We start from the raw sequence: 57,671 nt of genomic DNA on the forward strand, positions 1-57,671 counted from the left end.
CGTCTGATCGAGTCTCAGATGATGTTTTTGGGCATACTGATAGTATTTTGCTTGAAGATGCACCTGGTTACGGGAGTATTTCAGAGCATGAATTACATCAGATCGGGCCCATACTGAAACAATGCTATTTGCAGCAATCTGCCACTGTATTCATGCTATGTTTAGATATTATGGCATTTGAAGAACCTCACCTTAACATGAGTGAAAGCCTCCTTCATTGCCCAGAGAATCATAGCCTATGTAATTTGATTATTTGGGCTGATGCGATAGCGCGATCCTTGCATCTAGCAAACATTCCGGTTTGTCTACAGTTAAATCTATCCAAAGAGACGATTGAGGCCCAGTCACTTACTCACCATTGTGGCTATGATTATTTTACTGATCCGCAAGGTTCACCAGATACAAGCTACATTCTTCAACTTCCAATTCCCTCAAAATCACAACAGAAAAATTGCTCATTGTGTTGCTCTCGGAATGTTCACACCATAAAGTTGCCAGTAGCCACATTAATCAACCCCGGTCCACTCCCGGCTTCTGTTAGCAGCCTGTCAAATTATTCACGAGTGCATAGGCCAGTTTCCTGTTCTCCTCATTCTACGACATATCAGAAAGTTCCATCAGTCTCTTCAGGTTCTTCGGCATCTCCATTCATGACAGGAACTTCTGTTTTATTTTTCCCTGACAACTCAAGCCAAAAGTCTAGCCCTGGAAGAGTTGAAAGAGGATTTAAAGCAGGATTTAAAACAGAATAAAAAATGAAGAATGCCTCTTCTACTTTTTACACTAGGATAAATCCTTATAATCTGAAAAACGAGTCAGGGTAATTGTGTTTAGAAGTTCCGTCTCTCACAGCATATCCTCTTACTCCAGATCTTTTTTCCGGGGCAATATCTCTATCCGAAAAAAGTTTATTTTATATGTAGTATTACCTGTCACATTACTTTACAACCTGATAATTTTTTTTCATCTCTATCTTTTCCATGCTGATTCAGCCGCTGAAATTGAAGCCCAAATGCATGACGAAGTGGTTCATTTCGCTCGTGAACTTGACCACACAGTTTTCAGGTTCTCAGAAAGAATTCGATCACACGTAAACCTCCTTGATTCAACGGGTTGGCCGGACTCTATTATTCAATATGTTCTGCTTCAAATGATCAGCAGCGACAATTTAATTACGGGGATTACATTTACATATAAAAATCATGACGAAAATTCTGTCACCTCTTCAGAAACAAGAGGGTACACTCGACAGAAAAACATTGTAGCTAAAGTAACTGAAATACCCCCACCTCCAGCGATATTACAGCACAATAGCTGGTATCAGTTATTAGCCCAGAATGGCAGTTTCTGGACACCAGCTTACTTCGATAAAACCCAATCTGATGAGATTTGTAGCTACGTTTACCCCTTTACTTATCAAGACCAAAAGGGATTTATAAAACTGGACATCAATATCAATAGGCTGGTGCATGAAATCATTGATGAGTCGAGTTTTCATGGCCGCTATGCCAGCCTCCACCACTGGAAGTTCCACCTTGTTAATGCTGACCTGAATTACCTCTATACCGACAGTGTCCAGGCCGCCAAGTACGGCCACACCAATATGCGTGAAACCGGAAAGATATATCAAGTATCTGATTTTGGAGAAGAAATACCTGCACTCATCAAGGCGGGACAAACTCACCACTACAAAGTCTGGTTGCCCAGCCCCGAGTATCAGATTACCTGCTGGGTTTTTGGGGCACCTCTACAGCATGCCCAATGGTGGCTTTATACTGCTGTGAATGAAAATGTCGTCATGAAAAGCGTGCTGCAGTCAATGCTGACAGATGGCATTGTGATGACGTTATCTCTGCTGATTATTATCGTCGGCATCTGGTTTGCTTCCTCCAGAATAACCAGACCTCTGGTCAGTCTGGAACAACATATGAAGCAGTACTTTGAACAGCGCCGACCGCTACCCATGCAGGCTGAGTGGCTTCACAACAAGGATGAAACCGGTTCACTGGCACGCTCATTTATCCAGCTCACCCATCATTTAGCAGAACGCGATAAATCCCTGCAGCTGGCAAGAGCGGATAATATTGGCCGCCTGCTAAAGCATCTGAAAGGCGAATATTTTTACTTCCAGCTCGACAACAAGGGCCGAATTGCTTTTTCCAACACGTCTTTAAATGCCATGTTTGGCAATCATGGACTCTCTTTCAAGCCGGAATTTCAGCGATTTCTTGCCACCAGTCGGGATCAGAACCGTTTTACAGAAGAGTTTGGAAAAGCCCTTAAGGGCCAGCAGGGAACGCCTTTTGAACTCAGCATGAGAAATGCTCGTGGAGAGATTCGTCGTGTTCAAATTTTCTGGGGAGCTATCAGGGAAGAAAATGATGATATTGCGCTGGAAGGTCTGGGTCATGATATTACTGATTTCATCAGTGACACTGAAAAATTCCGGGCGCTACTCAATGCATCACCTGACCCATCTGTAATCTGTAACCCTGATGGCATTATTCAAATGGTCAATGCACAGGCACTGAAACTGACCCGATATACACGCAAAGAGCTCCTCAATGCTCCCCTTAGTATGTTGATTGCAGTTGAATGCCGCAGTGAAAACCCTCTTCTGGCTTCCCTGAACAAATGCGAGTGGCAAAACTGCCGTTATAAAAACCTTGAAACACTGGGACTTGATCGCCGTGGCCGGATTTTTCCGGCAGAAATCACCAGTAGTGTTCTGGATACCCGTGATGGGATTTTTATATCTACAGTAATCCGGGATATCACCACTCGCAAAGCAGCAGAGAATGAGTTGCTACAGGCCCGTGATGAAGCCATGGCCGCCAGTAAAGCCAAGAGTATGTTTTTATCCTGTATGAGCCATGAATTGAGAACACCACTCAATGGCATCCTTGGCTATTCACAGGTGTTATTACAGCAGCCTGAAACCCGTGAAGCCCAACGGCAAGGTCTGGAAAGCATTAAAAACTGTGGTCGTCACCTTCTCTCACTGATTAACGACATTCTGGATCTGAGTAAAATTGAAAACTGCAACCTTACCTTGAACCCTGTTGTTGCCAGCCCTCGCATCATTCTGAAAAGTGTTGAACAGATTCTGAAAAATGCTGCGGATTCAAAGGCTTTACTGTTCAGTACTCATATCCACCAGCGGGTTCCAGAGGAAATTGTTGTCGATGAAATCAAGCTGCGGCAGATCCTCCTTAATCTCGGGAGCAATGCTATCAAGTACACCCTTGAAGGTGCTGTTTCAATCGAGATGGATTACAGCGAAAATTACCTTCAGGCACATGTCAGAGATACCGGTCCCGGTATCCCGTCACAGGAGCAACACATAATTTTTGAGCCCTTCCGTCAGCTGGAATCCGGTCGCCAGAAAGGCGGTGCAGGACTGGGTCTTGCCATCTGTAAACAGCTAACAGAAGCATTGGGAGGACAGATTAGTCTCTCCAGTGAGCCTGATGTTGGCAGCTGCTTTTCAATAGAAATACCAGCGCCTGAGCCCGATGATGAAAATTCTGCAAACACTTCGGAAAGTTCAAGCCGCAGCATTCGGCAAGTGCCAAACAGACAATCGCCCTTTATTGCTGGATCTGTTCGTAGCAGTCGTATTTTAGTGGTAGATGATGATGCTACCAATCGAGAGATGTTGACTTCAGCGCTTGAGCAACTGCATTACCAGACAATCAGTGCCAATAATGGCCAGGAAGCCCTGACTATACTCAATAACTGCAAAATTGACTTGGTACTAATGGATATTCGAATGCCGGTTATGGATGGCATTACAGCACTTGGCATCATTCGACACGATGACACTCTCTCCCGCTTACGGGTCGTTGCTGTTACCGCCAGTATTTCAGAATCAACCCGGGTCAATATTGATGGCTATGGCTTTGATGATGTTGTACTCAAACCCATTCTGCTCGATGAACTGATGGAGAAAGTTATTGGCCTGCTAGAGCCACAAAATCCTCCACTGCTTCCTGCTCCCACGAAAGAATCTGATAGCCAAAAAGAACCCGGCACTACTCACAGCTCATGTTATAGCGCTCTGCTCAAACGTTTGAAGCAAGCCTTAAATATTGGTGATATCAGTTCACTGATGAACATTGATTTACCTTCTGCTGCAACAGACCCGGAACTCCGGCACTGTATTGAAAATATTCGCCATTATGCCCGGGCACTGGACACTGATAAGCTGGAAGATATTGCGGCAGATCTCGCACAAAAATCACAAAGTCAGAGTACCCAAAGCCCTCCGGACACAACCGTGTGAACCGGACAGGTTGTTTGATACATGAAAACGGCTGCCTTTCCGTGGTAAATTGGCGGCCTTTTTTCTTCCCACACCAAGCTTAGAGCGATCAGAGATATACGATCATGGCTCAATACGTTTATACCATGAACCGTGTCAGCAAGACGGTTCCGCCTAAACGGCAAATTCTTAAAGACATTTCCCTGTCTTTCTTCCCCGGCGCCAAAATTGGTGTTCTGGGTCTGAACGGTGCAGGTAAATCCACCCTGCTGAAAATCATGGCTGGCGTTGATTCCGAGTTTGACGGTGAAGCCCGCCCACAGCCAGACCTGAATGTCGGCTACCTGCCGCAGGAACCGGAGCTGGATCCTAATAAGAACGTTCGTGAAGTTGTTGAAGAAGCACTGGGCGAAATCAAGGCTGCCCAGCAGCGTCTGGACGAAGTGTACGCTGCATATGCAGAACCTGATGCCGACTTCGATGCTCTGGCTGCAGAGCAGGGCCGACTGGAAAACATTATTCAGGCTGCCGATGCTCACAACATGGAGCGTAAGCTGGATGTTGCCGCGGATGCCCTGCGCCTTCCGGACTGGGACGCCAATGTTGCCAACCTGTCCGGTGGTGAGCGTCGCCGGGTAGCCCTGTGTCGTCTGCTGCTGTCCGCCCCGGACATGCTGCTGCTGGACGAACCGACCAACCACCTGGATGCCGAATCTGTTGCCTGGCTGGAACGCTTCCTGCTGGAGTACCCGGGCACCGTAGTCGCGATCACTCACGACCGCTACTTCCTCGATAACGCTGCCAACTGGATTCTGGAACTCGACCGCGGACACGGTATTCCGTGGGAAGGTAACTACAGCAACTGGCTGGAACAGAAAGAAGCGCGCCTGGAACAGGAAAGCAAGCAGCAGGACGCTCACCGCAAAGCCATGCGGCAGGAACTGGAATGGTCCCGCTCCAATGCCAAAGGCCGTCAGTCCAAGTCCAAGGCCCGTCTGGCTCGCTTCGAAGAGATGCAGTCTCAGGAATTCCAGACCCGTAACGAAACCAACGAAATCTACATTCCACCCGGTCCGCGTCTGGGAGACAAGGTGCTGGAATTCAGCAACGTGACCAAAGGTTTTGGTGACCGTCTGTTGATTGATGACTTGAGTTTCAGTGTACCCAAAGGTGCAATTGTCGGCATCATCGGTGGTAACGGTGCCGGTAAAACCACACTGTTCAAAATGATTACCGGTGACGAGCAACCTGATTCCGGTACCATCGAACGTGGTGAAACTGTCAAGATTTCCAACGTTCAGCAGATGCGTGACGAGCTGCAGGACGGCAAGACCGTATTTGATGCTATTGCCGACGGTCAGGATATCCTGCGTATCAACGGTTATGAAATGCAGTCCCGCAAATACATTGGCCGTTTCAACTTCAAGGGCGGCGACCAGCAGAAGCGCGTTGGCGAACTGTCCGGTGGTGAGCGTGGACGTTTGCAGCTGGCAGCCACTTTGAAAGAAGGCGGCAACGTGCTGCTGTTGGACGAACCTTCAAACGACCTCGACGTAGAAACCCTGCGTGCACTGGAAGAAGCCATGCTGGCTTTCCCGGGCTGTGCCATGGTGATCTCTCACGACCGCTGGTTCCTGGATCGTGTAGCGACTCACATTCTGGCGTACGAAGGCGACTCCAAGGTTAACTTCTTTGAAGGTAACTACACCGAGTACGAAGCCGACCGCAAGGCACGCCTGGGTGAAGAAGCTGCTGGTCCTCACCGCATCAAGTACAAGCGCATCGACGCCTGATAGAAGTTCTTCACTTCATATCAGGGCAATGCCATCCCCAACCCGTCAAGTACCAGATCCGGCTTGCAGGTGTTGGGGATTACAAGATGGTGCGCTAACAGCGCACCATCTCCCCCACTCAGAATAATCTGCATCTTCTGCTGAAATCGTGAGTATTCTGATTCGATCAAGGCTGCAGCCATAGCAACAAACCCGTTTTCCAGCGCACCTTTGACATGACAGGAAGGTTCGCGGACAGCCCTGGCTTCAGTCAGCGAATCAGGACAAAACCTGCCCAGCCGGCGTGTTGATTTTGCCAATGCACCAAAGTGGGCCCGACTACCCGGAACGATATAGCCTCCCAGATAGCATCCCTCTGAGTCACACATATCAAGAGTCAATGCGGTACCCGCATCAACAATCATCAAGGGCTTTTCGGGATAGAGCTTGCGCCCGGCAATTAAGCCCAGCCACCGGTCAGTTCCAAGCTTGTCCGGACTGGTATTGGTTAAAGCGCAATTTTTCAGACTTTTAGGGGAAAGTGTTTCAACTGAGGTTCCAAGGCAGTTACCCAAGGCTGCAGCCAGTTCCTGACTGGATTCATGAGTATGGACACTCGATAGTCGACAACGTAACGGCCAGAACGGCAGCTTATCCACAACCCGGTGAACAACTGCTTTATAGTGCGGTTGATAATGGTCAAAACCTGAAAGAATAATACGCCCCGTTTCATCCTGCAGGCGCCATTTTAACCGGGTATTACCGGCATCAATATCCAGAACTCCCTTGCTCATCCATACCTCCGGACTGGCAATACATCATGGTCAATATTTTCCCCGGAACACAGGATAGATCATGCAGGGCGAGGTATTTGAAAAATAATACTCATTCTTAAAGACAGCATAATTAAATATTCAGAGGTTGCTTTTACTGGCAGCAGGCCAGATTATCGGGGCTCATTCATTCAATGATTTCAAATAATTCTGGCAGTCATAATACCTTGATCGATAAATCCCCCTTATCCGGCTTTTTGCTGGCTGTATTTTCATTCGTGTTCTGGGGCATTGTTCCCGTTTACTTCAAAGCTGTTTCAGCTGTACCTCCGCTGGAAGTGCTTTCGCACCGGATTGTCTGGTCAGCCATTCTGCTTTCCGCTCTGGTACTCATAACCCGCAAGCAGCAGGAGATTCGCAGCGCACTCAGAAACATCAAAACACTGGGCTGGTTAACCTTGTCTGCAATTCTGATTGCCGCAAACTGGCTGACCTTTATCTGGGGGGTAAGCCATAACCATATACTGCAAACCAGCCTTGGCTACTTTATCACTCCGCTCGTCAATGTCTTGTTCGGTTTCCTGTTTTTTGGTGAAAGACTGAGCCGCTTCGGCATTGCAGCGATTGCCCTGGCTTCTGTCGGCGTGTTCCTGCAGGTTTATCTGGTAGGATCCCTGCCAATGGTTGCCATGCTGGTTGCCGTAACATTCGGTCTCTATGGTCTTGTTCGTAAAAAGATCGATGTCAAACCCATTCCCGGTCTTACTATCGAGACCTTTATTCTGCTCCCGCCAGCGCTGGTTTGGCTGGGATGGCTTGTTTATCAGGGTAATGCCCATCTGTCGGTTGAGAATCCTGATTTATCGCTACTACTGGTCATGGCAGGACTGGTCACCACTATTCCTCTCGTCACTTTCAATATGGCAGCAAAGCGACTCTCTTTGACCGTACTGGGGATGGTGCAGTACATCGGACCTACACTGTCTTTTTTGATTGGTGTTTATGTATACAACGAGCCGATGGATGCCCACCGATTGACCACCTTTGCCCTGATTTGGCTCGGGTTAGCAGTTTTTTCTTTTGGCAGTATGATGAGTTATAGGAAACAACTTGCGGCAAGCTAGACAGTAATATCAGCCACGCGCCAGGGAGGCCATCATGAAAATTGTAAATCGCCTGTTGATTTCGATTCTTTTTTCTTTTGGTGGTCTCAACGCTAATGGCTCAATGTTTCAGAGTCATATTGAAGCTGTCCCCGATGATCTCTGTGCCGAGATGAGCCGCCTTAAAGTAATGACACCGGCCAATCCGGTGCAATGCGACCGGCTGAGGCGCGTTGTTTTTTCCTATTTCGATTTCTCGGGAACCGTGCATTCAAATGGTGAAATTATGGTGCTGGATGCTGCAGCACCTGCTGTTGAATCTATTTTCAGGGAGCTTTTTCTGCTTCGCTTCCCCATCGCCAAAGCACGGCTGATTAATCATTACAGTGGAGATGATCAGAAGTCACTGGCAGATAACAATTCATCATCCTTTAACAGTCGGTCTGTGACCGGTAAAAGCGTGCTGTCTATTCACGCTTACGGTCTGGCCATAGATATCAACCCGGTGCAAAACCCGTTTGTCACTTTTCCCAACAAATCTTCAGGGTTCGCTCAATATCATCCTGCAGCAGGCGCTGCATTTGCCAATCGCAGCAATACTCGAAGGGGGAAACCCTTTCGTGCCGGAATGAGTGAAGAGGTTGTGGATATTTTCACCCGTCACGGGTTTGCGATCTGGGGTGGAGGTTGGGATAACCCCATTGACTACCAACACTTTCAGGTCAGCCGCGAGATGGCAGAGTTTCTGGCTGCGACCCCGGCAAAGCTGGCTACCCGTTTTTTCTCAAATCACACAAAATTCATTCAACAGTTTTTTGAAGCCTGCCCGGAGCAAGCCTCAGATAGACGTTTGCTGGATTACAGTCAGTGGTTAAAGCAAAAACTGGGCAGCTCTCCAAAAGAAAAGCTGCTTACAGTTTACCGGCAGCAAACCCGCGCGATGAGTTTACTGATTAATGACTTTACCCTTCAGGCAAGCAAGGGCATTTCCTGTCCGGCTCCGGTTGATAAGCGCGCATAAGACCACGGGTGTAGTGATCATTCAGCATCAACTGGCTGACAACAACATCTGCTCGCCAGCGGTTAAGAAAATGCATTAACTGCCGGCTGCCCTCATGCGGGCGATAGTCACCATGCACTCTGGGGAAGGTGCACAAAATAGCCTGAAACTCAGGTTGCAACCCTTCCTTTAACTCCTTCAACGAAGCCGTTATGTCATCCAGATGCCGTTGTTTGTCATCCACCATGACAACGCGCTTTATCGCTGCAAATGGCTGTTTACCTTCTATCAGCAATTTATTCAGGCTTTCACCTTTCTTATTGCCATGACTTACAAAAATCACCCCGCCTTCCAGCCGGATCTGGCGTTCCTGATCCAGTGGAACCCATCGCGGTTCACCCGTATCAGTAAACTGAATACCCGCCTGCTGTAGTTGCCACAGCGTTATATCTTTGATCCCCAAGCCCCTCGAAGTCATTCCGATAACTTCAGCGCCCTTATGCCTGAGCTGTGAGATGACTTTCGGCAGCCTAGAGTCTGTCAGTGCCAGCGGTACCCGGGGATAAACAACTTCAAGCAGTACATCCACCGTTGCTGCAGCCTGTTGGCGGGACAGTGATGTGTCCTGTGCCTGTAACTCATCCCGCAGGTAGTAAAACATCAGGGAATGCCCAAGCCATTGCCCCACAGGGGTCGTCAGCACAGTCTCATCCAGATCCAGTAACACCAGTGTGCCTTTAAGATCAGACGACTGGCTGAACCAGGCTTCAAGATATTCGCCCGGACGGCTTGTTTCTGGCTGAGCAAACAGATTGCAGGAGACGAAAAGGAATATAACTGCTAACAGGGTGCGACAGGCTTTCAATCTCATCTCGCCCGACTCCGTTGATTTTGTAATTTGTTTCTATGGAACCAGACAGCATAGTCAAGATTGAGCTTCGAAGAGGAAAGTGGGCATCTTCCAGCCATAAGAGGGTAAACTGGAAGCCTACTCTGGATAACAACCGGTACAAATCAGACCTGATATGGCAAAAAGTAAATCCCGCAAGGCCTATGTCTGCCAGGAATGTGGCAGTGAATCTGCCAAGTGGCAGGGTCAGTGCCCTGACTGCAAGGCATGGAACACGATGAAGGAAATCAATCTGGGGCCTGCCAGTGCACCTTCGGTCAGTGCTGCCACCCGGGGCGGTTTTGCCGGCTCCTTATCTGATTTGAAGCTGCTATCAGAGGTTGATGTGGCAGAAGCGCCCCGCTTCTCCAGTGGTTCCACCGAATTCGACCGGGTGCTGGGCGGAGGTTTTGTCAGAGGCAGTGCAGTCCTGATTGGCGGCCACCCCGGAGCCGGTAAAAGTACCATCCTGCTGCAGACCCTGTGTCATGTAGCCCAGAACATGCCGGCACTGTATGTTTCCGGTGAAGAATCCCTGCAGCAGATTGCGGCTCGTGCCAAACGGCTGGAACTTCCTGTAGACAAGTTAAAAATGCTGGCAGAAACCTCGGCTGAAAATATCGTTGCCGTCGCTGAGCAGGAAAAGCCGGGAATTATTGTTATTGACTCCATCCAGGTGATGTATATGAATGGTGTTGATTCAGCACCGGGTGGCGTTGCTCAAGTGCGTGAATCTGCCGCTTTTCTTACTCGTTTTGCCAAACAAACCGGTACAGTACTTCTGATAGTTGGCCATGTCACCAAGGACAATTCTCTTGCCGGCCCGATGACTCTGTCCCATATCATTGATACCCAGCTGATGCTCGGCAACACTGACGACTCTCGTTTCCGGATTATGCGTGCCACCAAAAACCGTTTTGGTCAGGTCAATGAGCTGGGCATCTTTGCCATGACGGAGAAAGGTCTGCGAGAAGTCAAAAACCCGTCAGCCATTTTCCTGTCCCGCACACCGGAACCGGCTTCAGGTAGCCTGATTACCGTTCTCTGGGAAGGTACCCGACCTTTGATGGTTGAGATTCAGGCCCTGGTTGTAGACTCCCAGCTTGGCAATCCCCGGCGTGTAACCGTCGGTCTTGAACAAAACCGCCTTGCCATGCTTCTGGCAATTTTGACCCGTCACGGTGGTATCTTTACCAGCGACCAGGATGTGTTTGTAAACGTAGTCGGTGGTGTAAAAGTTACTGAAACCAGTGCTGACCTTGCCAGCCTTCTGGCTGTGGTGTCCAGTCTGAGAGATACAGCGTTGCCACAGGATTTGATGGTGTTTGGTGAAGTTGGGCTGGCAGGTGAAATTCGGCCGGTTGCCAGTGGGCAGGAGCGACTGGTAGAGGCCGCCAAACATGGTTTCAAAAAAGCAATTGTTCCCACGGCGAACAAACCACGCAAACCCATTGAGGGAATGACAGTTATAGGCGTTAACAAGTTATCCGAGGCACTTGATGCGATTTAAGAAAATTCATCAAGCAACTAATTGAAAATCAGGAAACCTGCCAGAACAGAAGTTACGTTTGCTATTGCGGCTGCAAGAAAGCTCTTTTGTAGCCGTATATGCAACCAGTTAGCCAGCACCCAGGTTTCTATCAGAATAACCGCAGACTCTCCCATCCAGACATATAGTGTCCATGACTCAACAAATGCCGGTAAAACAAACCATAACCAAGGGATCGTTAATGTAGTAGCCGCAATTCCAGCTTTCAGGATATCGGGTGTCAAAGACTGATGCTTCAACACGAAATAAAGCACAGGTAGCTCAAATATCAGAGTAAGCCCCCAGGCCATTAGAAATTTATCAACAAGCATGTTCCATCATTTACCTGTTCGTAGCCTTGATCACCAAAACCAGGAAATATGCTGGAGGCTCATATTGCAGGAGCGTATCACCAGCTTTTCCCAGGCAATATCAAAAAACTGCAAGAGAAGACTCAATACTCTTCAAAATACTCCTCGTTATCTGGGTTATCCCGATCTATCCATAAATTTATTTCCTGCTTCGATGACTTCCCCCATGAAAAAGGAAAGTTTCCGAAATCGCCACCCTGACTTTTATAATCTTCTGCTGAAATGTAATATATTTCATCCTCAGGCCTGTCCCAGTCACCATTATCAATAGCCACTGTTGCCCGACAGCTTCGTTTATCTCGAATATCTTTTCCTTTGCGCATATTCAGGTAAAGCTCGTCGATATCCTTTCGGGTTATTTCGCCATAACATGAAAGTTTCAGTTTGGTAGAATGGCAGCGAAAGGTTTTTGACCAAATGCCCCAATATGTCTGCGAATACTGGTGATGCCTGAAGCATCTCACGCTCACACTTAATTCAGACTCATTATGAAGCCCATCAGGGTAGTCATGATCTTCTTCATGGATATTAATTTTAATCTTGTGACTCTGTCCGGGTTCAGGTTTTCTTCCTGAGCCAGGCTTTCCCCCGACAATGATATCGCCAAAAGCTATGGACGACGCTAACGTCAACGCAAGCAGCATAGATCCTTTATATTTCATTTACTGACCTCCCTTGTCAGCCTAGTTTTCCCCATCGATAACAAAATTAATGCCAGTACAGCAGGTACAGTCCAGACCCATAATTCAAGGTCCATCGGTATCTGAACAAATACCCATATGCCGGCACCTCCCAGAGCAATAGCAGTACCAAGACCCAGAGCGGCACTCAACGCGTGGCTGTTCAGAAACGCATCAAGGCGAACAAGCAAGGAAGGGGTACTGGCCTGAAGACTTGCAAGTCCCAGAACAAGCCATGCAAAAGATTGGTAAGTACCGGAAAGATAGAATGCAAATGTAGCCAATAACAGGCTTGAAACTACTGTATATTGCCAGTGATAAACCTTGCCCAACCAGCCTCCTAATAATTTTCCTGCAGCAGCGGAGACAGCAATGATCATCAGAGCCTGTGTTGAAAGTGAGCCAAGTGATCCTTGATAAAACACCCATACCAGGGAGCGAAACGCAATAATAAAAAGCACGGCACATGCCAACCAAAAAGCAACAGAACCTTCTTGCTCTGTTGTTTGACCTGGTTGCCGGGGTTTATCAGTGAAACTAGTTGGCGACGGTAATACAAGAGCCATAAAAAGCAGCAAGGGAATGATTATGACGGGCATAAAACTCCAGCCAGCCAGGCCGCCTGCCATACCTGTCATCAGCCCCAATACTCCGGGAGCAACAAACCATCCGACCTGAGCGCTACATCCCTTTGCCGCTCTCAGACTCACTGCACCTGCAAATACATGAAATATGCCACTGCCACAGCCAGATAGAATGACAGCCAACCAGAACCATTCAATAGGCAGCAGTAACGCAACAGCGGCCAGACACATGGATAATTGAATACCCCGGTGATACCAACGCTCAGGACATCCGGCTAAAAAAGGCTGCATCGCGAATGCGAGCATGTTGTAGCACAAAACAACGATCGCCAATGTCGCAGGATGAAGCGTAAGCGCCCAGCTACCAACCAGAAAACCTGCAACACCATCGGATAAACCGTGCATCACACCAAGACGCTGCGAATTTGAAAGCCTGTAAACGAACTCTCTCATTTATGCCCCTGTATACGTTCCATGTATCAAGGCCTTGTATATTTCCCGATAACAACTGGTTTAAACCGGAAAAGCTATTATTCATCTGGTTCCAAATCAATTTTTATCCTTGGATTATCCAGATAGCCATTGATGGGAAAATTACTCTTACCATCACTTAGAGGAGCACTATAAATGTCTCCCTCAATAACTATTTCTTCAGTCCCCGCATCACTACCGATAAATAGTGTACCCTCACAGAATCCAGTTTTTTGCAGGCTTGGGTTATCATCCAGACTTTTTTTCGAAATATTATGAAAGCAAACTCCTTCCTGTTGCTCACAGCTAAGCAGCTCTGAGTAAACTGGAGGTCCCTGTTTCAGTTTCCCTTCATAACAAATAAGAGAAATCGTCAAATCATTTTCAGAATAAACACGCACATCATCTTCATACACCAAAACTTTAACAGACACATTTTCATCTGCATCATCACTGAATGAGAACCATGGGAGATTTACCTCTCCTACAGGTGAATCGATAATGTCAGCATATGAATGATTCGCCAGTAAAAAAAATATCAGAGGAAGTATTAATCGTTGTCTCATTTGAGCAATCCCTGCTTTTTCTCAATCATGTTTCAAGAGTTCTGATAATAATTAGAAATCAAAACTGTAAGACCACTTTTCTTATTCTTTTCAGAAAACGCTTTCGTTCAGCATTCCCAATTTTATCCATGCTGTAAAGTGCATGCCATTGGATGTCCCGACAACGTGTACAGGCTCGCAATGACAGCTTGAACATTTTACGAGGTGGATTGCCAATTAACGTCATTCTCCACCAGGACGAACCTTGTGTTGTAATAACCATCGCTTTCCTGATATTTGTCAGCTTTGGTTTTACCCCTTCCGCCCCGAAGTCTGCAACGACACCCGGTAACCAAACCCTTTCCAGCCAGCCTTTCAAAATAGCCGGAGGTCCCATCCACCAGGTTGGATAAATAAAAATCAGCGCCTCAGCCCATTGCAAGGCTTCAATATGTTGCTCAACTCCATCCAGCTTCCCCCCATCCATATAGGCTTCCCTCTCACCTCTGGATAGCCGAGGCTCAAAGTTTTCAGAATAGAGATCCAGATCCCTGAGTTCATGACCGGCCTTCTCAAGCCCATCACAGACTTCACGATGCAGGCTCGCATTAAAGCTCTCAGGATTGGGGTGGGCATAGATGACCAGAACCTTCATGGCGAAGACCAACTCCAGCAGTGATGTTATTCGGTATTGCTATTCCAGAGAGAGGGACACATTACAAACAGTAATTATAGTGACTGTTCAAAAGACGCCTGTGGCTCATCTTGCACTATATTCATTCCTGCCAATTCGTTACTTTCGAGCGATTTTGCTGTCAAAGATTCCTGAACTGGGTATTTTTTCTTTTTGAAGGTGGCTACGGAATGAACCGGAATCTGGCTCCGCGCATTATGGTTGCTTTGCTGGGAGGACTGCTGACAGGTATTTTGTGTCAACTGATCGCCTCCTCTGACAGCCTGCTTTATCAGTTACTGATCCACGGAGCCTCGACCGCCATTGGTGATATGTTTGTCGCCATGATCAAGTTAATGGTCGTACCACTGGTTTTTATTTCTATCGTGAATGCTGTCTGTGATCTTGACGACATCAATCAGTTTGGCCGTCTGGGTGGCAAAACATTTATTGCCTACATCATCAATACCCTGCTGGCGATTGCCGTTGCCATGGTTGCTTGCCTGATTATCTCTCCCGGAGAAAATGCAGGCTTCACTCTGAGCAGCGAAGCCCAGACAACGGTGACGACTCAAATGCCCTCCGTGTTACAGCTCATCGTCAACATCGTGCCTGAAAACCCGTTTCAGGCCCTGGCAGAAGGCAACATTCTGCAAATCCTGTTTATGGCGTTACTGACCGGCGTAGCAATTAAAAAACTGGAGAATCAGGATACCCACTCTGCCAGCAAGACATTCCGAGTGGCCAATAAATTGATGATGAAGCTCACTCTGATGGTGATGTCTCTGGCACCCATTGGCGTGTTTTTTCTGGTACTGAAGCTGGCCGCAATCATTGATTATCAGGGCATGATCAGCATGTTGTCATATATCACGACAGCACTCGGTGTCATGGTTTTATGGCTGTTTTTTGTCTACCCGGTTGTTGTCGGATTACTGACCAATAGCAACCCTCTGATGTTTATTCGCAAGACGCGGGAGCAAATGATGTTTGCTGTTTCAACAGCCAGCTCCAACGCAACGATCCCGGTCACTTATCGCACGCTGACCGAAAAAATGGGCGTCTCTGAAAAGATTGCAGGATTCTCTGTGCCTCTGGGCGCCACCATGAATATGTCCGGATCAGCCATATACATAACCGTCGGCACCTTGTTTGTCGCCAACGCCTATGGGTTTACTTTTGATAATGCCCAGCTGGCTACATTGGCTTTCACTGCATTCCTACTGGCTGTAGCCACCGGTGGAGTACCAGGCGGAGCCATGGTCATGACAGGCGTATTGATACATCAGATGGGACTGCCTGCCGAAACCTTTGGCGTCATTGTTGCCACAGACCGGATTCTGGATGCCGGCTGTACGGTGACAAGCGTTGTGGGCGATACAGCCGTCAGTACTATTATTGCCAGATCGGAAGGTGAACTCGACGAAAAGACACTGCACTTTGAAGAAGTGCTGCCACCGGTGTAAATTCGCGCCAGATTAAATCCTGTTGAATACACCCGAGCACATTATGACCGCCTATCCCCAGTCCGGCCTGTATGCCATCACTGATGAGCATCTGCTTCCCGATGACAAATCCATGTACGATACCGTGGAGCGAATGCTTGAAGGTGGTGCCGGTATTCTGCAATACCGGGATAAAAGCGATGATCACGACAAGCGACTGCGTCAGGCGCTGATGCTCAAGGAGCTGTGCCACCGTTATCAGATCCCCTTCATTATCAATGATGATATCGAGCTGACGCTGGAATCCGGTGCCGATGGTGTACACCTGGGGCAACAGGATGATGTATTGATGAAAGCCCGCAACCGCCTTGGGCAGCAACACATCATTGGTATCAGCTGCAATGGTGATCTGAACCTGGCACGGACAGCACAGCGAGATGGTGCAGATTACGTTGCATTTGGCCGCATGTTTCCAACCCGAACCAAAGCGGATGCCCTGCCCTGCGAACTATCAGTACTTTCCGAAGCCTCGACTGAACTCAAGGTGCCAATAGTAGCGATTGGCGGCATAACACTGGATAATGCACCGCAACTTGTAGCGGCTGGCGCCCGTCAACTGGCAGTTATCAATAATCTGATAACCGCTCCGGATGTAACACAGCGCGCCCGGGCCTTCTGCGATTTGCTCGCCTGAATGCCTTTATCACGCCGCTTGGCAATTTTTCAGAATACATGATTTCCGAATAAAGGCAGTCGATTGATGACCAGTGAAACCATGACAAGATCAGAGTCCCTGTTCAAGGAAGCCCATCGCTATATTCCGGGCGGGGTTAACTCACCGGTCCGTGCTTTCAAGGGTGTGGGCGGTATTCCGGTGTTTATTCGCCACGCTGAAGGCGCCTGTATTCGTGATGAAGATGATCGTGAATACGTTGATTATGTCGGTTCCTGGGGCCCGATGATTCACGGCCATAACCATCCGGCCATTATCGAAGCGGTACAGGCTCAGGTTGCCGAAGGCATGAGCTTTGGTGCACCGACAGAAATTGAAATCGAGATGGCCAAAACCGTCTGCGAAATCATGCCGTCTATTGAACTGGTGCGGATGGTAAGCTCCGGTACTGAAGCCACCATGAGTGCTATTCGTCTGGCACGTGGTTTCACCGGCCGTGACAAGATCGTCAAATTCGAAGGCTGCTATCACGGCCACAGCGATTCCCTGCTGGTGAAGTCCGGCTCCGGCATGCTCGATATCGGTGTTCCCAGCTCCCCGGGTGTTCCTGCTGATCTGGCCCAGCACACCCTGACGCTGCCATACAACAATGTAGAAGCCTTAAAAGAACTCTTTGCCCAGCAGGGCAGCGAGATTGCCTGCATTATCGTCGAACCGGTAGCCGGCAACATGAACTGCATTCCTCCGGTTCCGGGTTTCCTCGAAGCGCTGCGTGAAGTCTGCGACGAGCATGACAGCGTGCTGATCTTCGACGAAGTGATGTCCGGATTCCGGGTTGCACTGGGCGGCGCTCAGGCGGTTTACAATGTCATGCCAGACCTGACTACTCTGGGCAAAGTGATCGGTGGTGGTATGCCGGTCGGTGCCTTTGGCGGCAAGCGCGAAATCATGGAGCATATTGCTCCGGTCGGCCCGGTTTACCAGGCGGGTACCCTGTCCGGTAACCCGGTTGCCATGGCTGCGGGTCTAACTTCTCTGCGTATGCTGTCCAAGCCTGGTTTCTACGAGCAGCTGACCGAGCGCACAACCAAGCTGACTGAAGGTCTGCAGCAGCTGGCAGACAAGGCCGGTATTCCTTTCCGTACCGCTCAAGTGGGCGCCATGTTTGGTCTGTTCTTCACCGAACAGGAACAGGTGACCTGTTTTGAAGATGTGATGAAGTGCGATGCCGACAAGTTTGCCCGCTTCTTCCACGCCATGCTCAAGGAAGGTGTCTACCTGGCACCGTCGGCATTTGAAGCTGGTTTTGTATCCGCAGCTCATACTGATGAACATATTCAGCGCACACTTGATGCTGCTGAGCGTATCTTCAGCAAACTGGTCTAAGGGACAGCATGTCGTCGACGGCTTTTTCCTATGCAGCACTGGCCTTCGCCAGTGCTTTCGGACTGTTCCTGCTGATATCCCAGTACCGCAGTTTTGCCGCTATTCGTAAAGTACCGGCAAAAGTAGCAGTACTCGGATTCGGTATACTGACAGCCACTGCCACACTGGGTCTACTGCGCTATGGCTTTTCTGATCGCTGGGTAGAGGCACATGATCTGTTTGCCAACCTGGGCTGGTATATGGCCATGCCGCTGATTGGCGCGACTTTTCTTGATGCCGGCCGTGATATGGAATGGTCCAGACCCACCTGGTGGCGGATCATTCTGGGTTTATGTCTGATTTTTGAAGTCGCCCGAATGATGGGATGGCAGGCCGAATACAAGCTGATTGCCAATCTGACTGCAGCACTGGCAGCGACGCTGGCCGTATGTTGGCCCAACAGCGATATCACTTCCGGTTCAAGACTGTTTACCCTTGCCGGAGTTGTGAGCTGTGTGGTGGCTGCTGTAGTAATAGGAACGGAAGGACAGTTAATCGGATATCTGCGGGAAGATGTATTCCGCTATATGGTTGCGCTCGGCACCCTCTGCCTGGGCTCCGGTCTGTTCTTTATTTTGCAGCGACGAATAAACTGACACATAAAAGTAGTTCGGGCTGACAGTCAGCCTGAACTACTTTTATTTCTTTCGACTTACTTGTCACCACCTCTCGGCATGGGCGGTATCGGAAACTGGGCAACCTTTTCACCACTGCCAGTAGACACCTTACTCACACCTTCCTTTTCCACTTCATCAATGCGAACAATGGATGTCAGCGGAATAAAGCTGCGCTTGACGTCACTGAAGATAGATTTCAGTTTTTCCTCACCCGGATCGACCAGCAACTGACTGCGCTCACCAAAGGTATAACCCTCGATTTCGACAAAGCCATACAGGTCGCACTGATAGATATTGCTGGCGTAAACCTCAAAGACTTCGCCCTGGTTGTGAAAAATCACCCGAAAAATCTGTTTCTTTTCCGCCATAAAACCAATTCAGTCAGACGTTGCAAAGGCTAACCAGCACTCATTCTACTGGTCATGAAATAAACAAAGCGCACAAGAATATCACAGCTCCGGTCGGCTGCATTGTGCATTTATCCACAAATTGACCACACCATTCATCGGCAGTAGACATCGTCAATGTGGCATTTCTGACTGTCAGGGCGATCAGTGCGAGGCTATAATGCCGCGTTTATAAAAACTTCGGGCATCCCCCTGCAGAGACATGACGACTAAGAAGCTTTACATCAAAACCCACGGCTGTCAGATGAACGAGTATGATTCTGCCCGTATGGCAGACCTGCTCGGTGAGACCCATGAGCTGGAGATCACGGACAATCCGGAGGATGCGGATGTACTGCTGGTAAACACCTGCTCGGTACGTGAAAAGGCACAGGAAAAGCTGTTCCACCAGCTGGGCCGCTGGAAGAAACTGAAAGAGCAGAATCCGGACCTGGTTATCGGTGTGGGTGGCTGTGTAGCCAGCCAGGAAGGTGAAGACATTCGCAAGCGAGCCCGTCATGTAGATGTGGTTTTCGGCCCACAAACCCTGCACCGTCTGCCGGAAATGATTGATGCCACTCAGGAAAACCATATTCCCGTGGTGGATGTAACCTTCCCGGAAATCGAGAAGTTCGATCGCCTGCCTGAGCCCAGTGTTGATGGCCCGTCAGCTTTCGTTTCCATTATGGAAGGCTGCTCCAAGTACTGCACCTACTGCATCGTACCTTATACCCGTGGTGCTGAAGTCAGCCGTCCGCTGGATGATGTACTCGCTGAATGTGTGTCACTGGCAGAACAGGGTGTACGCGAAATCAACCTGCTGGGCCAGAACGTCAACGCTTATCGTGGCGATAAGGAAGATGGCACCATCTGTGATCTGGCCGAGCTGATTACTTATGTCGCAGCCATTGAAGGCATTGGTCGTATCCGCTTCACCACCTCTCACCCAATGGAATTCAGCGACAGTCTGATCGAGGTTTACGGTGAAGTGCCGGAGCTGGTAAGCCACCTGCATCTGCCGGTTCAGTCCGGCTCCGACCGAATTTTGGCAGAAATGAAGCGTGATCACGTCACCGCAGATTATCTGGACAAGATCCGCCGCCTGCGCGAAGTACGCCCCAACCTGAGCCTGTCTTCAGACTTTATCGTCGGTTTCCCCAACGAAACCGATCAGGACTTTGAAGACACCATGAACCTGATTGCCGAAGTCGGCTTCGATGCTTCTTTCAGCTTTATCTACAGCAAGCGTCCGGGCACACCGGCTTCCGATATGCCGGATAATGTGGATCCAGAGGTGAAGAAGCAGCGCCTGAAGATTCTGCAGACCCGCATTGACCAGCACGTCATGCAGATCAGTCGCCGCCTGGTTGGCACAACTCAACGGATTCTGGTTACCGGCTACTCCAAGAAAGATCCGGGTCAGCTGATGGGTCGTACCGAGTGCAATCGTATCGTCAACTTCCACTGCGACGATCCGCGTCTGATCGGCAAGTTTGCAGAAGTTGAGATCTTTGAAGCATTGCCTCATTCCCTGCGTGGCACCTTGCAGTCTTTTGAAGAAGTCGCTTGATATAAGCCACACAATGTTGATCCCGGTTGCCGGGATCAACATACAAAAATCAGGATTTCTTCGACTGGCCTAACGCCTCAAGCGGATTTTCATACTGTTTCAAATAAGCTTTTCCCAGCACCTTTGAACCAATGTAGTTCAGGTGATTGTCATCCCGGTAAAGCGGTATTCCTTCCAGAATTGTTTCGCAGCGCCGTTCATTACACATAGCCTGACGTGGATTAATCCATATAACATCAGGAAAGCGCTTCATCGCATTCGCTCTGAAACGATAGAAGTTTTCCATTTGTTTTTCTGCATCCTCATACGGGATAGAACAGTCCGTTCTGCTTTTCAGCGCACAATAGGCGTACGAAGTAGATGGTAGGGTAGGTACATCCTCAAGGAAAACAACCGTATGGCCCAGCTCTTTCAGCCAGTCCAGCATATCCATAAAGTAAAGCTGGTAGCGCTCATCATTCAGGTAAGAGTGCCACCATGCTGAAACAAAGACTGTTTTGGGCTTGCCCTGAGAAAGATAATCCTGAAGCGCCTTGTTACGGGCTACTTTCTTGTCCTTGCGTAAGGCTTCCTGCGTGTGTTTGCCAAGAATAAACGGTGTAGAAGCTTTCGTTACTATCAGGGTATAAAGATCGGTACTCTTTGAAAGCTCCTCCAGAAAACCAACCATTGATGTACCATGAGAGTCCCCCACCAAAATCGCATTGGGATCGCCATCAGCTGTTTTCTTTCCTGTCAGACAGGCTGCACTCTTATCAAAGGCAATATTGTCTCCATCAAAACAGGCATCAAAAATATCATCGGCATTCTGCTGGTTCATGATCCTGTAGAGTTCACGGTTCTTTTCAGGAATGCGAAAGCTGATGTCATCAGCAATGCGAATAGTCGCCTGCACACCCCAGATCATTAATGCCGGAACCAGCACCAAGTTAAGAAAAGACGCCTTAAGCCCCCAGGGTCGATACCGCAGTCGAGACTCAACAAAAGTATATGTTGCCCACGCTGCTAGCAGGGTAAAGCAAATAAGCAGGATTTGATTAAACAACGTCAGCTCTATCAGCTGATAGTTCATTAAGGCAACAGGTGGCCAGTGCCAGAGGTAAATTGAGTACGACAATGAACCGATAAATACCAGCCCACGTGTACTAAGCATCGTCGAGACAATCCCCTGATGATCGAGCATACCGGAATAAATGATCATTACAGTGCCCAGCGTCGGCAACAGCGCATTGTAACCGGGGAAAAGATCGCCCGTTTCAAGCACCATTGCGCTGAAGATAATAAAACCCAGACCTGCTGACGACAGCATCTCTGACGCGGTTCTATTGAGCCGAGGTAAACGCTCGCCATAAATTGCCAGTCCGGCTCCCAGCAATAGCTCAAACAACCGGGCAGGTAAAAGAAAATAGGCGGCACTTGGATTTGTGTACGTCTGATAAACCGAAAATCCAAAAGCAGTAACCAACAATGCACCAAAGGCCACTAATCCTGCAGGCTTTCTTGCAAAGCGCCAGCTGCCCCAGAGCAGCAACGGCCATATCACGTAGAACTGCATCTCAACGCCAAGTGACCAGGTATGCAGTAGCAAGAGGACTTCAGCATCGCTGGAAAAATATTTGGCAAACTCATCCAGAAAATAAAAATTGCTGTATCCAACCAGAGCAAACAACCAGCTTTTGGAGAAGATGTAATAGTCTTCATCCATATAAAAAGGTGAGATCAATAGGAAGCTGACAAACGATACAACAAGAAATGCAGGCAGAAGCCGTTTGATCCGTCGGGCAGTAAAGTCAAAAAAACTGAAACGACCTTCTGCAAGATGTCGCATCAGGATGCCTGAAATAACAAAGCCGGTAATTACGAAAAAGACATCAACACCAACAAATCCGCCGCTGAAAGCCGCAAACTTATAGTGATACAAAATAACAAGGGAAACAGCGACAGCCCTGAGGCCATCGATATCACGACGATAAGTGCTCAACATAAAAAGTCAGAACCGGAAGCTATTTTATGGTGAGTTTCTTATCAGGTTGTCTGTGAATTTTTTGTCAAAAGCCGAAGCCATGCCGGATGATGATATCTTCACCGACATGGCCGAGAGATGATTGGTTAAATCGCTACTATCAGCCTGTACCCACTATTCATAGTGGTATCGTTTGGCAGGGTCATCGGAAAAGTACTCTACCAACTCCCATTCGAAACCGGCAGCATCATAAAAGTACATACGTTTCCTGAATGTCTCTTCAGGTTGATCCAGGCTCTTTTTATAACCTGAATCCATCAGCTTCTTTTCAATTTCTTTCAGGTTTTTCACTGTCAGGCCAAGATGGTTGAATCCTATATTTCTATAGGTTTCCGGAATGTCCTGCTGCTTAAAACTCGCCGGAGGCTCCTGCAAAGCCAGATAAGCATCATCATTACCGACATGTGCCCAGCGGTAACTGCGTTGATTCTCCGGAGGTGTGGTATCTCTGCGGACAGCAAAGTCCGGCGCAACAATTTTCAGAAAACGGATCGCCTCATCGATATCCGGTACGGTGATATTGGCATGTTCGATACGAGTCATTGTTATTCTCCTCACTTGCTGAAAGCGGGTTGCTTACCGTATTTGCCATCCTAAGAGTTAAAGTTAACTTTAGGTCAAGCACCTGATTGTTTTTTATTTCCAGACTGATTTAAACCTCTATTGAAGGGGCTTCGTCGGTGCACTTTCAGCTTGAAAGGATTTTTTCAGGTAAATATTTGTCCAACCAGAATCAATGCTCCAAATAAACAATTTCAGGATCACAAATGAAGCATTCCGGCAGGCTGTCTGATCCACTGTTTTTCAAGGCAGTATTGCTTTCAATACTGCTATTTCTGAGTGGCTGTGCCGAACTCAAAACAGCTTCAAAACAGCCGGTTCCTCTGGATGCTGAAATAATCCAGGGACAGCTGGAAAATGGTCTGACTTACTACATCAAGCCCAATGCCTATCCGGAGCAACGGGTTTCTCTCAATCTGGTTATTCACGCAGGAAGCCTGCAGGAAGAGGATGACCAGCAGGGCATTGCCCACTTTGTCGAGCATCTCGCTTATAACGACAGCGAAAACTTTCCTGACCGCAAAGCCATCGATTTCATGGAAAGTATTGGCATGCCTCTAGGTAGCCATGCCAACGCATTTACCGATTTTGACAACACCCAGTATATTCTGACCGTACCAACCGATGTCTCGGAAAATATGGGCCAGGCCATACTGTTGCTGAGAGACGTTCTGACCGGCGTTCGATTTACTGAACCGGCCATATACCGGGAACGCGGGGCAGTGCTTGAAGAAATCCGCACCTACAAAAACCGAGCTGAACGTATTGGCAAAAAGATACGCAGTATCAGACTGGCAAGCAGTCGCTGGCTTGAACGCTCTCCGGAAGGACTGGAAAAACAGGTTGCTGCATTCAAGAAAGATGACTTCGAGCGATTTTACCGCCGCTGGTATCGACCGGATAATGCCGCCCTGATTATTGCCGGAGATATCGACCCGGAACAGGCAAAGGCATTACTGCAAAAGCATTTTGCATCGGTTGCCAGATCAGACAAGCCTCTTGCCCGTCAGGATTACCCTGTACCCGATATCACCACCTTGCAGGCTCACACGGTTACAGATCCGGAACAGGCCGAAAATGACGTCAATATCAGCCTCTATAGCCGAATGGATCCAAGAGTCTCATTAGAAGATATTTTCCAGGACAAACGGGAAAGTATTATCAATGACCTTTTGCATGAGCGGCTGCAAGAAAAAGCCAGAGAGCAAGCTACGTTACTGAATGCTTTTGTTTACTGGACGCCGGGGCTTGACCGTAAAGGGCAGACCCAGATTAGCGCCCGAGTTGCAGACGGTGAGTTTGAGCCCGGTCTGAGGATCCTGCTGGAAGAAATCGAAAGAGTCCGACAACACGGTTTTACCAAGTCTGAAATAAAAAGAAATCTTCAGACCCGGCTCAGCAACTACCGGCTAATGCTGGAGAACCGCGATACCATAGATTCAGCGGCTTACCTCTTCGATATGGTCAATCACTATCTATATAGGGAGCCAGCTCTCAGCCCGGATCAAAGGCTAAAGTACGAAATAGATTTCCAACAGCAGCTGACACCCGGGCGACTGAACCTTCAGGCCAGACAAACACTGAGTCTGGATCAAGCAATTATCTGGTTCTTCGGGCCGGAAAATATTACTGCTGAAACGCTGAATTCACTCCAGGTATCACAATTAGCTCAGAATATTGCCGCAGAGCAACTCTCGCCCTGGGCTGATGATACCGGTGACAAAGCCATTATGGACACCCTGCCTGACAGGGTCAGCCCGTTAACCACACATCACTTCCCGGACGTTGATATTTACCAGTGGAAATTCGGGAACGGGGCTACGGTGTTATTCAAGCCAACGGCATTCAAGGCAGACGATGTCCAGCTCTACAGCTGGAGTCCGGGAGGCACCAGCGCCATTCCCGAATCACTGTACCGCCCGGCACTAATTGCCCCTGAAATCGTAACCGAATCCGGACTGGGCAGTCATAACGCGGCAACAATAGAAAAGCTGCTTAGCGGAAAGCAGGTCAGTCAATCGACCTTTGTTGAAGAAGACGAACATGGCATGCAGGTGTGGACAACAAAAAACAGCCTGGAAAGCGCACTGCAACTGCTTCACCTGAGCTACAAGGCACCCCGGGTTGATCCGGTTATTGTCGAAAGAACCCGCAGAGCCCTTATTGACTATCAGGCCAAACGGCGGCTGGATCCTTCAGAAGTATTCTCCGATGATCTGAGCATCTGGCTCTATCGTAACCATCCCTATGCTCGCCCCTGGACTCAAGAAGATGCCGACAGCATATCGGTCGAGAGTACCCGGGAAGTGTATAACCATTTATTTTCAGGTGTGAATGGTGTTGTTTTTGTCCTGATCGGTAACATCCCTGCTAACTCAGCACAAGAGATGGCCTCACGCTACATCGGGTCATTGCCTGGTAACAACCCGATCTTGCAAGCGGTTGATATGAAGAAGCGTCCTCGAACAGGGCAGTTACGGTTCAAAAAAGAGCTCCAGATTGAGCCCAAAACCGATGTGACGCTGTTTTCATACAGATTGAATATTGACTGGAACGAAAAGGATGCGACACAACTGGAAAGCCTCAGCGTGATGCTGGGCGAACATTTGCTGAACATTCTCAGAAATGACAAGGCCTCTGTATACAGTATTAATAGTCATGTGCAGCTTGTCAGCAGCCCTGTGGCACACTCCAGAGCATGGATCAGTTTCACCTGCGCACCGGAAAAAGCAGATGAACTGATAGCCACTGTCTGGCATGAAATCAGCCAGCTGCAACAGCTTTCACCTGAAGCCAGAAGCCAGTGGCAAGTGCTACTAAAAAATGAGGCTGAACGACTCGATAAAAGACATCAGGAAAACCTAAGGGAAAATAGTTGGTGGCTTTATCAGATCTACCATGCTGTCAGTCATGATTTACCGCTGGAGCATGTCGCCAGACCTCATCCAGTCCCGACACTGGATGAGGTCAGTTACCTGGCGCGCAGGTATTTGCAACGTGCCAACAGTGTTGAAGCAGTACTGGCACCCAAACCGCAGATAGAGGACAATCAGGCCACTGTGCAGCCGGCACCCTGACTGTCAGCTGCTATAACCTGAAAGACGCAGGTATCAGGTATGTTGTGGATGCAACATGCCTGACTTTCCAAGCGCTTCTTACGGGTATATTCTTAATTCAAGTGGCGCAGTAAAGGCAAAATTTCAGTTTGAACGCTTCAGTCAACGTCCATAAGTTTACTCTCGAACCCAACGATGCCCAGCGATTTGCAGCACTCTGCGGACAATTCAACGAACATCTCAAACAGATTGAAGAACGGTTAGGTGTAAAAATCCGCAACCGTGGCAACCATTTCGAACTTTCCGGCCCTCAGCACAACACCCGTGCAGCTGAAGATATTATCAGCCGCCTCTACGATGAAACCGACGGCAACCTGGATATCACTCCGGATCAGGTACATCTGTTCCTGCAACAGTCTGCCGTTGATGCCGCCGCTGCCGGCACTGAGGGTCTGGTAACCATCAAAACCCGTAAAGGTCTGATCAAGCCTCGTGGTGCCAACCAACAGGCTTATGTTCAGTCCATTCGCCGTCACGATATCAACTTTGGTGTCGGCCCGGCCGGTACCGGTAAAACCTGGCTGGCTGTTGCTTGTGCTGTCGAGGCACTGGAAGAGGAAAAGATCAGCCGCATTCTACTTGTACGTCCGGCGGTAGAAGCCGGTGAGAAACTGGGCTTCCTGCCCGGTGACCTGTCCCAGAAAATTGACCCCTATCTGCGTCCACTCTATGACGCTCTCTATGAAATGCTGAGTTTCGAGAAGGTGAACCGCCTGATCGAAAAGAATGTCATTGAAGTTGCCCCGCTGGCCTACATGCGTGGCCGCACCCTGAACAATGCTTTCATCATTCTGGATGAATCCCAGAACACCACCAAGGAGCAGATGAAAATGTTCCTGACCCGGATTGGCTTTGGCTCCACCGCAATTATCACCGGTGACGTTACCCAGGTTGACCTGCCTCGCGGGGTTGAGTCCGGTTTGAAGCATGCGTCCCGTGTTCTCAAAGGTGTTCCCGGCATTGGTACTACCGAATTCATGTCTTCCGATGTGGTACGTCATCCTCTGGTACAGCGAATTGTCGAGGCTTATGACGTCTTCGAGCAGGGCCAGAACAAGAAAGCACCCGGTTCGGATACTCTGCAGTGAGCCTGGATATGACCACAACTTATATCGATCTGCAGATTGCATCTGACAACAAGGCACTGCCGACAGAAGTTCAGCTTGAAAGCTGGGCTTCTGCCGCTATCACAGCTGCCGATACTGATACTGAAACAAGCCGTGATGAGGCCGAGATCAGTATTCGCATTGTCGACACCGAGGAAGGTGCCGAGCTGAACCTGCAGTGGCGAAACAAGGATTACGCCACCAACGTGCTGTCATTTCCGTCAGACCTTCCACCCGAGCTGAACCTGCCCTTACTGGGCGATCTGGTTGTTTGTGCACCGGTAGTGGAAAGGGAAGCGAAAGAACAAAACAAGGCTTTGGAAGCTCACTGGGCTCATATGATCATCCACGGAACCCTGCATTTGCTGGGCTTTGATCATATTGAAGACAGTGAGGCAGAAGAAATGGAGAGCCTCGAGACTGCCATTCTGGCTGGACTCGGGTATCCTGATCCGTATCTGGAAACCTGAACCGTATCGGAAAGCAAAGTAAACCAAGCGAAAAATGCTGCTGACCGCGATCCATTAAGATGGCAAGATGTTCTGGCGGTAGCATTTTCACTGTAAAAAGTAGAGGACCATGAACGAAGACCATTCGAGTGCCAAGTCCGGCTGGCTGGACAAACTGAGTCACTTTTTCTCGAACGACCCGAAAGATAAAAACGAACTGCTTGACTCGATGCGGGAAGCTGCATCGCGCAATGTACTTGAAGCAGAAGCACTGGACATTATTGAAGGTGCGATTCAGGTTGCAGATATGCAGGTCAGGGAAATCATGGTTCCTCGCTCCAAAATGGTCTGTGTTGATGTCGACCAGCAACCGGAAGATTTTCTACCCAAAGTTATCGAGTCTGCCCACTCCCGGTTTCCCGTTATCGGTGACAACAAGGATGAAGTACAGGGCATTCTGCTGGCGAAGGATCTGCTGCCACTGATGCTGACCCAGAGCCGGAACCCGGTTAGCAGCAAGAGTGCGCTGAAATTCAATATCAAGGATCACCTGCGTCCAGCCACCTTTGTTCCCGAGAGCAAGCGGCTGAATGTGCTGTTGAATGACTTTCGTCGTAACCGTAACCATATGGCCATTGTTATTGATGAATATGGCGGTGTGGCGGGCCTGGTTACGATCGAGGACGTACTGGAGCAGATCGTCGGCGATATCGAGGACGAGCACGATCTTGAAGAAGAATCCTGGATCAAGCCGCTCGACGAGCATGAGTTTGTAGTCAAGGCACTCACGCCGATCGAGGATTTTAACGAACACTTCCAGTCCGACTTCAGCGATGAAGAGTTCGATACTATCGGCGGCATCGTAATGCAGCGGTTTGGGCATCTGCCCAAGCGTAGTGAGTCAGTATCAATCGGAGAGTTGCGCTTTCAGGTGCTGAATGCGGATAATCGACGGATTCGTCTATTAAAAGTCAGCTCTCATACCGCCTGATGTTACTGAAAAATAAACTGAACCTGCAGCCGGGCGATCTTCTCGCCCCGGTTGCCGGACTGCTGATGCCGCTGGCATTCAGCCCTTTCGATTACTGGCCTCTGGCCCTGATCTGCCCGGCACTGCTCTTTCTTGTTTGCCTGGATATTCCCGTAAAGACCGTTGTAAGGCGTGCCGCCCTGTTTGGTCTTGGCCTGTATAGTGCTGGCGTATCCTGGGTTTATGTCAGTATTCATGTTTATGGCATGACCCCACCCTGGCTGGCCGTCATACTGACAGCCCTGTTTGTACTGACCCTGACAGCCTGTTTTATTATTCCTCCGTTATTGCTGTTCGGACTGATTAACCGAAAGCACTCACTTCCTTACTGGCATCAGGCGTTAATTTTCAGTGGCCTGTGGATACTGGCTGAGTGGAGCCGCAGCTGGCTGTTTACCGGCTTCCCCTGGCTGCAAAGCGGCTATGCCCTACTCGATACTCCTTTTCAGTCACTGGCTCCGGTTATCGGTGTTTATGGTCTGAGTTTACTGCTGTTGCTGGTCGGAACACTTGTCATTTCATTACTGAAAACCCGGGCATCCAGCCAAAATAATAAACCGGCGCTGGCACTGCTGGTCGGCATGGGTATTTGTGGTGCGTTAGCCATTCCTTTAAACAGCCATAGCTGGACACAACCGGAAGGAAAGCCCGTTTCATTTGCTGCAGTTCAAGGCAATATTTCCCAGAACCTGAAATGGGAACCCGGTCATTTTGATCAGACGGTGAAAACATTTCTGAAACTCAGTGAGCCTTACTGGGGGAAGCAGTTACTGATCTGGCCTGAAAATGCATTGCCAGTATTGCACAGCCGTATTACTGATTTACTGGCTGCACTGGATCGTCGGGCACAGCAGAGAAACACTGCTCTGTTTCTCGGTCTGCCCTATGACCGCTACGACCAGAACGGACACGGCAGCTATTACAATGCCATGATCGGGCTGGGTGAAGGCGAAGGGTTATATCTCAAACGCAAGCTGGTGCCTTTTGGAGAATACGTTCCAATGCAGGATCTGCTGCGGGGTGTGATCGACTTTTTCAACCTGCCCATGTCAAATTTCAGAAAAGGGCCGGAGCAGTCATCGCTGTTACAGGCAGGTTCATTGGGCCTGACAACTTATATCTGTTACGAAGTGGCTTATCCGGATTTTGCTGCTGAAGCTGCAAAAAACAGTGGTGCCTTGCTTACCGTCAGTAATGACACCTGGTTTGGCGATTCTATCGGTCCGCAACAGCATCTGCAGCTGGCACGTATGCGTGCGCTGGAAACCGGTCGCCCCATGATCAGGGCAACCAATGATGGTATTACGGCACTCATTGACCGGGATGGCAAAGTACTGAAAACCACCCCCAGATTTGAAAAGAATGTATTAACCGGTGATATCCAGCCAGTGAAGGGCGAAACCCCTTTTATGCGCTTTGGCTCCATACCAGTGCTGTTATTGAGCATCCTGTTGGTACTTTCCGGGCTTATAGCATCTCGCTTTTCAGGCGATACCACAGCAAGCCGACATACTCGTGCATAACATCGTAGCTATGGCTCAGTGACTTCGCATTGGGCAGCCACTGTCGATAGCCCGGGCAAGGCCAGCTACAGCTGACAGGCATCAGTGGAGCCGGATAGACTTCAAATCCGGCCTGCTGAAAGCTGAGCACGGCCCGGGTCATATGAAAGGCATTGGTCACCAGCACTATTTTCTTGATCCCGGCATCCACCAGCATATCGTGGGTAAATTTGGCATTTTCCCAGGTAGTGCGACTGTTGTTTTCTTTCCAGGAAACGGCGGTATCAAAGTCCTGTGCCAGAATCTCCGCCATCACATCCGCTTCCTTCACTTTCTGTCCCGCTGTTGCTCCACCACCAGAAGTCACCAGAGGTAAGCCCAACATGTGCTGGAGCCGGGCTGCATAATGAACCCGCTTCAAGGCACGCGGGGATAGTGTTGCATGCTGAACACCGGCATCATCTGTCCCGACTTCAACACCACTGCCCACGACCACAATGGCCTGTGCCTGTTTCATTTCTTCCGGTGTCGCAACTTCATACTGTTCAAGGCTACGCATCAGTCTGTCAGAGACAGCAGGAACAGAGAGCAGGTACAGGCTGGTAAACGAAAGAAACACCAGAACAAGCGATACCGTGCGATACCGGCCATAAGCCAGTAATGCAATAAGCAACAGAAGGATCTGAATACCCGGAGGGAAAACCAGGGACTTAAGTATTGTAATCATGGGCCACCATCGTCGAAGTCATCCTTGAATTCCGGACTGAATCCGCGAACAGTTCCTGTTTCGCCAGCCCCGGTCATATGCTCTGATCAGGTTAATGGTAACGTTAAGAGTAATAAAGCTTCGCCCCGTTAGACTGTAATTTATCCACAGTGTTCCCGATCCCGTATCAATCACTGTACAACACTACCATCTCCCACTTAAATGTACTTGTTCAATGGGGTATCCTTCGCGGTTACGATTACAAATCCCGATCTGCCGCCCGGCTTTCTGCCACCTGCGGCACTCACCTGCATGTTGAGAATGATGGAAGAGCATTACCACCCGCACCGGATTGAGGAAGACACCCAGAAATTCTGGGAAACCAACGACAGCTTCGCCGTCACCGAAGAGGAAGGGAAAGAGAAGTATTACTGCCTCTCCATGTTCCCATACCCCAGTGGCCGACTGCATATGGGGCATGTCCGCAACTACACCATCGGTGATGTTGTATCCCGTTACCAGCGTATGCAGGGCAAAAACGTACTGCAACCCATGGGCTGGGACGCCTTCGGTCTGCCCGCTGAAAATGCCGCGATCAAGAACAAGACCGCACCGGCACCCTGGACTTACGACAACATTGAATACATGAAAGCCCAGCTCAAGCGTCTGGGCTTCGGCTATGACTGGAACCGCGAGCTGGCCACCTGCAAGCCGGATTACTACAAGTGGGAACAGTGGTTCTTCACCAAACTGTACGAAAAGGGTCTTGTCTACAAGAAGATGAGCTCTGTTAACTGGTGTCCGAACGATGCCACCGTACTGGCCAACGAACAGGTTGAAGACGGTCGCTGCTGGCGTTGTGACACACTGGTCGAGCGTAAAGAACTCCCACAGTGGTTTGTGAAGATCACCGCCTACGCCGACGAACTGCTGGCAGATCTGGATCAGCTGGACGAATGGCCGGAACAGGTCAAGGCCATGCAACGCAACTGGATTGGCCGTTCCGAAGGCATCCAGATGAACTTCAAGCTGGCAACTCCAGTTGAAGGCGCAGCAGATAACTTCGATATCTACACCACCCGCCCGGATACCCTGATGGGTGTGACCTACGTGGGTCTGGCTGCCGAGCATCCGATTGCTCTGGCGGCGGCTGCCAACAATCCGGAACTGGCTGACTTCATCAAATCCTGCAAGCAGAACACCGTTTCCGAAGCCGATATGGCGACCATGGAAAAGAAAGGTGTGGATACTGGTCTGAAAGCCATTCACCCGATTACCGGTCGTGAAGTACCGGTCTGGGTCGCCAACTTTGTGCTGATGGAATACGGCTCCGGTGCAGTGATGGCAGTTCCGGGTCACGATCAGCGTGATTGGGAATTTGCGACCAAGTATGGCCTGAACATCGAGCAGGTTATCGAGCCGGTCAAGGCAGATGCTGACTGCGATATCAAGGTCATGGCTTACACCGAAAAGGGCAAGCTGGTTAATTCCGGTGAGTTCGATGGTCTGACCTCAGAAGCAGCTTTTGAAGCCATTGCCAGCAAGCTGGAATCCGAAGGCAAGGGTGAGCGCAAGGTTAACTACCGCCTGCGCGACTGGGGTGTATCCCGTCAGCGTTACTGGGGTTCTCCGATCCCGATGCGCTACCTGGAAGACGGTACCGAAGTACCTGTACCACTGGAAGACCTGCCGGTTCGTCTGCCGGAAGATGTAGAAATGGACGGTGTTCAGTCTCCGATCAAGGCTGATCCGGAGTGGGCCAAAACCACTCACAACGGCCAGCCTGCAACCCGTGAAACCGACACCTTCGATACCTTTATGGAATCCAGCTGGTACTACGCCCGCTACTGCAGCCCGCAGAGCGACGACCAGATGCTGGACCCGACTGCTGCCAACTACTGGCTGCCGGTTGACCAGTATATCGGTGGTATCGAGCACGCGGTTATGCACCTGCTGTACTCCCGCTTCTTCCACAAGCTGCTGCGCGACGCCGGTCTGGTAGACAGTGACGAGCCGTTCAAGCGTCTGCTGTGTCAGGGCATGGTACTGGCTGACACTTTCTACACGCTGGATGAAAAAGGTGTGAAGCAATGGGTGGCACCAAAAGAAGTCAAAGCCGAGCGCGATGACAAGGGTCGTCTGATCAGTGCCGTACATGCTGAAACCGGTGCCAGGGTTGAGCATGCGGGCATGAGCAAGATGTCCAAGTCCAAGAACAATGGTATCGATCCGCAGGAACTGATCGACCAGTACGGTGCTGACACTGTACGTCTGTATGCCATGTTCGCTGCGCCGCCGGAACAGACTCTGGAGTGGTCCGAGTCCGGTGTTGAAGGTGCTCACCGCTTCCTGCGTCGTTACTGGAAGATGCTGACTGATCTGGTTAACAACGGCGAAGCCATTGAACTGGACAAGAATGCGCTGACCAAAGAACAGAAAGCGCTGCGCCTGAAAACTCACGAAACTATTCGCAAGGTCAGCGATGACTGTGAACGTCGCCTGACTTTCAACACCGCGATTGCTGCAGTGATGGAACTGTGCAACGCCATCGGCAAACACAAGGGAGATGAAGCCCAGGATCGCGCCGTTGTGCGTGAAGCGCTGGAAGCTGTCACCCTGCTGCTGTCACCGATTGTTCCACATATTGCTCACAAGGCATGGGAACTGCTGGGTCACAATGATGCTGTCCTGACGGCTCTGTGGCCACAGGTTGATGAGTCTGCACTGGTTAAAGACGCTATCACTCTGGTCGTTCAAGTGAACGGCAAAGTACGCGCCAAGCTGGAAGCTCCGGCTGATGCCAGCAAGGATGAGCTGGAGCAAATGGCTCTGGTTCACCCGAACGTGACCAAGTTCACCGATGGTAAAACCCTGCGCAAAGTAATTGTCGTACCGGGCAAGCTGGTGAATATTGTTGCCAACTGATTTCTGTATCAGCTGACATCAGACAAAAAAACAAAATGGGAATGAGATAATCTCATTCCCGTTTTTTTATGCGCTGATACCTTCAACGACAGGTGCCGGCTCTTTATCCGGCTTTTGCTCCCGGTGTTTTTCCAGCTCTTTGCCGGCTTTATCGAGAACATCCTTGCCCCACTCTTTTGCTGCTTCGGCACTTTTTTCTACCGCTTCTGCAGCTTTTTTACCTTTTTCCAGCGCCCAGTCCTTGCCCTCATTTTCTGCCCATTCCTTGGCTTTTTCTGTTTTTTCCTTGGCCCACTGACCGGACTTGTTGGCAAGATCACCCGCCTGTTCTTTCAGCTCATCCCATGTCACATTGCCTTCGGCTTGAGCTGCAGGGGCAAGCACAACAGCGACTACAGCAAGGCAAGAGAGAATTTTACGGAGGGAAAATTTCATAAACACAGCTATCGTCTTTTGTCACTTTTATCGAAACCCGACCATATCATAGCTTTCCATATCATATGAAAGGAGCCGATTTACCAGCCGCAAACGCTAACGGGTATGCCACACTAATAATTAGCTGTAATAGTTTTTTATTTCTCAAGGCAAACGGATCTCCGCTATGGCTGATAATGAACAGCGTGGCCCATGGAAGCGGCTTAACAGTAGAATTGCATATGAAAACCCGTGGATTCAGGTACGACATGAAGAAGTGATAACTCCGGGAGGCACTGAAGGGATTTACGGTGTTGTCAGCATGAAAGGAAGAGCTGTCGGCATTATTCCTCTGGACGAGCAAAACAATACCTGGCTGGTTCGGCAGTTTCGCTACACCATCAACGAGCCTACCTGGGAAATTCCCAAAGGGTCTGCAGAGCCAAAGGAAAGTCGAAAGCAGGGTGCGATAAGGGAGTTGAAAGAGGAAACCGGTCTTGTTGCCGGTCAACTACAAACCCTGATGCATATCCATACATCCATTTCCTGTACTGACGAAGCAACTGAGATCTTTATCGCTCGTAATTTAGGGCTGGGAAAACCGGAACCGGATGACACCGAAGATATCACAGTTCATAAATTACCACTTAAGCAGGCAATTCAAATGGCGCTGTCCGGAGAAATTACAGACTCAATTTCTATTGCAGCTTTGTTAAAACTATCCTCGCTGATATAAAAAGTAACTCATAACATCAACCCATAAACTCCCGAATGACACGATAGCCGGCAAGAACCATTTCTGTTTTGCCAAAATCGGGCGTTATAATGGTTCGATACTTTACATGGACTCAACCTGACGTAGCCCCAATATGAATATGAACAGGCCGACGTACCTGCGCGCCCTGGCCGGCAAGCGCTTTTTTTCAGGAATTACAGTGATGTTGCTGACTGCATTGATGGTCGGCTGTGGCTTCCAGTTACGTGGACAGGTCAATGTCCCCGAGCATCTGAAGCGACTCCAGGTTGAGATTGCTGATCGGGATTTCCGCACTCCATTTGAGCGCCAACTGATTCTGACAGGTATTGAAGTCAGTCCTGCTGCCCGTTACAGCATTCGCGTTCTGAAGCGGAAGCAGGAATCCGAGATCCAGAGCTTTGGTGGCAGTGACAGAGCTTCTGAATATCTGCTGACAACCCGGATCCGTTACCAACTGGAAACCCAGGACGGCATTCCGCTGTTTGGCCCGTACGAGCTGCAGCAGACTCGCCGCTACCTGCGTGACCCGAACAATTACACCAGCAGCAAATCTGAAGAAACACTGCTGTTTGAAGAGCTGGATCGGGAAGTGATTGCTACCATGATTCGCCGTATCTCAGCTATTTCTGAATCAGACCTGGCTGAAGCCGAGAAAGTTGCTGAAGAGCTTCGTGAAAAGCAGAAACAAGAGCAGCAATCCGCTGCCGGTGATGCATGATCCTGAAGCCTGAAAAGCTTGAAGAACACCTGCGAGGTAAACTGCAGCCAGTTTACCTCGTTTCCGGTGATGAGCCACTGCTGGTTCAGGAATGCTGTGACCAGATCCGGCAGGCAGCCCGCCAGCAGGGATATGATGAGCGCCAGCTGTTGCAGGTTGAACAGGGCTTCGACTGGAGCCGATTGCAGGATGCCAATAACAGCCTGTCACTGTTCAGTCAGCAGCAATTGATTGAACTGCGTCTCGACAATCTCAAGCTGGGAGAAGGGGGTAAAGTCCTCGAATCCTGTCTGCAAAACCCGTCTCCCGATAATCTGTTGCTGATTATTGCTCCTCGTATTGATGGCGCAACCAAGAAAAGTCGCTGGTTTAAAGCCGTAGATAAGGACGGTGTTCATATCGCACTTTGGCCGGTGGAGTTAAGCCGTTTACCTGGCTGGATTGGCAATCGAATGAAAGCTGCAGGTCTGCGGCCTACTCCTGAAGCCGTCAAGATGCTGTCGGAACGGGTTGAAGGTAACCTGCTGGCGGCCAGTCAGGAAATCGAGAAACTGCGCCTGCTGTCTGAAAATGGTGAAGTGAGCGTCGAACTGATTCAGGAAGCCATCAGTAACAGTGCCCGCTACGATGTTTTCAGCTTGGTTGATGCAGTGGTTTCCAGCAATGCAGCGCTTAGTGTACGCGTACTTAACGGACTGCGTTCTGAAGGTGTGGAGCCCACCATTGTACTTTGGGCCCTTGCCCGTGAACTGCGAATGCTCAGTCAGCTGGCACGCCTGCTGGGTCAGAATATTAAACTGGATGCCGCTCTGGAGCAGGTCGCGAAACTGCAGAAGCTGCCTCCGTTCCCTCTGAAAAAGCGCAAAAACCAGTTACGTGACGCCATCTACCGCACTTCTGAACATACCCTGCGGGATCTCATTTCCCGTGCAGCCCGTATTGATAATGTGCTGAAAGGTGCCGAGCCCGGTGATCCGTGGAGTCTGATACTTGGGCTTGTAATGAGCCTGTGTGGAGTCCACCTGCCTGAAGAACCCCACCTGGTAAATTTCTGAGCGTACCGTTCCCTGCCCTTGTCCCAGTCCCTGAAAAACTCAGGGACTGACCAGAATCGCCCCTTCATATCCGGAAAGCTCAATAGAATTAATCACCGGCCCCAGCGTGCCATCAGGCAAAACTCTGCGATAGGGTTGAGGCAGAGGAATTGCTCCGGATGAAGTTTCAAAAAAAGCTGCACTATTACCCAGAAAGTCGGTGCGGTATAGCACCAGACCTTTGGTATAGTTTCTGGCCAATACAGCATCTGCCGGACCACCCGTTACGACCTCTTCCGGGCTGCGCTGAAGAAAGTAGATATAAGATGGGATGACGTTTACTTGCTGACCCGGCAAACTCGGGCCACTCAGAACCGAATCACCGCTGTCACCGATAATATGGTAATTCGTCACACCCCGAATCGGCATCATATAAGACATCAACTCGTAGTCTGACGGAGCAACCTGCAGCGGTTTACCAATATCAATACTGAGCATGGCCGATGGTTGATAGGCCATATTCCTAGGTACTCCAGCTTTGAAGTAGTTTGCACTGGATGTATTACCACTGCCGTAGATAAAGCTTTGATTCCATTGCTGGAACCAGGTCCAGCCCGGCACATTAATCAGGTAAAACTGTGCCAGCCCGGTTTCGATATCACGCTCCCAACTGTCCTGCGTATTCCCGAAAAGCTGTACGTTTGTTTTCTGCCGAATGGCAGACATGATAATCGACTGTCGCCCGGCATGAGCCAGTGCAAAAGTATCCCAGAGCCGGTTGATTCCGGTATAACCTGATAGTCCCATAGCCGGCAGCAGATAGGCTTCTCGCAGAAACACATTCAGCGCGGTTATAAACAGGTGATATTCTTCATCTTCATAGACATTAATATCCGAGATATTACCTGCAACATCGACGGGCTGACCATCAATCTTGCGACGTTGCAACTGACGTAACAGCTTTGCCATTGCACGGGTATAAGCGGTAATTGTCTCGTCGTCCTGAACCCGACCGTCATACTCAATCAGCGAACCACCGGACACAACTTCAAATTGACGGGGCCCCAGTAACTTGAACATGTCATCGTTATAAGCACCTTGCCAATTGCGTTGCTCCCAGCCTTCTATCAACAGATCAACCGTTTCTGTTCTGACCTGCCTGTTGAACAGGTTGGTGCGACACCATGAAGAGTGACTGCCCCACATTCGACCTAACGGCACAACCCTTGCCTCATACGGAAAACGGGCGGTTGCGTGAGGATTCTGCAATCTCTCAAACTCTTCATCATCCACATAATAATTTTTATCAGGGTCATTAACCGGATCCCAACCCGGCACCTTGCGCAGATGTTTGCCAGCTCCGTTCAACCCGATACGTGGCAACCAGCTACGCAGCTGAACATTGGCCAGCCTGGGAGGTATATCCACCGCGCCGGCTTTCCAAACCACTTTGATCAGATAGAACTTTCCCCCTTCACGAATTGCCCGCTTGCCAAAGTCGGACCCTGTACGGGAAGAGGGGTGATAGGTTGCGGCCCTCGCCCAGTCAGCAGGTGGTTCCCAACGAATATTGCCGCTATAACTTAGCCCTTCAGTACCATCACTGACGGGCACCGACTTCCACCCCGAAGCCAGTCCTGCACTTGTGACCGAAGACGGATAAAGCACCTCAATCTGACCTCCCGTTGCAGGTTGAGACAGGGTCAGATTCAGCTGGTCAAACTTTTCCGTCATAAAGATAACCAGCCCGCCCTCACTTTCGTATCCGTCCCAGGCAGGCAGGTCATAAGGGGCTTTATGCCAGATCAGTTTCCCGCCACTATTGGTTCCTGCAGGCCACCAGCCAGCAACAGGTGGAACCTGATTTAATGCGGTTTTTGAGCCACTATAGGGATCATTTTCCACCAGAACGGTATCTTCAGAAAAGTGCAGGAAGGCATCTTCATAATCCATTCCATTGCTTTCCATTCGGTCTCGTAATTCGAGCTCATACCGACCGCTGTTGAATTCCAGCTTCTGGTTATACATGTAACCAATAACAGGAATTGGAATATCCCGCTCAGGGTCGTAGCCATCACCTAACGACCTGTCAGCATGCTTTAACTCCCACTGAAAAACAGATTCACCATCAGGAAAGTCCGCCCGTGTACTCGGGTCTGTCGGTGCCTCATGGATACCCGGAAGCACCCAGGCAGTGCCGGCACTGGGATAAACCTGACCGGAATTGCCGTCTGTAGCAGCAATAGCAGAAGAAGAGAGAAGAGAAGAAAAAAGGAAGTAACATCCAAATAGCCGAGGCATACGCTGCGTCCCTGCAGGTCTGTTATCGGGTGTTTTCAGTCAGCCTATCGGCTGCCCCTTAACAGAATGTATGCTTTTTAGGTCGGGAGTACAAAACGGTTCCTTGCAGGTACCGCAGAAAAGGTACTCCCGAACAGGATGTGTTAGTCCTGTGCCTTTTTTACATGCTTGGTATACATAGCTTCAATCTCGGCCTTGTATCGGGCCATGATGTTTTTGCGACGTAGCTTCAACGTCGGTGTCAATTCCCCTTTATCGATAGAGAACTCACGGGGTAGCAAAGTAAACTTCTTCACCTGCTCGAATCGCGCCAGCTGTTCCTGCAACTGCTGAATGCGTTCCTCGAACATTTCATTAACCTTGCTGTGTCGCACCAGGTCCATTTTGGACTCATATTTCAGGTTGATGCTTTTAGCGTAATGTTCCAACGACTCAAAGGTCGGAACGATCAAGGCAGAAACATACTTGCGGGCATCAGCAACAATGGCAATCTGCTCGATAAAACGATCCTGCCCCAGCAAACTTTCAATAACCTGCGGCGCAATATATTTGCCACCAGATGTCTTCATCAGATCTTTCAGACGTTCGGTCATCTGCAACCGGCCCTGTTCATCGATCTCACCGGCATCACCGGTATGGAGCCAGCCATCACGCAGCACTTCGGCGGTTTCTTCCGGTTTATTGAAATAGCCCCGCATAACGGTTGGGCCTTTCACCAGAATCTCGTTGTCCGTGCCGATTTTTACCTCAACGCCGGGCATCGCTGTACCGACAGAGCCCATTTTGAATTGCTGACTCTGGCAGCAGGTGACCGTTGCCGTTGTTTCCGTCAGACCATAGCCGTATTTCACATGGATGCCGATGGCGTGAAAGAACAGATTTACTTCATCCATCAACCGTGCGCCGCCACAGGGCATGTAACGAATTTTGCCACCCAGAGCCAGACGCAGTTTTCCAAGCACTACTTTCTCCGCCGTTTTATGCAGCTGCTTCACCCACCAGGGAACAGAATTGCCAGTGCGGATATAGGAAAAGTTTTTATTTCCGATCTTGAGCGCAGTATTAAACATTAACTGCTTGAACTTTGGCGCTTGCTGCACCTTTTCCATGATGGCTGCATGCACTTTTTCATAAAAGCGCGGCACGGCACACATTACAGTCGGTTTTACTTCACCGATAACATCGCCAACATTGGCCGGATTACGGGTGTATACATTAACTGCGCCGCGATACAGCACATAAAAGCTCCAGGCTCTCTCAAAGATATGGCTCAGGGGCAAAAAGCAGAGAGATACATCAGTTTCCCCCAGGTCGATAACTTCGTTATGAGACTCCATGGCGGCACCGATATTGGTATAGTCCAGCATCACGCCTTTGGGTGTGCCGGTAGTGCCCGAGGTGTAGATCAGGGTCAGTAGGTCATCCATCCGAGCCTGTTCAATCCGGGTCTGGAGCAGTGCTTCCATTTCAGCACTGTCACCTTCTTCCACAAAGTTTTCCAGATAGCAGGCCTGCTCACAGCCTTTCAAGTCAGTGCTGCTATCCAGCACCACCAGTCTTTCCAGAGTCGGGCAACGCTCCAGCAGCGGCAGCGCTCTGTCGTATTCAGCTTGCTCCCCGACAAATAACAGACGCACCCCGGCATCCTGGATAATGTATTCAGTCTGGGCTGTGGTAGATGTGGGATAAACCGGAACCGTCACCCCACGGGTAAACAGAGTGCCCAAATCTGCCAGCGTCCACTCAGGCATATTGCGGGAATAAATCGCGGTTTTGTCTTGTGGCTGCAGGCCAAACTTCAGCAGCGACCGGGCAATTGCCCCCACTTTGCTTCCAACAGTTTCCCAGTCGAGGCTGGTCCATTCATTCCCCTGCTTCCAGCGCATGGCTTCACGGTGGGCATTGTTGGAAATGCGTTCACACATCAGGCGAACAATATGGAATTTCGAATCGGTCATGACAGGAATGAATTATTCTGAAAAAGGCGATTATTCTGGCACAGGACAGACAGGGGCTGCAGAGCTGCAAATCCCGCAACCATTGCGGGTTTCACTGTACAGCACTGAACTACAGCCTGAAGCAGAAAATGCTCATCAACTTTGGAACGACCTTTCAATCAACCTTTCAGTCAACAAGGGAACAACAAAGTTGTGAGCATTTTCATCGCTAACAGCTATCAGCTGTGAAAGAGGTTATAGACTCACGGTGACATCCGCACCGCATTGATTGTTTTGTTCCGGGGCAAGCCTCTATCAGGCGACTTCCAGTCCCGGCAGGTTTTCCCAGCGATCGTGTTCTTCGGGTTGGAGTAATTCATGCAGCTCGCGACTCAGCTCGTTTTTTTCCGGTGCTGAATCGGGCTTGTGTACCAACACACCCAGCCTGTGGAGCTCATCAGTCAATAGCTGAAAAACTTCACGCCATTCACCGCCCGCCATCTCCAGATGATGAAAGTTTCCGGTGCCGGAACGAATATCGAATCCAGCACGAATGCCTTCTTCCGGATGCTCGGGATCAGTGACAAAGGTCATATCGAGTTCAGCCGCAAATACATCATCAAGGTGGCTGAATATTCTGCAATTAACAGGATCGAGTATTTTTTGGGACATATTCACAACTCCCGGCGCCATAATCAGCGCTGATAGGCACATCTACAGGCGATTACATACTGCGCCCTCATCATACCAAGAAGGAGGTGAATTACCGAATTTTTTACGTTTTACAGGCGTTTAAGCAGCAGCCTGACTTCGGGCAAAGTGAGCCAATGCTTTACCCCTCGGGCAACCCCGGCGTTTAACCCGGCAAGCTTGAGATCATCGATAGATGCCTGCTGCAGTTGTTCCCAACTTTTCACTTTTTGAGCCAGCTGCTTTGCCTTCATCCATCCGATTCCGGGTATTCCCGCTATAAGCAAACGACGATCAAAAGATAGTTCGGAACTTGCCTTGATCTGGCCTGCCAATACAGAGGCTCTGGCTTTCGTAATTGCAGGCAGAGACTCAAGCACTTCTGTATCAAGCAGCATAATGTGATGCAGCTGCCTGATTTCGCCTTGCTGTACCAGCAACTGCAGCTGTTTCTCTCCCAATCCTGAAAGTTTCATCTGGCGGGTTATCCACAGCAATCTGGCTGTAAACTGTTGCTCACAGTCTGTGGATAAGGTCATACAGGAAAATGCATCATACTTTTTCAGTTTGTCCACAGAGGCAAATCGCTTACGCTCAGGGGGTCGCCACAGTACATTCAACAGTACCGGGTTGGCCTGCCCCTTGAAGCTGATACTGACCAGGTCGCCTGCTGCCAAATCTCGTTGCTGTAGCGCTTTTATACTTCCCACTGAAACCCGGCTAACTTCAATATCGTCAAACCTGACCGGTTCCAGCTCCAGTACAAAAGCAGCCCTGCCACTGCGTCCAATTCGCCATGAGACAGCTCTGACAGTTGTTACTTTTTCTGCCGCAGGAAATTTCCACGCAGCGGCCCAGCCAGGTATCTGCAGGGAACCTTTTAAACGATTAATGGAAGCGTGACTTGCGGCCTTCAGAACTATCCCATCCATCAAGAATGGATGTTCAGAACCCTGTTGATATGTCTGCCGTAGTGAATTCACTTCAGCCATATTGTTGGCAATATGAGTATGTTGTTTTGGCAGGGAGAACCCCCAAGTACTGAAAGTTTCATTATCATCCAGCAGACTTTTGTGGATACTGTTTGTCCAATACCATGGAAAGAAGTTCAGCTGTGCCAGTGCTTTTTCAGCCACACTATCTTTCTGCAGCAGCGCGGCTGTGTAATGTCTGGCGGATGCATACCCTTCCGGCTTGCTGTTTTGATTACCGGTATGCCAGAAGAGCTCACCATGAATGATTGCTCGGGTTTTGAAAGGTATACGGGCAGGAATTGCTGGTACTGACTTTATTCTGGCAAGGACATCTTCTCCGGTTTCGCCATCACCCCGGGTTGTCGCTGCAACCAGATAGCTATCCACATAAACCAGTTCGAGAGCCACACCATCTATTTTGGGCTGTACCAGAAGCGTGTCTCCAATACCACGAACACGCTTTACAAAAGCCGCTGCCTCGGACTCTGACTGCAGCTTCCTTAAACTTCCCATATACACAGCGTGCTGCTGGCGGTGACCCAATACCGGTGGCTGCAGAATATTGTCATAGGTTTGATGCAAGCAGTCCTGCAGACGTTTCAACTCTTGCTCAAGTGCATCATATTCAGCATCACTGATAATGGTGTCAGCCTGAACATAATAACGGTAATTATGTTCTCGCAGGGTCTGCTCCAGCGAATGGATTCGCTGTTCAATCCTGTCCTCACAATGGCTCACCGAGCTGTTGGCAACAGCGTTTACCGGAGCTAACAAGCAACAAAAAAACGGAAGAAATTTTAATCTGATCATGGTCAGCTTATCGGCCATTTTCAGATCAGAAAAAGTCGTGCCTAGGGGCTGTTGACAATTAAACATGTGACCAGTTCATCACACAAGCCCTCAGGTAAGGCGAGCGGCGCGGGGCATGGTGGTTCCATGTTCAAGCCGTTCAACGTGGCATGAGGGCTTGTGTGATGAACCCGAAGGGTTCCCCATGTTTAATTGTCAACAGCCCCTAGCGCAAATGATGCAGCGGAATACCATTTCGTTTTACCGGCTGACTTAAAACAAAGCTGGAATGAACCCCGCTGACACCTGGAATAGCTGTCAGTTTTTTCAGCAAAAAATCCTGATAGTTCTTCATATCAGAAACCAGCACTTTCAACATATAGTCTGCTGACTGTCCGGTAATCAGATTACATTCCAGCACTTCTGGATATCCTTCCACCGCAGTTTCAAACGTCTCAAAGCGATCCGGTATATGTTTGTCCATACTGATATGAATAAGAACCAGTAATTTCAGCCCCAACAGATCCGGATCAAGCAGCACCGCTCTACCTGCGATAACCCCCTGCTCTTCAAGCTGCTTCACTCTTCTCAGGCAGGGTGACGGCGTCAAACCGATTCTGTCTGCCAGTTCCTGATTATTGATATATGCGTCTTTCTGGAGCTCTTCGAGTATCCGTATATCGTATCGATCAAGGGGCATGATATTTACTGCTAAAAAAAACGTCCTACTTGGTAGATTATTGTTTAGCTTGTGAGTTCCCCCCAATCAATTCGCAATCATCTGCTGCGCTTAATTCCATATAATTTTTATACTGACAAACAGCCATCATCAGAAATACGGCCCATCCTGACAAGGGATCCGAAGAAGGCTGTATTTTCATGATAAACAGTCATGATCAAAACATGTTACAAAAACAAGAGCACAGAAGATCAGGGCAATTAAGTTCTGTACCTGATACACAAGGCTGATGTTAAGAGAGGACTTCCCAACTCAGGATCAGGTGATCAAGTGACGACACAAGAATCGAGTTCTAACAATAAGGCGGCTCCCTCGACCCAGTTCTCATCGAGACTTGGTTTTTTTCTGGCAGCTGTAGGTTCTGCTGTCGGTATTGGCAATATATGGGGCTTTCCAACCCAGACTGCTGATAACGGTGGTGCGGCCTTTGTGCTGGTGTATCTGTGCTTTTCTTTCCTGCTGGCCTGGCCGATGCTGATTGCAGAGCTGGTCATTGGTCGCTATGGCCGCTCAGACCCGGTTTCAACACTGGGCATGATTAACCCAAACCCGCTCCTGAAATGGTTCGGCATGTTTGTCGGGTGGTCTTCAACCATTACCGTCATTCTGATTTACAGTTTCTATGCCATCATTGCCGGCTGGATTATCTGTTTTGGCCTGGCTCCGGTCTTCTCAATGCTTGAGCTGGATGATATTGCCAAGTCACTGACCTCATTCAGTATTGTTCCCACTTTGATAACAGCCACGTTGTTTATGATGATGGTTGCTTCCATTGTCGCCGGAGGTATCGCAGAAGGTATTGAGAAGTGGTGTGGCCGTCTGATGCCAGCACTGATTCTGCTGATGCTGGGACTGATTGGTTTCACCCTGACTCAGGATGGTGCCATGGACGGATTACGCTATTTTCTGTTGCCGGACTTTAGCAAGATCCTGAACAAAGACCTGCTGGTCAGTGCCATGGGGCAATCTTTCTTCTCCATGTCGCTGGGTGTCGGCATTATGGTTGTTTATGGTGCCTACCTGACCAATAACAGCAACGTTCCCTTACTGGCAGCCAGTGTTGCCCTGACGGACACACTGGTGGCAATCATGGCCGGATTGTTGATCATCCCCGGAATGTTTGTTGCCCTGCACCACGGCATCGACATCTATACCGAGGAAGGTGTACTGAAAAGTGCAGACACACTGGTATTTGATGTGTTACCAGCACTTTTCAACCAGCTAGGATCCACCGGCGTAGTGGTATCTCTGGCATTTTTTGCCTTGCTTGCAATCACTGCTCTGACGTCTGCGATATCTATTCTTGAGGTACCTGTCGCGGTGATGCAGCGCCGGCATCTGGTCCATCGCCCCCAGGGGGCCTGGTTGATAACAGTACTCACATTTATCCTGTGTTTCTGCATGCTGCGCTGGTTCGATGTGTTGTTTGGCTTCATTGTCAGCCTGACCACCCAATATGCCATGCCCCTGCTGAGTCTTGCCGTCTGTATTTTTGCCGGATGGATATGGTCAAGACATCACAAGCTGAGAGAACTGCAGCAGGGATATCCTGATATTGAGCACAGTCTATTCTGGAAAATATGGCCCTGGTATATCCGGATTGTCTGCCCTTCACTGGTGCTGGTTCTGATCTGGTATACCTTCTGATGATGGCAGTGGAATAGCACAAGTACGGCTTGTGCTATTTTGTTGTTAATCATTGAACAAAGGTAAAACAGTGGCGGAACAGGTTTCTCTCAAAAGACCAACAACATCCGGTTCAGACTCAACTGTGCAGTTTTCGTCTCGAATCGGCTTTTTCCTTGCCGCTGTTGGTTCCGCCGTTGGTGTTGGCAATATCTGGGGATTCCCTACTCAGGCAGCTGATAACGGTGGTGGTGCGTTTGTGCTGGCCTATCTGCTGTTTTCATTTCTGCTGGCATGGCCCATGCTGACGGCAGAATTACTGGTTGGCCGTTATGGCCGTTCCGATCCGGTAGAAACGCTATCCAAACTGTCTTCATCTCCGATTCACCGGATTCTGGGTCAGGTAACAGGCTGGGCCTCGACCCTGACCGTTATCCTGATTTACAGCTTCTACAGCATTATTGCCGGCTGGATTCTCTGCTTTGGCCTCGCGCCCGTTGCTCTGCTTCTGGGTTTCGAACAATTCAGTCAAACACTGATGTCTTTTCAGACGGTTCCGACCCTGACAGCAACGGCATGCTTCATGTTTATGACGACCCAGGTTGTTTCCGGAGGCGTCGCAGATGGTATTGAAAAATGGTGCAGCCGCTTAATGCCGTTACTTGTGCTGCTGATGCTGGCACTGATTGGGTTCACGCTGTCACAGCCCGGTGCAATAGAGGGTCTGAAATACTTCCTGATGCCGGATTTCAGCAAACTATTTGATCACCAGTTACTGATCCATGCCCTGGGGCAATCATTCTTTTCCATGTCTCTTGGCGTTGGCGTAATGCTGGTTTATGGCGCATATCTCAGCCGAAACAGCAATGTACCACTGCTGGCAGCCGGCGTTGCCCTGACTGATACGCTGGTAGCAATACTGGCTGGTCTGTTAATTATTCCCGGGATGTTTGTGGCGCTGCATCACGGGATTGAAATCCATACCCCGGAAGGCGCCCTTAAAAGTGCGGACACGTTGGTCTTTGATGTTTTGCCGGCTCTGTTTATCCAGTTTGGTCATTTTGGTGCACTGATTTCTGTCGCATTTTTTGCCTTGCTTGCAATCACCGCTCTGACATCATCCGTTTCAATGCTGGAAGTCCCCGTCGCCATTATTCAACGCCGGCACTGGGCTCTCAGACCCCAGAGTTCATGGCTGGTATCTATCGCAGCCTTTGCCATCAGCGTCTGCATTGTTCTCTGGCATGAACCGTTATTTGCTCTGATCGTCGGCGCAACAACCCGTTACGCCATGCCACTACTCAGCCTTTCCGTTTGCCTGTTCACCGGCTGGGTCTGGTCGCGCCATCATAAACTGCAGGAACTTCAGCAGGGTTGCCCGAATATAGGCAGCAGCTGGTTCTGGAAAATATGGCCCTGGTATATTCGAATTGTCTGTCCCGTGCTGATACTGCTGCTGATTCTATTTACCTTCTAGCCCCTAGTGATCAAGCAATGGAATGATTTCATGAAGGGAGTCACACACCGCCAGTGAGTTAACCGCAACTTCAGGTGTCACCGGCAATAATTTATCAGGTACGACAATAGTATGACACCCGGCAGCAATCGCTGCTGCTGCACCGGTATTGGTATCTTCTACAGCAACCGTATTCTCAGGCAGTAGATCCAGCTGCTGACAGGCCAACAGATAGCCTTCCGGATTTGGCTTGGCACAGGTGACATCATTACCCGAGACGATCACTTCAAAGTGTTGTAGCCAGTCGCTACCGGCAAAGTTGGCTTCGATAGTCTCCGGTCTTGAAGAGGTGACCAAAGCCAGCCGGAATTTTTCTCTCAAAGCATATTCCAGCAGTGCTAACGCACCATCTCGAAAAGGAACGCCCTCGCACTTCAGATCTGCTTCAATAACAGCCATGCGGGCAAGGTAAGGGGCCGGATCAAACCCATCTCCTGCCAGCGCTGTCAGTATTTCGACACACTCTTCAAACCGTTGTCCGATAAAACGGCTGTAGGCTTTGTCATCCAACTGGATGCCGAATTCAGCTGCAGTCATCTGCCAGGCGTCTTTATGAATGCGTTCGCTGTCAAACAGCGTGCCATCCATATCCAGCAACAGCGCTTTTACTGAAGAGAGAGAGGATTTGTTGTTACTGATAATCTGTGTCATGCCTGACGTATTTTGGTTAGAGTGAATATCTTGTTGAAACCGGATACACATTACCAGATGAGTGCTGTGCCAGATATAGAGATGACCCTGACCGGCACGGCGGCAGCCGGTGGTGTTCCGTTATATGGCTGTGACTGTCCGGCTTGCCTGCGCGCAGTCAGGAACCCTGCTTACCGTCGCCGGGCCACCAGTGCCAAAGTGAAAACAAAGAGCGAGACACTGTGTATCGACTGCGGCTTGATGAACCTTGCGGAGCATTATCCACCGGGTTCACTGGATGCAATACTGCTGACCCATTTCCATGTCGATCACGTTCAGGGACTGTTCGAGCTGCGCTGGGGCAAAGGGCAAAAGATACCGGTTTATTGCCCGAATGATCCTGCCGGCTGCGCTGATCTGCTGAAACATTCCGGTATTCTGGATTTTCGCCCAATACAACCTTTCGAACCTCTGCTTCTGAAGTCATGCACTGTAACGCCATTGCTGCTAATGCATTCACGTCCCTGCCATGGCTATCTAATTGAACGGAGAGGCTACCGGATTGCCTATCTGACTGACACTGTTGGTTTACCTGATGAAACCTTGTTGTGGCTGACCCAACATACACCAGATATGATGATTCTGGACTGCAGTCACCCACCATCCGAAAATAAACCTCGAAATCATAATGATCTGTCTATCGCCACAGAGATCCACCAGCAATTAGGCATCAAGCACACGATACTTACACATATCAGCCATGATATGGATAACTGGCTGATAGCCGGCGGCCAATTGGCTGAGGGTATCGAATTGGGCCATGATGGGATGACATTGTGAACAGTCCCTAAGGTGAAATAACCCTGACTTCACAATAAATGTTTTGACCGCTAGCATGGGCTGCAATTATCAAAGTCAGTTTCCATCGCGATGAACAGTTTCACGGAGCAAGGCACTGCAGCCTACCTTGCCAGACATTATGGCCCGATAGCAGATGGCATAACCTTGCTGTTTGGTGACCACGTTGAAGTCATCATTCATGACCTGGCAAGTCAGAGTATTGCCTATATATCCAACAATATTTCCAAACGAAAGGTAGGTGATCCAGCCCTGCTGGATGACGTCGACTTTGATGATTCGGAAAGGGTAATCGGCCCCTATCAGAAGCGTAACTGGGATGGTCGCAATATCTGTTCGGCCAGCGTGGTTCTTCGAAGCGATGACAACGCCCCCACTGGCATGATGTGTATTAATATGAGTACTGCCCACGTTGATGCTGCCATGGAAGCTTTAAGCCTGCTGTTGCCCGCCAGTAGCAAGCTGATACCTCAGCCCCAAAAGCTGTTTCATGATGACTGGCAGGAGAAGATCAACAGCTACATCCATTACTGGCTTGGAAACAAAAATCTTGTACTGGCGACATTAAACCGAACCGACAAGCGGCAGCTGGTTGAAGCTTTGTTCAATGAAGGGGCATTTAATGGCAAAGGTGCAGCGGAATATATTGCCAATGTCATCGGCATTGGCCGGGCGACCATATTTAACTATCTGCGTGAACTGAAGAACAGATAAACCAATATCCCCAGTGTAACTCTCATACCCCGAGCCACCACATAGGGTCGGGGTATGATGATTCAGAGTTTAAAGACCCGTTAGTTCAGTTCGGCCAGAAACTCGGAGAACTTCTCCAGGCCTTCACGCAGCACTTGCGGATTATTGGCATAGCCAATTCGCAGATAACCTTCCATATCCAGCACACTACCAGGCGTGAACATAACACCCTTGGATTCCAGCAGTTTGACGCACAGCTCTCGTGAGGACATATCAATGTCATACTTCAGCAAGGCTGTTGTTCCTGACTTGGGTTTTACATAAGAAATCTTTGGTTCCTGTGCAATCCAGGCATCCAGAACTTCCCTGTTTTCATGACAAATCTGACGATTACGGTTCAGGATCTGATCACGACATTCCAAAGCAATCGCAGCAAAATGCTCGTCCAACATGCCAACACTGATCGTGTTGTAATCCCGGTGGATACAAATATCATGGATCAACTCTTCAGGCCCGGCAACCCAACCCAGGCGCAAGCCTGCCAGAGAGAAGGTCTTGGACATACTGCTGGTACCAATACCTTTCTCATACAGATCAGCGACAGATGTTGTAAAACCATCACCTTCTGCATTGGTACCCCGATACACCTCATCGTTTAACAAGTAGGCATCACAGGAGCGGGCAATTTCAACCAACTCTCTGAGCATGGGCTCTTCTATCAATGCCCCCGTCGGATTATTCGGGCTGTTTATCACTATAAGGCGAGTATTGTCTGTCACCAATGCCCGCACTTCATCCAGGTCTGGCAGAAACCCGTTTTCCTCTTTTAGTTTAACGATCTGGACATCAGCCCCGTAACTTTCAGGAATCGAGTAATGCTGCTGATAGGTCGGTAAAATTGAGATAACCCTGTCACCGGGATTAACCAGAGTCTCATGCACAAGTGCATTGGCCCCAATGGCACCATGGGTCACCACAATATTTTCGCGCTTCTGTTTTCCATAAAGCTGGATAATGTTGTCACGCAGCCGGTCTGAACCTTCGATGGCTCCGTAAGTCAGCTTCATGGGCAGCAGTTCCTGCAGGATCGCATCCTTTTTTCCGGACATTTCCAGCAGTTGCTCAACGGTCAGTGACTCGACACAGGTTTCAGCCAGATTATATCGGCAGTGGTTTTCATATTCGTTCATCCACATTTCAACACCGAAAGCCTTGATCTTCATGACGGCTCTACCTCTTCATTATCTATTTTTATTAATAACTAGTTCTGGCTAACCAGCTTCCAGATACCATAAGCAATTGCTACATCTTCCAGCCCCAGACCAATCGAACGGAAAAATACCGGCTTGTCATAGTCCGGACGCGGACACTTCTCATTAACCAGATCTGCCAGATCCCCCTTTATGGCAGAAGCATCCCAACCATACTGCTCTTTTGCCAGCACCATTTCACCGGCACTGGCGGGTGTTGTCTTTTTGTAGTCGCAATAGACATCAGCCTTGCCAAGCAATGAAGGCGGTACTTCATGGGCATTGGCAACATTTGTACTGATCGACGTTACCAGTGCCGTGGCCTTGATATCCTGCTCTGAAATCACCGGTGATCCGGAAGATGTACAAAGCATGACCACATCAGCCCCTAAAGCAGCTTCTTGAACGCTGGCAGCAATCTGGACTCTAGAGTCGATACTTTCAATGTCAGCCATGCGTTGCTGATTTTTGGTCAATTCCGGCGCAAATACACCAATAGATTCCCAGTCACGCAATGGAAGAACATGACGCAAATGAGCCAGTCCAACATTACCTGTTCCAATAACAGCGAGGTTTTTGCTCTCGGGAGCCGCCAGACAATCAACAGCCAGTGCCGTTGTGCCGGCAGTGCGCTCAACCGTCAGCAAGCCTGAGTCACACAGTAAAAGTGGTTGCCCTGTCTCCATTGACATCAGGCTGGTCCAGGCCGTGATAATGGGTTTATCCCCGGTGATGAGATAGGGGGACAGCTTGGCACCGAACACTTTTTCTTCTGCCAGTGCGCCCTGATAGGTAATAAAGTCACCTTTATTATCAGGAAATAACGTCAGTGTTTGTGGCGGCTGAACAGCCAGATTGTTTCCCAGATCCCGGAACAGGGAGGACATTAACGCTCTTACGTTTAATTCCGGCAGTAACGCTTTCACTTGCTGTTCATTAACAATGAACGGAGCCTTCTGTGTCATGTTCACTACTCACATCATATTGTGCGACCATCGAAATATACCAGAAAATACACAGTAGACTGCAAAGTATATTTTTATATAATTTCTCTACGCTTCACAGATATAAAAATGGATTGATCTACGTCGTATGAATGGCTCACTTGCATCCCGCCTGGTTCCCGAGAACATCAAGTCTCTTGAGCCTTATCAGTCTGCCCGCCGAACAGGCGGTAAAGGGCATCTCTGGCTGAACGCCAATGAGCTTGAGCAGTGCTGTCAGTACAGTGACGTCCATACGACACCATACAACCGCTACCCGGATTTCCTGCCTCATGAGCTGGAAGCAGCCTATAAAAAATATTGTGGAACAGAAGCCGAGGTTATGGCTGTTCGAGGCGCCGACGAGGCAATTGACTTACTGGTGCGGACATTCTGTCAGCCGGGAGCAGACCAGATCATGATCTGTCCCCCTACTTACGGCATGTATGAGTTTTGCGCCAACGCAGTATCGGTAAATGTAAAGAAGGTTCCCCTGACAGAGGGTTTCGAGCTCGACCTTCAAAGCCTGAAATCAGAACTGTCAGATACCAAGCTACTGTTTCTTTGCTCACCCAATAACCCTACCGGCAATGTTATTGATAAGCAGACTATTGAAGGCTTACTACAAGCCGCACAGGACACGACACTGGTCGTGGTTGATGAGGCCTATATAGAATTTGCCCCGGACACATCCATGGTTGACCTTTTAGAACAGTATCCCAACCTCGTTGTTATCAGAACCCTGTCCAAAGCCTTTGGTCTGGCAGCCGTTCGCTGTGGTTTCCTGATCGCAAACCCGGATGTCATGACTTACATCGCAAGACTGGTAGCACCCTATCCAATTCCGGATCCCTGCGCTGAAATTGCAATATCCGCCCTGTCTCCCGACGGGCTTTCTAAAATGCAGGAACAAACTGAAGACTTGATTGAAACCAGAGACTGGTTCATTTCCCAAATCCGGAACAGTCCTCTGGTTGAGTGCATCTATCCATCGGCAACCAATTTCGTATTGATTAAGGGAAAAGGTCCTGAAGATCTCTATGACCTATTATCACACGCCGGAATTGTCGCCAGAAATCAGACTCACGAGCCTGCGCTAAACAGATGTGTGCGAATCACTATAGGAAGCAGGGCATCAATGGCGGAAGTTATTAAAGTCTTAACCCAAGTCAAAGCCCACCAAGCATAGCGGCTGAAAAGACAGGATATAAAAAAACCGGAACGATGGAGCCATTCCGGTTTTTAGAAGGAACCTGCAGGATTGGATTTATAACCCTACATTGTTCTTCTGCAGAACCTGCTCGGCACGGTAGCTGGAACGCACCAGTGCACCGGATACCACTTCAAGGAAACCTTTTTCCAGTCCCCACTGGCGGTATTTCTCAAACTCTTCCGGTGTTACATAGCGATCAATCGGCAGATGGTTTTTGGTCGGCTGCAGATACTGACCGAAGGTTACGATATCAACTCCGATTGCCCGCAGATCATCCATCGCTTCCACAATTTCATCTTCAGTTTCACCCAGCCCCAGCATCAGACTGGTTTTGGTCAATACGTCGGGGCGATATTTTTTGGAGTGTTCCAGCACAGCCAGTGTTTGCTCATAGCTGGCACGGGGATCACGTACCGGATGGGTCAGTCGTTTTACGGTTTCCACATTCTGGGCAAACACAGCGATACCACTGTCCACAACCTTTTCTACATCAGCCATATTGCCCTGGAAGTCCGGCGTCAGTACTTCAACATCAGTATTCGGATTAACTTCCTTCACCTTGCGGACGCATTCGGCATAGTGACCAGCACCACCATCGTCCAGATCATCTCGGTTGACAGAAGTCAGCACCAGATATTTCAGATTCATCAGGCGTACGCTTTCCGCAGTATTCGCCGGCTCATCCAGATCCAGCCAACCCTTGGGGTTACCGGTATTGACCGAACAGAAACGGCAGGCACGGGTACAGACATCACCCATCAGCATGATTGTCGCGGTGCCGGAGCTCCAGCACTCATTGATGTTCGGGCACATGGCCTCTTCACATACCGTGCTGAGTTTGTGCTGGTGAACAGTGCTCTTGACGTTCTTGTACTTGGTACCAGACTGAGCCTTGATGCGCAGCCACTCCGGCTTGCGCTTTACATTGGTGACAGGCTGCGCACTGCTGGCCTTGATGCCATTCTTGATCGCAGTGATGCCTTTGTCGTTAACAAACTTTTCACCACTGCCTACATGCTCAGCGGCAATCTGAACGGTGGGAATTCTATTACTTTCTTGCATTGAGCCGCCGCCCCGGGTCGATATATTGTCAATATTTCCGATCGTACCGGAATTATTATCCTTAGCCTTATGACAGGGGGCAGGTTTCTGTCAGGTATCGCCTCGCCTGCCAACCCCGTTGTGGGTGTCTATTGATCCTTCACGCCTCGTGCCGCTGCTCAGAACAGAGCAGCAGAAGGCTCACCCTGCCATGCTTCAAACCGTGCTGACTGGTAACCCAGCTCATCCAGCAGACACTGCAGCAGACGTTCCTCTGCTTCGGAATGCTTCGGCATCACTGAAACATGATCTTTCAGCTGGGTGACCGCCATCCCGGCATAACCGCAGGGGTTGATGCGCAGGAAAGGCTCCAGATCCATATCCAGATTGAAGCTTAGTCCATGGTACGAGCGCATTTTACGAAAGCGTAGTCCCAAAGCTGCAATCTTGGCGTCATCAATATACACCCCGGGTGCATCAGGCCGGGCATAGGCTGAGTCCACACCCAGCTGATCCAGCGTTTTGACAATGGCACTCTCTATCGCCGAAACGACTTTTCGAGGCCCACTGCCGGCACGGCGTACATCGATCAAAAGATAGACAACCAGCTGACCCGGGCCATGATAAGTGACCTGCCCACCCCGGTCTACCTGCACTACAGGAATATCATCCGGAGCAAGCACATGCTCGGCCTTGCCGGCCTGTCCCTGAGTGAAAACCGGATCATGCTCCACAAACCAGAGCTCATCCGGAGTATTTTCGTCCCGCTGGTCTGTGAAGGCTTTCATTGCCTGCCAGATGGGCTCATAGGGTTGACGCCCCAGCTTTCTTACTACGATCTCCACGCGCTGTATTCCACGTCTCGTCTATTGCCGCTTTATCCAGAACAGTTCTTGTTGCAGAAACGGGTCCGAACAGAGCCAGACCCTGTAACTACAATCAGAGCACCATTTTGATCCGGCCGCTGGCTTTCAGTTCTTCGAAAATAGCCTTGAGTTGCGGTTCACCGGTCGCCTTGATGGTAACCAGTACAGAAAGGTACTTACCGGTACGGCTGTCGCGCACCTTGGCTTCACCATTGAACTCCGGATCATGCTTTTTCATCACCCGGCAGACAAAGTCTTTAAAATCTGGTGCCGCGTCACCCATAACACGGATGGGGTAATCACAGGGAAACTCAATGCGCGGCGCTTCAGGCGCCTGCTGCTTATCACTCATTCTCTACGTCTCTTTCAGTTTGTAGCCGGCTTCAACCCTGCATTTCCGGACTGTTGTCGAAATGCCTGATAAAGGCCGGCGACATGGTGCCAGACGGCACCTGGCTGCCCTGTTCCCACTGTGCAGCCATCAATAACACCGACAGGCAATATTTCCCGGTTGGAGCTGGTAATCCAGACTTCATCCGCGAGAAACAGTTCATCCTTCGGGATAATACGTTCACTGCAGGTGTATCGTGCATCCGTATTGATCAGCTCTATGGCCAGATCACGGGTCACACCACCCAGAATATTTCGATCTGCTGGCGGGGTGGAAATTTCCCCGTCCTTTACCACAAACACGTTGGTGGCCGAGCCTTCTGTCAGTTCACCCCGGGCATTCAGCAGAATGGCTTCATCCACCTTGGCATCCAGTGCCTCTTGATGGTGCAGCACATTCCCCAGCAACGATATCGACTTGATATCACAGCGCTGCCAGCGGTGATCCTGCAGGGTAATGGCATGAATCGGGCTGACCTTGTTCAGAGAATCCGGCAAGTGACTCTCTAGCGGGCTCAACATCGCAAAAACAGTAGGCTCAGCTTCCGTAGGGAAACCGTGACGGCGAGTCACTCCGGCTCCCCGGGTCACCTGAATATACAATGTCTGGGTGCGACCGGGATTTTTCAACAGCAAAGTGCGTAACATCTTTTGCCATTTGTCATGATCCCAGTCGAGGTCAATCCTGATTTCAGCCAGACTGCGTTGTAACCGGTTGAGGTGCTGGTCCCAGCGAAACAGATGACCATTAAAGACCGGGACAACTTCATAAACGCCATCACCAAATAGAAAACCGCGGTCCATCACAGATATCCGCGCTTCCTGTTGAGGCAGATATTCACCATTCAGATAAACAATACTCATCAGCGCTTATGCTGCCGCCCCCATGTCCCTATTAAGTTTTCAGGCTATCAGCCACCAAACAGCTCGATGAAGAACAGTTTGACTGCATCCAGCAGACGCTTGAACAGGCCGCCTTCTTCTACCGCATCCAGAGCTACCAGCGGTACACTCTCAATCACGTCATCGTTCAGTCTGACTTCAATCATGCCAAGTGTCTGGCCTTTGGCAATCGGTGCAGAGATACGCTTGTCGATCTGCATGGTCGCTTTCAGGTTCTTTTCCTGGCCACGCGGCACAGTAACGACCAGATCCTTGGTCAGACCCAGACCCACTTCATCAGCAGTACCTTTCCAGACCCGGCTGACTTCCAGAGCCTTGCCACCCTTCTTGATTTCAACGTTATCGAAGAAGCGGAAGCCGTAGGTAAACAGCTTCTGGGTTTCGCTGGCACGCGCCCGTTCGCTCTTGGTGCCCAGCACAACAGCAATCAAACGCTGACCGTCACGCTTGGCACTGGCCGCCAGACAGTAGCCGGCAGCACTGGTGTGACCGGTTTTCAGGCCATCGACTGCCTTGTTACTCCACAGCAGAGAGTTACGGTTCGGTTGAGGGTTCAGCGGCTTGCCGGTTTTCTTGTTGACTCCATACTGGAAGTACTTCTCATCATAAAGTGTGTAGTACTCAGGGAAGTCATAAATGATATGTCGGGACAAAGTGGCTAGGTCACGGGCAGATGAATAATGGTTCTCAGCCGGATAGCCCGAAGAATTTACGAAATGAGTATTCTTCATTCCAATCCGGCTGGCAGTAGAATTCATCAAATCGGCAAAAGAACCTTCGCTACCGGCAATATGCTCAGCCAAAGCAATACTGGCATCATTGCCTGAAACGATAATAACCCCCTTCAGCAGGTCTGAAACAGAAACCCTCTCTCCTACCTCAATAAACATGCGGGAGCCACCCATACGCCAAGCTTTTTCACTCACCAACACCTTGTCATCACGATTGATGTTACCACTGGCCAGCTCAGCTTCAGCTACATAGGCCGTCATCATCTTGGTCAGGCTCGCTGGAGGAACCCGGGCATCCGCACCCTGTTCCACCAGTACCTTCCCGGTAACGGCATCAACGAGAATATAGCTGGTAGCGGCCAGCTGTGGCGGGGAAGGAATCATCGCTGCCGCTGCTGCATGAAGGCTGGAAAGAGCCGTCAGCAAGGTAC

Annotated in this window: 50 protein-coding genes (2 of these 50 running past the window's edge); 25 read left to right on the top strand and 25 right to left on the bottom strand. The window is 49.6% G+C overall.

Annotated elements, in window-relative coordinates:
* The 3 genes from ACYZZ0_RS05910 to ettA all read left to right on the top strand — a co-directional run.
* Positions 1-752 carry the 3' portion of a hypothetical protein gene (locus ACYZZ0_RS05910; RefSeq protein WP_461535671.1) on the top strand. Its footprint begins 4,969 nt before the window's first position, so only the last 752 of its 5,721 coding nucleotides appear in the window; the start codon falls outside the window, past its left edge; the stop codon is at positions 750-752.
* A 713-nt stretch (positions 753-1,465) separates the two neighbouring features.
* Positions 1,466-4,285: a PAS domain-containing hybrid sensor histidine kinase/response regulator gene (locus ACYZZ0_RS05915; RefSeq protein WP_461535672.1), complete on the top strand. Its 2,820-nt coding sequence runs from the start codon at positions 1,466-1,468 to the stop codon at positions 4,283-4,285.
* A 104-nt stretch (positions 4,286-4,389) separates the two neighbouring features.
* Positions 4,390-6,057, top strand: a complete 1,668-nt coding sequence (gene ettA, locus ACYZZ0_RS05920; protein WP_461535673.1) for an energy-dependent translational throttle protein EttA — start codon at positions 4,390-4,392, stop codon at positions 6,055-6,057.
* A 20-nt stretch (positions 6,058-6,077) separates the two neighbouring features.
* On the opposite strand, the gene ACYZZ0_RS05925 is transcribed toward ettA, so the two are convergent.
* Entirely contained in the window at positions 6,078-6,830 is a 753-nt protein-coding gene (locus tag ACYZZ0_RS05925) for a type III pantothenate kinase (RefSeq protein ID WP_461535674.1), read from the bottom strand.
* Positions 6,831-7,003: 173 nt separating this feature from the next.
* Between ACYZZ0_RS05925 and rarD the strand changes: the two genes are divergently transcribed.
* On the top strand, positions 7,004-7,933 hold the full coding sequence (gene rarD, locus ACYZZ0_RS05930; RefSeq protein ID WP_461535675.1) for an EamA family transporter RarD: 930 nt from the start codon (positions 7,004-7,006) through the stop codon (positions 7,931-7,933).
* A gap of 34 nt (positions 7,934-7,967) precedes the next feature.
* Complete coding sequence (locus ACYZZ0_RS05935) at positions 7,968-8,933, top strand: M15 family metallopeptidase (protein WP_461535676.1); 966 nt, start codon at positions 7,968-7,970, stop codon at positions 8,931-8,933.
* Here the strand turns inward: ACYZZ0_RS05935 and ACYZZ0_RS05940 are convergent.
* Positions 8,875-9,783, bottom strand: a complete 909-nt coding sequence (locus ACYZZ0_RS05940; protein WP_461535677.1) for a DUF2608 domain-containing protein — start codon at positions 9,781-9,783, stop codon at positions 8,875-8,877. The genes ACYZZ0_RS05935 and ACYZZ0_RS05940 overlap by 59 nt on opposite strands.
* A 154-nt stretch (positions 9,784-9,937) precedes the next feature.
* On the opposite strand from ACYZZ0_RS05940, the gene radA reads away from it, so the two are divergent.
* The gene (gene radA, locus ACYZZ0_RS05945; RefSeq protein WP_461535678.1) at positions 9,938-11,311 is read left to right on the top strand and encodes a DNA repair protein RadA; all 1,374 of its coding nucleotides are present in this window, start codon (positions 9,938-9,940) and stop codon (positions 11,309-11,311) included.
* Between the two features lie 17 nt (positions 11,312-11,328).
* Here the strand turns inward: radA and ACYZZ0_RS05950 are convergent, their stop codons facing one another.
* The 5 genes from ACYZZ0_RS05950 to ACYZZ0_RS05970 all read right to left on the bottom strand — a co-directional run bounded on the left by ACYZZ0_RS05950 (position 11,329) and on the right by ACYZZ0_RS05970 (position 14,635).
* A complete protein-coding gene (locus ACYZZ0_RS05950) occupies positions 11,329-11,661 on the bottom strand; it encodes a hypothetical protein (RefSeq protein ID WP_461535679.1) in 333 nt (110 codons plus the stop codon).
* 122 nt (positions 11,662-11,783) lie between these two features.
* Complete coding sequence (locus tag ACYZZ0_RS05955; protein WP_461535680.1) at positions 11,784-12,362, bottom strand: hypothetical protein; 579 nt, start codon at positions 12,360-12,362, stop codon at positions 11,784-11,786.
* Entirely contained in the window at positions 12,359-13,417 is a 1,059-nt protein-coding gene (locus tag ACYZZ0_RS05960) for an MFS transporter (protein ID WP_461535681.1), read from the bottom strand. Before ACYZZ0_RS05960 ends, ACYZZ0_RS05955 begins: the two co-directional genes overlap by 4 nt.
* Before the next feature lie 77 nt (positions 13,418-13,494).
* Positions 13,495-14,001: a hypothetical protein gene (locus tag ACYZZ0_RS05965; protein ID WP_461535682.1), complete on the bottom strand. Its 507-nt coding sequence runs from the start codon at positions 13,999-14,001 to the stop codon at positions 13,495-13,497.
* Between the two features lie 58 nt (positions 14,002-14,059).
* Positions 14,060-14,635: an NAD(P)H-dependent oxidoreductase gene (locus tag ACYZZ0_RS05970; RefSeq protein ID WP_461535683.1), complete on the bottom strand. Its 576-nt coding sequence runs from the start codon at positions 14,633-14,635 to the stop codon at positions 14,060-14,062.
* Between the two features lie 209 nt (positions 14,636-14,844).
* Here ACYZZ0_RS05970 and ACYZZ0_RS05975 point away from each other — a divergent pair, with 209 nt between their 5' ends.
* The 4 genes from ACYZZ0_RS05975 (at position 14,845) to ACYZZ0_RS05990 (ending at position 18,792) form a co-directional block, all read left to right on the top strand.
* Complete coding sequence (locus ACYZZ0_RS05975; RefSeq protein ID WP_461535684.1) at positions 14,845-16,119, top strand: dicarboxylate/amino acid:cation symporter; 1,275 nt, start codon at positions 14,845-14,847, stop codon at positions 16,117-16,119.
* A 43-nt stretch (positions 16,120-16,162) separates the two neighbouring features.
* Positions 16,163-16,792: a thiamine phosphate synthase gene (gene thiE, locus ACYZZ0_RS05980; RefSeq protein WP_461535685.1), complete on the top strand. Its 630-nt coding sequence runs from the start codon at positions 16,163-16,165 to the stop codon at positions 16,790-16,792.
* 81 nt (positions 16,793-16,873) lie between these two features.
* Positions 16,874-18,157, top strand: coding sequence for a glutamate-1-semialdehyde 2,1-aminomutase (hemL, locus tag ACYZZ0_RS05985; protein ID WP_461535808.1), 1,284 nt, complete (start codon positions 16,874-16,876; stop codon positions 18,155-18,157).
* A gap of 8 nt (positions 18,158-18,165) precedes the next feature.
* Positions 18,166-18,792 (top strand): hypothetical protein, encoded by a 627-nt coding sequence (locus ACYZZ0_RS05990; protein WP_461535686.1) that lies wholly within the window; start codon positions 18,166-18,168, stop codon positions 18,790-18,792.
* A 56-nt stretch (positions 18,793-18,848) separates the two neighbouring features.
* Here ACYZZ0_RS05990 and ACYZZ0_RS05995 read toward each other — a convergent pair whose 3' ends face one another.
* The gene (locus ACYZZ0_RS05995) at positions 18,849-19,181 is read right to left on the bottom strand and encodes a DUF1820 family protein (protein WP_461535687.1); all 333 of its coding nucleotides are present in this window, start codon (positions 19,179-19,181) and stop codon (positions 18,849-18,851) included.
* Positions 19,182-19,422: 241 nt separating this feature from the next.
* On the opposite strand from ACYZZ0_RS05995, the gene miaB reads away from it, so the two are divergent.
* Entirely contained in the window at positions 19,423-20,769 is a 1,347-nt protein-coding gene (gene miaB, locus ACYZZ0_RS06000) for a tRNA (N6-isopentenyl adenosine(37)-C2)-methylthiotransferase MiaB (protein ID WP_461535688.1), read from the top strand.
* 49 nt (positions 20,770-20,818) lie between these two features.
* Here the strand turns inward: miaB and ACYZZ0_RS06005 are convergent, their stop codons facing one another.
* Positions 20,819-22,753, bottom strand: coding sequence for an acyltransferase family protein (locus ACYZZ0_RS06005; RefSeq protein ID WP_461535689.1), 1,935 nt, complete (start codon positions 22,751-22,753; stop codon positions 20,819-20,821).
* 153 nt (positions 22,754-22,906) lie between these two features.
* A complete protein-coding gene (locus ACYZZ0_RS06010; protein WP_461535690.1) occupies positions 22,907-23,335 on the bottom strand; it encodes a VOC family protein in 429 nt (142 codons plus the stop codon).
* A gap of 224 nt (positions 23,336-23,559) precedes the next feature.
* Here ACYZZ0_RS06010 and ACYZZ0_RS06015 point away from each other — a divergent pair, with 224 nt between their 5' ends.
* The 5 genes from ACYZZ0_RS06015 to lnt all read left to right on the top strand — a co-directional run bounded on the left by ACYZZ0_RS06015 (position 23,560) and on the right by lnt (position 30,577).
* Complete coding sequence (locus ACYZZ0_RS06015) at positions 23,560-26,430, top strand: M16 family metallopeptidase (protein ID WP_461535691.1); 2,871 nt, start codon at positions 23,560-23,562, stop codon at positions 26,428-26,430.
* Between the two features lie 128 nt (positions 26,431-26,558).
* Positions 26,559-27,557, top strand: a complete 999-nt coding sequence (locus tag ACYZZ0_RS06020) for a PhoH family protein (RefSeq protein ID WP_461535692.1) — start codon at positions 26,559-26,561, stop codon at positions 27,555-27,557.
* 8 nt (positions 27,558-27,565) lie between these two features.
* Entirely contained in the window at positions 27,566-28,045 is a 480-nt protein-coding gene (gene ybeY, locus ACYZZ0_RS06025) for an rRNA maturation RNase YbeY (protein ID WP_461535693.1), read from the top strand.
* 109 nt (positions 28,046-28,154) lie between these two features.
* Positions 28,155-29,015, top strand: a complete 861-nt coding sequence (locus tag ACYZZ0_RS06030; protein ID WP_461535694.1) for an HlyC/CorC family transporter — start codon at positions 28,155-28,157, stop codon at positions 29,013-29,015.
* The gene (gene lnt, locus ACYZZ0_RS06035) at positions 29,015-30,577 is read left to right on the top strand and encodes an apolipoprotein N-acyltransferase (RefSeq protein ID WP_461535695.1); all 1,563 of its coding nucleotides are present in this window, start codon (positions 29,015-29,017) and stop codon (positions 30,575-30,577) included. The genes ACYZZ0_RS06030 and lnt overlap by 1 nt, the downstream gene beginning before the upstream one ends.
* Here the strand turns inward: lnt and ACYZZ0_RS06040 are convergent.
* Complete coding sequence (locus tag ACYZZ0_RS06040; RefSeq protein WP_461535696.1) at positions 30,522-31,283, bottom strand: YdcF family protein; 762 nt, start codon at positions 31,281-31,283, stop codon at positions 30,522-30,524. The two genes, lnt and ACYZZ0_RS06040, sit on opposite strands and share 56 nt — an antisense overlap.
* A 303-nt stretch (positions 31,284-31,586) precedes the next feature.
* Here ACYZZ0_RS06040 and leuS point away from each other — a divergent pair, with 303 nt between their 5' ends.
* Complete coding sequence (gene leuS, locus ACYZZ0_RS06045; protein ID WP_461535809.1) at positions 31,587-34,187, top strand: leucine--tRNA ligase; 2,601 nt, start codon at positions 31,587-31,589, stop codon at positions 34,185-34,187.
* A 66-nt stretch (positions 34,188-34,253) separates the two neighbouring features.
* Here leuS and ACYZZ0_RS06050 read toward each other — a convergent pair whose 3' ends face one another.
* Positions 34,254-34,622 carry a hypothetical protein gene (locus tag ACYZZ0_RS06050; protein ID WP_461535697.1) on the bottom strand — a complete coding sequence of 123 codons (369 nt, stop codon included), beginning with the start codon at positions 34,620-34,622 and terminating at the stop codon, positions 34,254-34,256.
* Positions 34,623-34,788: 166 nt separating this feature from the next.
* Between ACYZZ0_RS06050 and ACYZZ0_RS06055 the strand changes: the two genes are divergently transcribed.
* The 3 genes from ACYZZ0_RS06055 to holA all read left to right on the top strand — a co-directional run bounded on the left by ACYZZ0_RS06055 (position 34,789) and on the right by holA (position 37,131).
* The gene (locus ACYZZ0_RS06055) at positions 34,789-35,337 is read left to right on the top strand and encodes an NUDIX domain-containing protein (RefSeq protein ID WP_461535698.1); all 549 of its coding nucleotides are present in this window, start codon (positions 34,789-34,791) and stop codon (positions 35,335-35,337) included.
* Positions 35,338-35,470: 133 nt separating this feature from the next.
* Positions 35,471-36,076 (top strand): LPS-assembly lipoprotein LptE, encoded by a 606-nt coding sequence (locus tag ACYZZ0_RS06060; RefSeq protein WP_461535699.1) that lies wholly within the window; start codon positions 35,471-35,473, stop codon positions 36,074-36,076.
* Positions 36,073-37,131 (top strand): DNA polymerase III subunit delta, encoded by a 1,059-nt coding sequence (gene holA / locus ACYZZ0_RS06065; RefSeq protein WP_461535700.1) that lies wholly within the window; start codon positions 36,073-36,075, stop codon positions 37,129-37,131. Before ACYZZ0_RS06060 ends, holA begins: the two co-directional genes overlap by 4 nt.
* A 39-nt stretch (positions 37,132-37,170) precedes the next feature.
* Here the strand turns inward: holA and ACYZZ0_RS06070 are convergent, their stop codons facing one another.
* From ACYZZ0_RS06070 to ACYZZ0_RS06090, 5 genes are all read right to left on the bottom strand, one after another.
* Positions 37,171-39,411, bottom strand: coding sequence for a hypothetical protein (locus tag ACYZZ0_RS06070; RefSeq protein WP_461535701.1), 2,241 nt, complete (start codon positions 39,409-39,411; stop codon positions 37,171-37,173).
* 143 nt (positions 39,412-39,554) lie between these two features.
* Positions 39,555-41,369 carry an AMP-dependent synthetase/ligase gene (locus ACYZZ0_RS06075; RefSeq protein ID WP_461535702.1) on the bottom strand — a complete coding sequence of 605 codons (1,815 nt, stop codon included), beginning with the start codon at positions 41,367-41,369 and terminating at the stop codon, positions 39,555-39,557.
* 294 nt (positions 41,370-41,663) lie between these two features.
* Entirely contained in the window at positions 41,664-42,020 is a 357-nt protein-coding gene (locus ACYZZ0_RS06080) for a hypothetical protein (protein ID WP_461535703.1), read from the bottom strand.
* Positions 42,021-42,130: 110 nt separating this feature from the next.
* Positions 42,131-43,750 (bottom strand): DNA ligase LigA-related protein, encoded by a 1,620-nt coding sequence (locus ACYZZ0_RS06085; protein ID WP_461535704.1) that lies wholly within the window; start codon positions 43,748-43,750, stop codon positions 42,131-42,133.
* Positions 43,751-44,027: 277 nt separating this feature from the next.
* Entirely contained in the window at positions 44,028-44,501 is a 474-nt protein-coding gene (locus tag ACYZZ0_RS06090; RefSeq protein WP_461535705.1) for an Lrp/AsnC family transcriptional regulator, read from the bottom strand.
* 309 nt (positions 44,502-44,810) lie between these two features.
* Between ACYZZ0_RS06090 and ACYZZ0_RS06095 the strand changes: the two genes are divergently transcribed.
* Both ACYZZ0_RS06095 and ACYZZ0_RS06100 read left to right on the top strand, forming a co-directional pair.
* Positions 44,811-46,187, top strand: a complete 1,377-nt coding sequence (locus ACYZZ0_RS06095) for a sodium-dependent transporter (protein ID WP_461535706.1) — start codon at positions 44,811-44,813, stop codon at positions 46,185-46,187.
* A gap of 124 nt (positions 46,188-46,311) precedes the next feature.
* On the top strand, positions 46,312-47,643 hold the full coding sequence (locus ACYZZ0_RS06100) for a sodium-dependent transporter (protein WP_461535707.1): 1,332 nt from the start codon (positions 46,312-46,314) through the stop codon (positions 47,641-47,643).
* Between the two features lie 3 nt (positions 47,644-47,646).
* Here ACYZZ0_RS06100 and ACYZZ0_RS06105 read toward each other — a convergent pair whose 3' ends face one another.
* Positions 47,647-48,333, bottom strand: coding sequence for an HAD family hydrolase (locus tag ACYZZ0_RS06105; protein WP_461535708.1), 687 nt, complete (start codon positions 48,331-48,333; stop codon positions 47,647-47,649).
* A gap of 57 nt (positions 48,334-48,390) precedes the next feature.
* Between ACYZZ0_RS06105 and phnP the strand changes: the two genes are divergently transcribed.
* Both phnP and ACYZZ0_RS06115 read left to right on the top strand, forming a co-directional pair.
* A complete protein-coding gene (gene phnP / locus ACYZZ0_RS06110; protein ID WP_461535709.1) occupies positions 48,391-49,152 on the top strand; it encodes a phosphonate metabolism protein PhnP in 762 nt (253 codons plus the stop codon).
* Positions 49,153-49,242: 90 nt separating this feature from the next.
* Positions 49,243-49,884 carry a helix-turn-helix transcriptional regulator gene (locus ACYZZ0_RS06115; protein WP_461535710.1) on the top strand — a complete coding sequence of 214 codons (642 nt, stop codon included), beginning with the start codon at positions 49,243-49,245 and terminating at the stop codon, positions 49,882-49,884.
* Positions 49,885-49,964: 80 nt separating this feature from the next.
* Here the strand turns inward: ACYZZ0_RS06115 and ACYZZ0_RS06120 are convergent, their stop codons facing one another.
* Together ACYZZ0_RS06120 and ACYZZ0_RS06125 are read right to left on the bottom strand one after the other, a co-directional pair.
* Positions 49,965-51,086, bottom strand: coding sequence for an aminotransferase (locus ACYZZ0_RS06120; RefSeq protein ID WP_461535711.1), 1,122 nt, complete (start codon positions 51,084-51,086; stop codon positions 49,965-49,967).
* Positions 51,087-51,124: 38 nt separating this feature from the next.
* Entirely contained in the window at positions 51,125-52,078 is a 954-nt protein-coding gene (locus ACYZZ0_RS06125; RefSeq protein WP_461535712.1) for an ornithine cyclodeaminase family protein, read from the bottom strand.
* A 127-nt stretch (positions 52,079-52,205) separates the two neighbouring features.
* On the opposite strand from ACYZZ0_RS06125, the gene hisC reads away from it, so the two are divergent.
* On the top strand, positions 52,206-53,285 hold the full coding sequence (hisC, locus tag ACYZZ0_RS06130) for a histidinol-phosphate transaminase (RefSeq protein ID WP_461535713.1): 1,080 nt from the start codon (positions 52,206-52,208) through the stop codon (positions 53,283-53,285).
* 78 nt (positions 53,286-53,363) lie between these two features.
* On the opposite strand, the gene lipA is transcribed toward hisC, so the two are convergent.
* The 5 genes from lipA to ACYZZ0_RS06155 form a co-directional block, all read right to left on the bottom strand.
* Positions 53,364-54,371 (bottom strand): lipoyl synthase, encoded by a 1,008-nt coding sequence (gene lipA / locus ACYZZ0_RS06135; protein WP_461535714.1) that lies wholly within the window; start codon positions 54,369-54,371, stop codon positions 53,364-53,366.
* A gap of 158 nt (positions 54,372-54,529) precedes the next feature.
* Positions 54,530-55,195, bottom strand: a complete 666-nt coding sequence (lipB, locus tag ACYZZ0_RS06140) for a lipoyl(octanoyl) transferase LipB (RefSeq protein WP_461535715.1) — start codon at positions 55,193-55,195, stop codon at positions 54,530-54,532.
* Positions 55,196-55,289: 94 nt separating this feature from the next.
* A complete protein-coding gene (locus ACYZZ0_RS06145) occupies positions 55,290-55,568 on the bottom strand; it encodes an HP0495 family protein (RefSeq protein ID WP_461535716.1) in 279 nt (92 codons plus the stop codon).
* A gap of 14 nt (positions 55,569-55,582) precedes the next feature.
* A complete protein-coding gene (locus ACYZZ0_RS06150) occupies positions 55,583-56,470 on the bottom strand; it encodes a D-amino acid aminotransferase (RefSeq protein WP_461535717.1) in 888 nt (295 codons plus the stop codon).
* 47 nt (positions 56,471-56,517) lie between these two features.
* A protein-coding gene (locus tag ACYZZ0_RS06155; RefSeq protein WP_461535718.1) for a D-alanyl-D-alanine carboxypeptidase family protein crosses the window boundary here: on the bottom strand, positions 56,518-57,671 show its 3' portion. The gene runs 40 nt beyond the window's last position; 1,154 of the gene's 1,194 nt are visible here — the last part of the coding sequence; its start codon lies beyond the right edge, outside the window — the gene reads right to left on this strand; its stop codon occupies positions 56,518-56,520.

It is taken from the genome of Spongorhabdus nitratireducens, assembly GCA_947387575.1.
Lineage (GTDB): Bacteria > Pseudomonadota > Gammaproteobacteria > Pseudomonadales > Endozoicomonadaceae > CANDOC01.

What these genes read in the sequence shown, in the direction of transcription:
- phnP (WP_461535709.1), top strand. Translation starts at nt 48,391, where the DNA reads ATGAGTGCTGTGCCAGATATAGAGATGACCCTGACCGGCACGGCGGCA.
- ACYZZ0_RS06055 (WP_461535698.1), top strand. Translation starts at nt 34,789, where the DNA reads ATGGCTGATAATGAACAGCGTGGCCCATGGAAGCGGCTTAACAGTAGA.
- ACYZZ0_RS05955 (WP_461535680.1), bottom strand. Translation starts at nt 12,362, where the DNA reads ATGAAATATAAAGGATCTATGCTGCTTGCGTTGACGTTAGCGTCGTCC.
- lnt (WP_461535695.1), top strand. Translation starts at nt 29,015, where the DNA reads ATGTTACTGAAAAATAAACTGAACCTGCAGCCGGGCGATCTTCTCGCC.
- ACYZZ0_RS05940 (WP_461535677.1), bottom strand. Translation starts at nt 9,783, where the DNA reads ATGAGATTGAAAGCCTGTCGCACCCTGTTAGCAGTTATATTCCTTTTC.
- hemL (WP_461535808.1), top strand. Translation starts at nt 16,874, where the DNA reads ATGACAAGATCAGAGTCCCTGTTCAAGGAAGCCCATCGCTATATTCCG.
- leuS (WP_461535809.1), top strand. Translation starts at nt 31,587, where the DNA reads ATGGAAGAGCATTACCACCCGCACCGGATTGAGGAAGACACCCAGAAA.
- ybeY (WP_461535693.1), top strand. Translation starts at nt 27,566, where the DNA reads ATGACCACAACTTATATCGATCTGCAGATTGCATCTGACAACAAGGCA.
- rarD (WP_461535675.1), top strand. Translation starts at nt 7,004, where the DNA reads ATGATTTCAAATAATTCTGGCAGTCATAATACCTTGATCGATAAATCC.
- ACYZZ0_RS06005 (WP_461535689.1), bottom strand. Translation starts at nt 22,753, where the DNA reads ATGTTGAGCACTTATCGTCGTGATATCGATGGCCTCAGGGCTGTCGCT.
- ACYZZ0_RS06050 (WP_461535697.1), bottom strand. Translation starts at nt 34,622, where the DNA reads ATGAAATTTTCCCTCCGTAAAATTCTCTCTTGCCTTGCTGTAGTCGCT.
- ettA (WP_461535673.1), top strand. Translation starts at nt 4,390, where the DNA reads ATGGCTCAATACGTTTATACCATGAACCGTGTCAGCAAGACGGTTCCG.
- ACYZZ0_RS06040 (WP_461535696.1), bottom strand. Translation starts at nt 31,283, where the DNA reads ATGATTACAATACTTAAGTCCCTGGTTTTCCCTCCGGGTATTCAGATC.
- ACYZZ0_RS06080 (WP_461535703.1), bottom strand. Translation starts at nt 42,020, where the DNA reads ATGTCCCAAAAAATACTCGATCCTGTTAATTGCAGAATATTCAGCCAC.
- ACYZZ0_RS06010 (WP_461535690.1), bottom strand. Translation starts at nt 23,335, where the DNA reads ATGACTCGTATCGAACATGCCAATATCACCGTACCGGATATCGATGAG.
- lipA (WP_461535714.1), bottom strand. Translation starts at nt 54,371, where the DNA reads ATGCAAGAAAGTAATAGAATTCCCACCGTTCAGATTGCCGCTGAGCAT.
- thiE (WP_461535685.1), top strand. Translation starts at nt 16,163, where the DNA reads ATGACCGCCTATCCCCAGTCCGGCCTGTATGCCATCACTGATGAGCAT.
- ACYZZ0_RS05975 (WP_461535684.1), top strand. Translation starts at nt 14,845, where the DNA reads ATGAACCGGAATCTGGCTCCGCGCATTATGGTTGCTTTGCTGGGAGGA.
- holA (WP_461535700.1), top strand. Translation starts at nt 36,073, where the DNA reads ATGATCCTGAAGCCTGAAAAGCTTGAAGAACACCTGCGAGGTAAACTG.
- ACYZZ0_RS06105 (WP_461535708.1), bottom strand. Translation starts at nt 48,333, where the DNA reads ATGACACAGATTATCAGTAACAACAAATCCTCTCTCTCTTCAGTAAAA.
- ACYZZ0_RS05990 (WP_461535686.1), top strand. Translation starts at nt 18,166, where the DNA reads ATGTCGTCGACGGCTTTTTCCTATGCAGCACTGGCCTTCGCCAGTGCT.
- ACYZZ0_RS06115 (WP_461535710.1), top strand. Translation starts at nt 49,243, where the DNA reads ATGAACAGTTTCACGGAGCAAGGCACTGCAGCCTACCTTGCCAGACAT.
- ACYZZ0_RS06145 (WP_461535716.1), bottom strand. Translation starts at nt 55,568, where the DNA reads ATGAGTGATAAGCAGCAGGCGCCTGAAGCGCCGCGCATTGAGTTTCCC.
- miaB (WP_461535688.1), top strand. Translation starts at nt 19,423, where the DNA reads ATGACGACTAAGAAGCTTTACATCAAAACCCACGGCTGTCAGATGAAC.
- ACYZZ0_RS06120 (WP_461535711.1), bottom strand. Translation starts at nt 51,086, where the DNA reads ATGAAGATCAAGGCTTTCGGTGTTGAAATGTGGATGAACGAATATGAA.
- ACYZZ0_RS05995 (WP_461535687.1), bottom strand. Translation starts at nt 19,181, where the DNA reads ATGGCGGAAAAGAAACAGATTTTTCGGGTGATTTTTCACAACCAGGGC.
- ACYZZ0_RS06060 (WP_461535699.1), top strand. Translation starts at nt 35,471, where the DNA reads ATGAATATGAACAGGCCGACGTACCTGCGCGCCCTGGCCGGCAAGCGC.
- ACYZZ0_RS06125 (WP_461535712.1), bottom strand. Translation starts at nt 52,078, where the DNA reads ATGACACAGAAGGCTCCGTTCATTGTTAATGAACAGCAAGTGAAAGCG.
- radA (WP_461535678.1), top strand. Translation starts at nt 9,938, where the DNA reads ATGGCAAAAAGTAAATCCCGCAAGGCCTATGTCTGCCAGGAATGTGGC.
- ACYZZ0_RS05965 (WP_461535682.1), bottom strand. Translation starts at nt 14,001, where the DNA reads ATGAGACAACGATTAATACTTCCTCTGATATTTTTTTTACTGGCGAAT.
- ACYZZ0_RS05970 (WP_461535683.1), bottom strand. Translation starts at nt 14,635, where the DNA reads ATGAAGGTTCTGGTCATCTATGCCCACCCCAATCCTGAGAGCTTTAAT.
- hisC (WP_461535713.1), top strand. Translation starts at nt 52,206, where the DNA reads ATGAATGGCTCACTTGCATCCCGCCTGGTTCCCGAGAACATCAAGTCT.
- ACYZZ0_RS05960 (WP_461535681.1), bottom strand. Translation starts at nt 13,417, where the DNA reads ATGAGAGAGTTCGTTTACAGGCTTTCAAATTCGCAGCGTCTTGGTGTG.
- ACYZZ0_RS06090 (WP_461535705.1), bottom strand. Translation starts at nt 44,501, where the DNA reads ATGCCCCTTGATCGATACGATATACGGATACTCGAAGAGCTCCAGAAA.
- ACYZZ0_RS06150 (WP_461535717.1), bottom strand. Translation starts at nt 56,470, where the DNA reads ATGAGTATTGTTTATCTGAATGGTGAATATCTGCCTCAACAGGAAGCG.
- ACYZZ0_RS05950 (WP_461535679.1), bottom strand. Translation starts at nt 11,661, where the DNA reads ATGCTTGTTGATAAATTTCTAATGGCCTGGGGGCTTACTCTGATATTT.
- ACYZZ0_RS05925 (WP_461535674.1), bottom strand. Translation starts at nt 6,830, where the DNA reads ATGAGCAAGGGAGTTCTGGATATTGATGCCGGTAATACCCGGTTAAAA.
- ACYZZ0_RS06070 (WP_461535701.1), bottom strand. Translation starts at nt 39,411, where the DNA reads ATGCCTCGGCTATTTGGATGTTACTTCCTTTTTTCTTCTCTTCTCTCT.
- ACYZZ0_RS06015 (WP_461535691.1), top strand. Translation starts at nt 23,560, where the DNA reads ATGAAGCATTCCGGCAGGCTGTCTGATCCACTGTTTTTCAAGGCAGTA.
- ACYZZ0_RS06030 (WP_461535694.1), top strand. Translation starts at nt 28,155, where the DNA reads ATGAACGAAGACCATTCGAGTGCCAAGTCCGGCTGGCTGGACAAACTG.
- ACYZZ0_RS06075 (WP_461535702.1), bottom strand. Translation starts at nt 41,369, where the DNA reads ATGACCGATTCGAAATTCCATATTGTTCGCCTGATGTGTGAACGCATT.
- ACYZZ0_RS05935 (WP_461535676.1), top strand. Translation starts at nt 7,968, where the DNA reads ATGAAAATTGTAAATCGCCTGTTGATTTCGATTCTTTTTTCTTTTGGT.